The following is a 56,304-nucleotide window of genomic DNA, read 5'->3' on the forward strand; positions in this document are numbered from 1 at the left end:
ATGGACGACGAGCAGAACGTGTTGGCCACCGTGTGGCCGGAGGTGGTCGCCGAACTCACCACCGGCTCGGCCGATGGTGCCATCCCGCCGGTCTCCCGGGCACAGCAGGCCTGGCTCAAACTGGTCAAGCCGCTGACCGTGGCGCAGGGGTTCGCCTTGCTCTCGGTGCCATCGTCGTTGGCCCAGGAGGCCATCGAACGCGATCTGCGCGAACCCATTCTGCGTTCACTCGGCCGTCGTCTCGGTCCGCAGGTCGAGGGCCTGGGCGTCCGGATCGCGGCGCCGGCGTCGCAGCCGACCGAACGCCCCGGCAACAATCCGCGTCACGCGCGCATGACGAGTCGGCCCGAGCGTGGCCGCGACAGCGGTCGCGGTCCGGCGGGCTATCCCGCCCCCGACTATCCCGGGCGCAACGACTACGCCCCGCCGCGTTATGCACAGCCCAACGATTACTCGGCGGCACCCGAATACTCGACCGGACCGGAGTACTCGGCGGCACCCGACTATGAGCCCACGCCGGAATACTCGGGCGCGCCCGAGTACCTGCCGGTGCCCGGATACGAGGCGGCGGGGGCGTACCCGACCGACGAATACCCGAGCCGCGGCGACTATCCGGGCCAGACCAATGGCGAACGACAGGAGCCGCCCGCGTCTCGCCGCGAATCCGGACTCCCGCCGCGACGCGATTCGGTGCCGCCCGGCCAGGAGTCACTGTTCAATCCGGAGCCGCTACCGGAACCGGTGCGGGCGCAGGGTCGCGCGCCGATGCGGGAGGCGGCATCCGCACGAGAATCCCGGCCGGGCACCGATCCGGCCATCGCGGCCGCGCACGAATCGGTCCGCGAGCCGATCTCGGACAACTCGCACGACGACGAACCGGTCGTCAATGTCCGCAATTCGTGGCCGACCTACTTCACCAAGTCGCAGGAGAATCCGGCGCCGTCGAATTCCTCGGCGAGCCTGAATGCCAAGTACACCTTCGAGACCTTCGTCATCGGCGCGTCCAATCGCTTCGCGCATGCCGCGGCGGTCGCGATCGCGGAGGCGCCCGCGCGCGCCTACAACCCACTGTTCGTCTGGGGCGCCTCGGGTCTCGGCAAGACCCATCTGCTGCACGCGGCCGGACACTATGCCCAGCGGCTGTTCCCGGGCATGCGGGTGAAGTACGTATCGACAGAGGAATTCACCAACGACTTCATCAACAGTCTGCGCGACGACCGCAAGGTGGCATTCAAGCGCCGCTACCGCGAGACCGACATTCTGCTCGTCGACGACATCCAGTTCATCGAGGGCAAGGAAGGTATCCAGGAGGAGTTCTTCCACACCTTCAACACCCTGCACAACGCCAATAAGCAGATCGTGGTGTCTTCCGACCGGCCGCCCAAGCAGCTGGCCACGCTGGAGGAGCGGCTGCGGACCCGGTTCGAGTGGGGCCTGATCACCGATGTGCAGCCGCCGGAGTTGGAGACGCGTATCGCGATTCTGCGCAAGAAGGCGCGGATGGACCGGCTCGACGTGCCGCACGACGTGCTGGAACTGATCGCCAGTCGGGTCGAGCGCAATATCCGCGAGCTGGAGGGTGCGCTGATCCGGGTGACGGCGTTCGCCTCGTTGAACGGCCAGCCGCTGGATCTGCCGTTGGCCGAGGTCGTACTGCGCGATCTCATGCCGGATACCGCGACGCTGGAGATCAACGCGGCGACGATCATGGCCGTAACCGCCGAATACTTCAACACCACGCTCGAGGAGCTGACCGGGCCGGGTAAAGCCCGGCCGCTGGCGCAGGCCCGGCAGATCGCCATGTATCTATGCCGGGAACTAACGGATCTATCACTTCCCAAGATCGGCCAGGCTTTCGGTCGCGACCACACCACGGTCATGTACGCGGAGAAAAAAGTGCGCAAGGAGATGACCGAGCGGCGCCGCGTGTACGACCAAGTACAAGAACTAACAGCCCGGATTAAACAGCGTTCGCGCTGACCGGCACTAACACCTCGGCACCGCCCCTGACCTGGGGCGGTGCTTTTTTGTGCCCTGTGGACTCCTCGAGGAATTCTTGTGGAGTCCTCGAGGAAACTCCGAGTTGTGCACCGGTTCGTCCACAGGCTGTGCGGATGATCGTGGATCCGTTGCTAACAGGGGTGGAATCAACAGAGTCCACAGCCGTATCCACACACAGGTCCTGACCAGCGACGGGCTCGGTCAGCGGCTTGGGGAATCCTCGAGGAGTCCATGTGGAGTCCTCGAGGATTCCTCGAGCTGTCCACGATTCGGTGCACATGTGTGAACAACCTGGTGAATCAGGTGGAACAACTCGAGGAGCGCTCGAGGATGAATGGGGGACAAACCCGCAACGTCCACAACCCCCATCCGTTCATCCTCGAGTCACCCAGCGGTCATCCCCACCGCACCACGCCCCCGGACCTGCGGATTCGGCCGCAGTCCACAGATTCCACAGTGCCTACTACTACTTCAGTTCTTCTTCTAGAAGATCTCTCTTCAAAACAGGATGTGTGGAAAGTCGATCAGTGAGCATCGGCATCCGAGCCACTCGCCGAGACAAGCAAGGAGAAGCGGGAGCGACACATCCGCGCGATTCACCCGCACCTGTTCTCCTTGCTCGATATTTCGCAGCACGGATCGTCTTCGCTACACAGAACAACCGGAGGGTCGGGCTAGGTTCAGCTGGTCCGGACGAGTACGGTTCAATGTCGGTCGCCTATGCCAGACTGCAAAGGCGGCAGGTACAGCACCCCCTTTCGAGAATCAACGCTGACGAAGCCGACAGAGATCACGGAACCGGGAGAGGACAGAACGGGCGATGGAGCTGGCGAGTATGAAATTTCGGGTCGCCCGAGAGGATTTCGCCGAGTCCGTTGCATGGGTGGCACGCAGCCTCCCGTCGCGGCCTCCGGTCCCGGTACTCGGCGGCGTACTACTCGTTGCGGGCGAGGACGGACTGACCGTCTCCGGCTTCGACTACGAGGTCTCCGCGCAGATGCGCGTCGCGGCCGAGGTCGCCGGACCCGGCGAGGTGCTCGTCTCCGGTCGACTGCTCGCCGATATCACCAAGGCGCTTTCCAATAAGCCCGTCGATGTTGCCATCGACGGCACCCGCGTGCTGATCAGCTGTGGCAGTGCGAAGTTCTCGCTGCCGACCATGCCGGTCGAGGACTATCCCCAGCTGCCCGAGGTGCCGCAGCAGACCGGTGAGCTGAGCGTCGATGTCTTCGCCGAGGCAGTCGGCCAGGTCGCGGTCGCCGCCGGACGCGACGACACGCTACCGATGCTCACCGGCATCCGGGTCGAGATCGAGGGACCGCAGGTCGTGCTCGCGGCCACCGACCGATTCCGGTTGGCGGTCCGCCACATCGAATGGCAGCCTGCCCGCACCGATATCGAGACCTCGGTGCTGATTCCGGCCCGGACGCTGTCGGAAGCCGCCAAGACGCTGGGTCCCTCCGATGCGCCCGTACAGCTTTCGCTCGGCACCGGCAGCGGCGCGGACGGTCTGCTCGGCATCGTGAACGCGGGCCGACGGACCACCACGCGACTGCTCGATGCGGAATTCCCCAAGTTCCGCCAATTGCTCCCCAAGGAGCACACCTCGATCGCCACCCTCCCGGTCGCCACGCTGACCGACGCCATCAAGCGCGTCGCGCTGGTCGCCGAGCGCGGTGCACAGGTGCGGCTGGAATTCACCGACGAGGGGCTGCTGCTCTCGGCGGGCGGCGATGACGCGGGTCGCGCCGAGGAGTGGCTGGAGGCCGAATTCCGCGGTGAGTCACTGACAATCGCGTTCAATCCGGGTTACCTCATCGACGGCCTCTCCGCGCTGCACGCCGATCGGGTCACCTTCGGCTTCACCACGCCGAGCCGTCCCGCGGTGCTGCTGCCAGCGAGCGACGAGGAACCCAAGGTGACGGAGTCGGGTGCGTTCGTCGCACTGGAGAGCCCGTACATCTACCTGTTGATGCCGGTTCGGTTGCCGGGCTGAGCATCGGCGGCGATGCGATTTATCCACAGTTCGTCCACAGACAGTGGATGGACCACAAGATGTTGTGGTTTGCGCGCGATTCGTCGTCGGCAGCGGCGGAAAAAGGCGATTACGACGGCCGGAGCGGAGTAGACGGGTGTTCATCCGGACGCTGTCACTGCGCGACTTCCGCTCCTGGGAGCACGCCGAGCTCGAATTATCCCCAGGCCGCACGGTTTTCCTGGGGGCCAATGGCAACGGCAAAACGAACCTGCTCGAGGCGGTCGGCTACCTCGCCACCTTGGGCTCACACCGGGTCGCCGTCGACGCACCGCTGATCCGTATCGGCACCGAACGCGCCAGGATCGGCGCGACCGTCGTGAACGCGGGCCGCGAACTGCGCATCGATCTCGAATTGAACCAGGGCGCCGCGAATCGTGCGCAGATCAACCGATCTCCGGTGCGCAGGCCGCGAGAAATCCTCGGCATTCTGCAGACGGTGCTCTTCGCGCCGGAGGACCTCGCCCTGGTCCGCGGCGATCCGGGTGAACGGCGGCGCTTCCTCGATGAGTTGTGCACAGCCAGGTTGCCGCGGCTGGCCGCCGTGCGCGCCGACTACGACCGGGTGCTGCGACAGCGCTCGGCCCTGTTGAAATCCGCTGGGCGCCAAGCCCGCTCGAAGGCGGAACTCAGCACCCTGGATGTTTGGGACGGGCATTTGGCGACCCACGCCTCGGTGCTGCTCGCACAGCGACTGCGCCTGGTGCACGATATGTATCCGTATCTCGCACAGGCGTACTCGTCGATCGCGCCCGAATCACGCCCCGCCGCAATCGGCTACCGCAGCGCGAGCCTGCCGCCGGAATTCCTGGACCCGATGCGCGCACCGCAGCCCGATGACGTCGAGGCGCTGGAGGCGAATTTGCTGCGCGAACTGGCGGCGGCGCGGCCGAAGGAATTGGAGCGAGGGGTCTGCCTGGTCGGCCCGCACCGCGACGATCTGGATCTGATGCTCGGCACCGCCCCCGCGAAAGGCTTTGCCAGCCATGGTGAGTCGTGGTCGTTCGCACTGGCGCTGCGGCTCGCGGCCTTCGAACTGCTGCGCGCCACCGGCGCCGAGCCGGTACTGCTGCTCGATGACGTATTCGCCGAACTCGATCGCCGCCGACGCACGGCGCTCGCCGAGGTTGCGGCCGGTGCCGAACAGGTGCTGATCACCGCCGCGGTCCCCGAGGACGTGCCCGTGGAACTTTCCGCGGTTCCGCTCCGGGTTGAAACGAACGGCGGTGCGGACGGCCGCATCTCCCGAATCGCCGACCGGGAATCCGACGCCGCCACCGGTTGATCGGGGCACCGTCGGATCCCTGTCGCATCGGTAAGATCAGCGCCGATTGCAATCCGACGCGTCGGCAACCAGCGCGCGAACGGCGGCGGGGAGAGAGGCGGACCTCGTGAGCGAGCGTCAGCGAGTGAACCATCAATACAGCGCGCGATCGCGCACGACGGAGCTGAGTGTCAGCGAGGCGCAGTCGTGAGCGAGCGTCAGCGAGTGAACCATCAATACAGCGCGCGATCGCGCACGACGGAGCTGAGTGTCAGCGAGGCGCAGTCGTGAGCGAGCGTCAGCGAGTGAACCATCAATACAGCGCGCGATCGCGCACGACGGAGCTGAGCGTCAGCGAGGCGCAGTCGTGAGCGATCCGACAGCGTCGAATGCTTCCGCATCCGAGCCGGAACCGGAGTTGCGCGGTATCGATCTGGCGCGGCGTGCGTTGGAGGAGGCGCGGGCGGCGGCCAAGGCGAGCGGTAAATCGGTGGGGCAGGGCCGGGCATCGCCGCGTCGGCTACGCGCCGGAGCCCGCCGTCGCACCGGCTGGTCCGGCGCGCGGCCCGATGACCGTGACCCGCAACTGCTTTCGAGCCTGGCCGGCGCCATCGCTAAGAATCGGGGCTGGTCGGCCAAGGTCGCCGAGGGCATGGTCTTCGGCCGCTGGGCCGGTGTGGTCGGCGAGGACATCGCCTCGCACGCGACCCCGATGACATTGAAGGACGGCGTGCTGAGCATCGCCGCCGAATCCACGGCGTGGGCCACCCAGCTGCGCATGCTGCAGGGCCAGATCCTGGCGAAGATCAATGCGGCGGTGGGGCAGGGCGTGGTCACATCGTTGAAGATCACCGGTCCGGCGGCGCCGAGCTGGCGCAAGGGTGAGCGGCACATCAAAGGCCGCGGTCCACGGGACACCTACGGATAAGCGACAGTCCAGCGCATAGATCAGTTTCACGTGGAACGCCGCGGCCGTCATGCGTGAGTCCGCCACGTAGGCTGAACTATGTCGTGTGCACCCGCTCACGACCGCGCCGCGCCGACGCTGCGCTCTGTCGTGCGCGATCGGGCGCTGTGTCAATGGTTCGCTCGCTGACGCCCGCTCAGGAGGCCGCTGTTACGGCTCCGTCACACAGGCAACTCTCAGGCCGAATCTGATGGACTCAAAGGGGTTGAAGGCGGAACCGACCCGCGCTCGACCGATTTCTCGCATCCACGGAGCCGTCAGGGGTGTCGTAGGTGCATTGTGGCTTGGGTCTACCAGTAGGATGGTGGGGTAACTAGCGGCGAACCTTTCGGCGCGTTCCGTTCAGCCCGCGCGTGGACCCTATCTTCACCACAGAATCAAACCGGTGCCCCACACGTGCTGTCCGACCGCTGCGCCAGGGATCAGCAAGTAAGGAGAGCTACCGACCAGTGGCTGCCATGGACTCCAACGCAGACGGCTCGAACAAGCCCAAGTCAGGCAATTACGGTGCCGAATCCATCACCGTCCTCGAAGGTCTCGAAGCCGTTCGCAAGCGGCCCGGTATGTACATCGGCTCCACGGGTGAGCGCGGTCTGCATCACCTGATCTGGGAGGTCGTCGACAACTCGGTCGACGAGGCAATGGCCGGATACGCGACGCAGGTGGATGTGACCCTGCTGGCGGACGGTGGCGTCGAGGTGATCGACGACGGCCGCGGTATCCCGGTGGCCATGCACGCCCAGGGTGTGCCCACCATCGAGGTCGTGATGACCCAGCTGCACGCCGGCGGCAAGTTCGACTCCGATTCCTATGCGGTGTCGGGCGGACTGCACGGTGTCGGCATCTCCGTGGTCAACGCGCTCTCCAGCCGCCTCCAGGCGGACGTGGACGTGGACGGGTACCACTGGACGCAGGAATACAAGGATTCCAAGCCCGGCAAGCTGATGCAGGGCGAGCCGACCAAGCGCACCGGCACCACGATTCGCTTCTGGGCCGACCCGGACATCTTCGAGACCACCACCTACAACTTCGAGACGGTCGCGCGCCGCCTGCAGGAGATGGCGTTCCTGAACAAGGGCCTCACCATCACCCTGACCGATGAGCGCGTCACCGACGCCGACGTCACCGACGAGGTGGTCAGCGAAACCGCCGAGGCGCCCAAGCATGCCGATCCGGATGCGCCCGCCGCGCCGGTCGAGCACAAGGTGAAGACGCGGACATACCACTACCCGGGTGGCCTGGAGGATTTCGTCCGGCACATCAACCGGACCAAGCAGGCCATCCACAACTCCGTCGTCGCGTTCACCGGCAAGGGCACCGGGCACGAGCTCGAGGTCGCGATGCAGTGGAACTCCGGCTACTCGGAGTCGGTGCACACCTTCGCCAACACCATCAACACCCATGAGGGCGGCACCCACGAAGAGGGCTTCCGCGCGGCGCTCACCACGGTGGTCAACAAGTACGCCAAGGACAAGAAGCTGCTCAAGGAGAAGGACGGCAACCTGACCGGTGACGACATCCGCGAGGGTCTGGCCGCCATTGTGAGCGTGAAGGTCTCCGAGCCGCAGTTCGAGGGGCAGACCAAGACCAAACTCGGCAATACCGAGGTCAAGTCGTTCGTGCAGCGCACCTGCAACGAGCACCTCTCACACTGGTTCGAGGCCAATCCGGCCGATGCGAAGACCATTGTGAACAAGGCGGTTTCCTCCGCACAGGCCCGCGTCGCCGCGCGTAAGGCGCGCGAACTGGTGCGTCGTAAGAGCGCCACCGACCTCGGCGGTCTGCCCGGCAAGCTGGCCGACTGCCGCTCCAAGGATCCGAGCAAGTCCGAGATCTACATCGTGGAGGGCGACTCCGCCGGTGGCTCGGCCAAATCCGGCCGCGACTCGATGTACCAGGCGATCCTGCCGCTGCGCGGCAAGATCATCAATGTCGAGAAGGCCCGCATCGACCGCGTCCTCAAGAACAACGAGGTTCAGTCGATCATCACCGCTTTCGGCACCGGCATCCACGACGAATTCGATATCGCCAAGCTGCGTTATCACAAGATCGTGCTGATGGCCGACGCCGACGTGGACGGCCAGCACATCTCGACCCTGCTGCTGACGCTGCTGTTCCGCTTCATGCGGCCACTGGTCGAGCACGGGCACGTGTACCTCGCGCAGCCGCCGCTCTACAAGCTCAAGTGGCAGCGGTCCGATCCGGAGTTCGCCTACTCCGATCGCGAGCGTGACGGCCTGCTCGAGGCGGGGCTGGCCGCGGGCAAGAAGATCAACAAGGACGACGGTGTCCAGCGCTACAAGGGTCTCGGCGAAATGAACGCCAAGGAGCTCTGGGAGACCACCATGGATCCCTCGGTGCGGGTGCTGCGTCAGGTCACTCTCGACGATGCCGCCGCGGCCGACGAGCTGTTCTCCATCCTGATGGGCGAGGACGTCGAGGCACGTCGCAGCTTTATCACCCGCAATGCCAAGGACGTTCGCTTCCTCGACGTGTAACCGGCGTGACGCGCAATTCCACGTCCGGTACCAAAGGAGACTTTTAGATGACTGAAACCACGCTGCCACCCGAGGGCGGAGCGGGTGACCGGATCGAACCGGTCGATATCCAGAACGAAATGCAGAGCAGCTACATCGATTACGCGATGAGCGTGATCGTGGGCCGCGCGCTGCCCGACGTCCGCGACGGCCTCAAGCCGGTGCATCGCCGCGTGCTCTACGCGATGTACGACAACGGCTACCGGCCCGACCGCGGCTATGTGAAGTCCGCCCGCCCGGTCGCCGAGACCATGGGTAACTACCACCCGCACGGTGACGCGTCGATCTACGACACCCTGGTCCGCATGGCCCAGCCGTGGTCGCTGCGCTATCCGCTGGTCGACGGTCAGGGCAACTTCGGTTCCCGCGGCAATGACGGCGCGGCCGCCATGCGGTACACCGAATGCCGCCTGACCCCGCTGGCCATGGAGTTGCTGCGCGAAATCGACCACGAGACGGTCGATTTCACGCCGAACTACGACGGTCGCTCACAGGAGCCGACCGTTCTCCCCAGCCGCGTGCCCAACCTGTTGATGAACGGCAGCAACGGCATCGCGGTCGGTATGGCGACCAATATCCCGCCGCACAACCTCAACGAGTTGGCCGAGGCGATCTACTGGGCGCTGGAGAACTACGACGCCGACGAAGAGGCGACGCTTGCGGCCTGTATGGAGCGCGTCAAGGGTCCGGACTTCCCGACCTACGGCCTCATCGTCGGTAATCAGGGCATCCAGGATGCCTACACCACCGGTCGCGGCTCGATCCGGATGCGCGGTGTTGTCGAGATCGAAGAGGACAACCGCGGCCGCACCACGATCGTCATCACCGAGCTGCCGTACCAGGTCAACACCGACAACTTCATCAACTCCATCGCGGAGCAGGTGAAGGACGGCAAGATCGCCGGCATCTCCGATATCCACGACGAGTCCTCGGACCGCGCGGGTATGCGGATCGTGGTCACCATCAAGCGCGACGCGGTTGCCAAGGTGGTGCTGAACAACCTCTACAAGCACACCCAGCTGCAGACCAGCTTCGGCGCCAACATGCTCTCGATCGTCGACGGCGTGCCGCGCACGCTGCGCCTGGATCAGATGATCCGGCTCTACGTCGAGCATCAGTTGGAAGTCATCATCCGGCGGACCAGGTACTTGTTGCGCAAGGCCGAGGAACGCGCCCACATCCTGCGCGGCCTGGTCAAGGCGCTGGACGCGCTGGACGAGGTCATCGCGCTGATCCGGCGTTCGGCCAATACCGACACCGCGCGCACCGGCCTTATGCAGTTGCTGGATATCGATGAGATCCAGGCCACGGCCATCCTCGATATGCAGTTGCGCAGGCTGTCCGCACTGGAGCGGCAGAAGATCGTCGACGAGTTGGCCAAGATCGAGGCCGAAATCGCCGACCTCAAGGACATTCTCGAGAAGCCGGAGCGCCAGCGCGCGATCGTGCGCGACGAGCTGGCCGAGATCGTCGAGAAGTACGGCGACGAGCGGCGCACCAAGATCGTGGCCAATGACGGCGATATGGCCGATGAGGATCTCATCGCCCGCGAGGATGTGGTCGTCACCGTCACCGAGACCGGTTACGCCAAGCGCACCAAGACCGACCTGTACCGCAGCCAGAAGCGCGGCGGCAAGGGCGTGCAGGGCGCGGGTCTCAAGCAGGACGACATCGTCAAGCACTTCTTCATCAGCTCCACGCACGACTGGCTGCTGTTCTTCACCAATAAGGGCCGGGTGTACCGGGCCAAGGCCTACGAACTGCCCGAAGCCAGCCGGACCGCGCGCGGTCAGCATGTCGCGAATCTGCTGGCCTTCCAGCCGGATGAGAAGATCGCCCAGATCATCCAGATCAAGGGCTACGAAGATGCGCCCTATCTGGTACTCGCCACCAAGAACGGCCTGGTCAAGAAGTCGAAGCTGTCCGATTTCGACTCCAACCGCAGCGGCGGCATCGTCGCGGTGAACCTGCGCGACGACGACGAATTGGTCGGCGCCGTGCTGTGCTCGGCCGATGACGATCTGCTGCTGGTTTCGGCGCGCGGCCAGTCGATCCGCTTCTCCGCCACCGATGAGGCACTGCGTCCGATGGGCCGCGCCACCTCCGGTGTGCAGGGCATGCGGTTCAATGCCGACGATGAACTGTTGTCGCTCAATGTGGTTCGCGCCGACACCTATCTGCTCGTCGCGACCTCCGGTGGTTATGCCAAGCGGACCGCGATCGAGGAGTACACCCCGCAGGGTCGCGGCGGTAAAGGTGTATTGACTATCCAATACGACACCAAGCGTGGCACCCTGGTCGGTGCGCTCATCGTCGACGACGAGGATGAGTTGTACGCGATCACGTCCGGCGGTGGTGTTATCCGGACGGCGGCGAAGCAGGTTCGTAAGGCTGGACGACAGACCAAGGGCGTGCGATTGATGAACCTCGCCGATGGCGATACGTTGCTTGCTATCGCGCGCAATGCCGACGAACCCGATCCTGATTCGCTCGTCGGCGGAGACGGCGACACCGGTTCCTCTGAGCAGTAACCCCACAGCGGCGGCAACGAACGGATCTAAGGATTCCCATTGACCACGAATCAGCCGAACGACGAGCGGCACCAGACGAACGGTGTAACCGAACGGATCGCACCGTCACCGATTCCGCCGCGGCCGATCCCACGGCCGGTCGCATCGGCCGAGAACGGCCAGCCGAGTGGCCCGCAGGGAGGGGCCCAGCCGCACGAAATGCACAGCAAGCAAGGCGAAGTCGCGTTCAAAGCGCCGGAGCCGAGCTCGGGTGCGGACGGGCATGAGGCATTCGATCAGCGGGCGGCTCGGCCGGGTAACCCAGGCGAGCCTGCCGCGCCGGAAGCGGGCGACCGCTCGGCATCGAACGGCGGCGGCCAGTCGCCCTTCCAGGAGGGCTGGTCGCAGCTGCCGCAGCGGGAGCCACAGTCGAACCTGTATCGCCCCGGACAGTCGCCGGTGACCGGTCGCCCGAATTCCACCGGCGGTGGGCTCGGCGGTGGCGGGCTCGGCGGCGGCAGCGGTGCCGGCGGTGGTCTCGGTGGCGGTGGCGGTGGTCTCGGTGGCGGCAATGCCCGCACCACCGCGGATCTCGCGGCCAAGGCGGCACGCAAGGAAGCGGCGATGGTGAAGTCCGTCGGCATCGACGGACCGACCCGCAGCATCGCCCGCCCGGAATTGATCAAGGACATGCCGGACCTGTCCGACATACGGCACCCGCTGCCCGTCGAAACCCCGGGCCCGCAGTCGGTACCGGTCTCGCCCGCGGTTCCGGTCGCCGTCGCGGCGGCCGTCGCCTCCGGTGAGCCATTGCGGGCTACGGTGCAGATCCGCCGGATCGACCCCTGGTCGACCCTGAAGATCTCGCTGGTGATCAGCGTGGCCATGTTCTTCGTGTGGATGCTCGCGGTCGGTCTGCTCTACATCGTGCTCGAGGGCATGGGTGTGTGGGAGCGGCTCAACAGCACCTTCACCGATATGGTCTCCTCCGACAGCGGCTCGGTCGGGTTGGTCGATGCCGGTTCGGTATTCGGCTACGCGGGCGTCATCGGGCTGATCAATGTGGTGCTTTTCACTGCATTGGCGACCGTCGGCGTCTTCATCTACAACCAGTGCTGTGACCTCGTCGGCGGCATCCAGGTGACCCTGGCCGACCCCGACTAGAAGCGGTGTCCACGCGGCCGGTCGCTGTCCTCGCGCAGGGTGGTGACCGGCCGTTTTGGTCTTCGGCGGGCGGGTAAGGTAATCTCGTGCCTCGGTTCGGTTAGCAGCTCCGGCGGGTAATCGGAACAGGAAATAGGGGCCTATAGCTCAGGCGGTTAGAGCGCTTCGCTGATAACGAAGAGGTCGGAGGTTCAAGTCCTCCTAGGCCCACTCCCGAACATCACAGTAGGGTGGGAATCATGAAAATTCTTCTCACGGTCGGTGTCGTGGTCGCGGTTCTCATCGGAATCACCAAGCTGCGCAAGCGTGACGATGCGGACCTGTGGCACGAAGTCACCACCCGCTGAACTGTCCTCGGACAGTAGGGATTCGGGGCCTTAGCTCAATTGGCAGAGCACTGCCTTTGCAAGGCAGGGGTTAGGGGTTCGATTCCCCTAGGCTCCACTTCAAACGCCCTCTACCTGGACTAACAGGTCGGGGGCGTTTCGTATGTGACGCAAACCCCCGGAAATCCCTTACTTTGCCCTTACTTTGGGTCCGCACTTTCCCCGGCGTACCTGTCCAGAGCTTCCCGAACGTCCGGTCCGTGGGTCTGTCGCAGTAGGTAATGCCGCTCGGTGGTCGACAGCTGCGCGTGCGACAGCTGGGCCTGAGCCTGCGCCGGTCCGAGCTGGTCGCGGATCAACGTCGCCACTGTGCGCCGCGAGGTGTAAGGCACCACCCATTTCAGGTCCTCGGGCATCGCCGCGCGGAACGCTCGCCGTAGGTTGTGCAGGTCCACCCATCCACCGATGCGGTTCACGAACACCGGGCGTTCCGTGTCGGCCTCATCGGTGAGACCGTCCGGGAACGACTCGCCCAGTAGCGCGGTCAGTGCCTCGACGGCCAGTCTCGGCAGGACGACGGTATGGTCCGGCGCGTCTCCCTTGCGATAGTCCTGGCGGTGCAGCGGCATCCCCTCGACCTTCCCGCTGCCGACCAATTTCCCGGTGACGGTCACGGTAGGCGGGCTGGCGAGCAAGTCGACCTCATGCCAGCGCAGGCCGAGCACTTCGTTCGGCCGCAGCCCAGTCGATATCAGCACATCGACGAACCGGGGGAGGAGACGACCAGGTTTCGGACCACTGACCCCGGGCCGCCCCTGGCAGTACGCCGCGACCGCGGCACGGACGCGGAGGAAGTCCTCGGGGGTGAGCACCTGGACCGGTTTGCGCTTGCTGGTCGGTTTGGTGGCCTCGCGGACCGGGTTGTGGTCGATCACGTCGTATCGGGTTGCGAGAGCGAGCATGCCGAGCAGCACGATACGCAGCAGGCGGGCGGATGAGGGCGCGTTCGCTGCGACCTTCTGAATGTGCCGCTCGGCCCGACTGGTGGGGAATTCTTGGATTCGTAGCGCACCAATCTGTTTGGTGCCGTGCACCTTCCACGTGTCCTTGTAGTTCTTCGCCGACTGTGGGGCGAGATTCGTCTTGGTCGCGATCCAGATATCGAACAGCTCGGACAATGTTGTCTTGTCGTTGACCGTGGAGTCGGTGATCGGTGCGCTGCGCTTCTGCAGGTGATCCTTGAGGTTCCGCTCGGCGTCCTCGCGGCTGGTGCCGCTGCGCTCCACCTGACGGCGCTTGCCATCGTCATCGCGAACGTACGTCGTTGAGGTGAACTTGTCCTTTCCGGTCTGCTTTGTGGTGATCTTGCCCCACATGCCGGGGCGCATCCGCTGTCTAGGCATCGTCTTTCACCGTCAATCCTTGCTGTTTCATCTCGGCGATGTGCTTGTCGAGTCCGCCCTGAGTTTCCGTAATCGCTTTGGCTGCTTGCTCTTTCGAGAAGGCAACATGCTTCGGCGTTAGCTGCGCATCGATGAGATTCAGGCGGGCTTGACGCAGCGCATTACGAAGCCGTGCCCTGATCCTGGACATCCCTACTCGTAGGTTGGTACTGGCTCGCGTCGTGTCGTCCTCGACGATCATGAACGCCGGGATTTCGCCGGAAATCCATTGCACTGCTTCGAAACTCGTTGTCGTTACGCCTGGCCAGATCTCGACCGGGCCGTCCGCCAGGTCTGGATATATGAATTCGACAGGCGGCCGTCCCAACCTCCGAGCGATCAGCATGAGGGTCAGCAGGTCAATGGTCGACCGCCGGTTTGCTGGTGATTCGAGGTTCTGAAGGGCATTGCGCGTAAGCCCCACGCTCGCTGCTAGCTCGTCCTGCGTGATGTCCGCCGCGATCCTTGTCCGCTTCACTTCCTGGCCGATCCGGTTCAAGGTCTCCTGTACCCACTGCTCGCGCGTCATGAAAACGGATACTAGCGGACTTGCGCGCACTTGTAACGCGGTGCTAGAACTTGATATGTACGCAACATCTAGCAATCTCGCGTTCTGAGAACGCACACCTAGGAGGGTGGAGTGACAGCAATCCAGGCCCGACTGCACACGATTCCGTCCGCTTGCGAGCAACTTGGCATCGGCCGGAGCTATCTGTTCGAGCTGATCCGCGACGGCCGGTTGCGCTCGGTCAAGCTGGGCCGTCGCCGTCTGATCAGCGAAGAAGCTATCCGCGATTTCATCGCCAGCGCCGAGAGCGATTCGGAGGTCGCCTAATGCTGACCTCAAACGCAGGCGACCCGGAAGCGGATGCCACCGCTTCCGGGTCGAAAACAAATCCCTCACCACAAAGGAATTGCCAATGCCCAGATTAACGCACCCCACCGACGACGACACTGTCTCAGCCCGCGTACAGAACGCGATCGACCAGTCAGGCCGATCCGTTGACGCGATCGCGGCCGATAGCGGCATCCCGGCAAAGGTGCTGAAGGCGTACCTGCGCCGGGAACGGTCATGGCGGGTTACCGCGATCGTGACCGTGGCCCTGGTCCTCGATGTCAGCCCGTTGGACATGTTCGGCGCGCCGGAATGGATCGACATCTACTGCAGCGGTTGTGGCCAGCTCGTCGGCCGGGCGCACGCGCCTGCTCCGACAGTGTCGATCCAGTGCCGCGACTGCCGAGAAAGGGATGCGTGATGGCCGAAGCAGCCTTCACCCGTACCAGTGCCGCGCGGCGCATCGAAGTCGAGCACGCTCGGCAGCGCCGCCTGGCCGCGGCGGCCCTCGATGCACGGCTGGGTACCGGGCGCGTATATCGCTGCGGCGAGTACAACCCGCTATCTGCCCGGCAGGCGCTGGCCGATGGGCTGCGCGATGACGAATTCCTTTCTGACGCAAAACGGTTCGCGCTCGATGTGCTGCGGTCAATCGAAGGCGGCGCGGACGCCGTCGAAGTCTGGTCGCTGATCTTGCGGCAGGGCCGATCGCTGCGGACCAACGCTCCGAGGAGGCAACCATGACCACTGAACGACGCGCCGTCGACGGCGAATTGTGCACATGCGGCCGAACGGCCGTCACCGTGTTCATCACCGAGAAGTTCGGCGAGACCGGCTGGTGCGGCCGAAGCGATGGCGGAAGCAAAGCCCGCTGCGTGTTCTGCAACGGCACCGAACAGCACGAGCCGGGCGGGCGTTGCCCGCGATACCGGTTGCGCCTCGACACTGGGGAGGCCAGCGCATGACCGAGTTCATGCTCATCCAGGGCGAAGACGGAAACCCGATCGGTGTCGTCGATATCGACCAGATCCGTGATGCGGCACAGATTCTGGCGTATGCGGCAGCGGCTGTCGCCGAGGATGGAGCCGCGGTGGATGCCACGTGCGCCGAGTGGGTCCAATGCTTCAAGCCCGACGAAGTGCCCTTCGTCCTGCTGGCCGCGCTGGAGATCGTGACCAAGATGGTTGTCGGGCCGTTGGTGTCAGCGCTGGAGACGGTTGCGCCGGAACTGCGCACCCGCGAGCAGCTTCGCGAAGCAGCCGCTTGGGCCGAAGCAACGCTCGGCGGTGGCCGTTGACCAACAATCGCGAAAACGTCTCAGGCGCAGCGGATTCCGCTGCGCCTGTAGGCGCGCCCCCACGGCGTTGCCCCAAGCACCCGAAACCGCGGACCGATTGCGCCGAGTGCGCGAAGCTCAACGACGAGTACGTCGAATGGGGGCGTTCCGCCATCACGAACGACCCGGAAGACGAGGACGACAAGCCGCGCTCGGCGTCCACCGTGCTGGTCGAATTGGCATTGAAACGCTATCGCCTGGGCGTGACGGACGACGGTGAAGTGTTCGCGGTAGCGACGAGGGTCGGTAGCCCGGTTGTTCGGATGCTGCGCGGCGGTAAGTCGGGCCTGCGGGCGGAGCTGTCCGGGGCGTACTTCGATCTCATGGGCCGCGCCGCGCCGCAACAGGCCCTGGCCGATGCACTGCTTGTCCTGGAGGGCAAAGGCCGTGCCGCCCAACCTGAGTCGGTACACCTGCGGATCGCCGAGGATGACTCTGGGCGCACTTACATCGACATGGGGGACCGCACCGAGAACGCCATCCGCGTCACCGCGAAGGGCTGGGACGTCATCGAAGCGGCCCACGTTCCGGTGCTGTTCCAGCGGACCAGACTCACGGGCGCGTTCCCGGTCCCCGAGCGCGGCGGAGACCTGTCGGCGCTGTGGGACGTGGTGAACGTCGCCGAGATGGACCGGGCGCTGGTACTCGGTTGGCTGGTGGCCGCGCTGGTGTGCCCAGATGTACCGCACCCGATCCTGTCGCTGTTCGCCGAGCAGGGCAGCGGGAAGTCCTCGGGAACAAAGGTGCTCGTCGCGCTCGTCGACCCGAGCCCGGTGCCGCTGCGCAAGCCGCCCCGGGACCCGGAGGGATGGGTGACCGCTGCCGCCGGTTCCTGGGTGGTGGCGCTGGACAACTTGTCCGAGCTTTCGCCCTGGCTCTCGGATTCGATGTGCCGTGCGGTCACCGGTGACGGTGATGTGCGTCGCGCCCTCTACACCGATGGCGAGCTGGCGGTGTTCGCGTTCCGTCGCTGCCTGCTCGTCAACGGCATCGACCTCGGCGCGATGCGCGGCGACTACGCCGAGCGCTCCCTGGTGGCGTCGCTGGAGCGCATCACGCCGGGCCGGCGCCGCACCGAATCCGAACTCGGCAAGCTGTGGACTGAGGAATACCCGCGCATCCTCGGCGCGCTTTTGGACTTGGCTGCGGGCGTCAAGGCTGCCCTTCCCTCTGTCCGTCTCGACTCCAGCCCCCGCATGGCCGACTTCGCGCGGGTGCTCGCGGCAGTGGACCGGGTGCTGGGCACCGATGGACTCGAACGCTATATCGACCAGGCGCGGTCCCTGGCTGTCGATTCCCTCGACGGTGAGCCGTTGGTGGTGGCGATGCGTGAGCGCCTGGTGGTCGAGTTCATCGGCACGGCCGCCGAACTTCTGGACTTGGTTCGACCGCATGACGAAAAGGAGCGCCTGCCCGCCGCATGGCCGAAGAGCGCCCGTGCGGCATCTGGGGTCATCAAACGCGCCGCGCCCGCGCTGCGTGTCGATGGGTGGTCCGTCGAGCAGATCGCGCGCGGCGGACGCAACAAGGTCCTCCGCTGGCACATCACCCCACCCCTACGCGAGACGGTAGGGGAATCATGCCCGTCATGCCCGCTATGCCCGTCATCGCAGGTAGAAGGCCCAGAATTACGCGGGCATAGCGGCGGGCATGATGAGAGCATCGTTCCGCTATGCCCGCCTGATCCATCACGCGGCGGGCATTGCGGGCATTGCGAAAACGATGCCGACGGGCAATGCCCGCAAGATTTTGATGCCTCTACCTGCGGTGACGGGCATAACGGGCATGACGGGCACGAAATCCCCCTATCTCTCGCTAGCCTGTGCCCCGAGTGCGGATTCGACGGTGTACCAGACGGGTGCGACATGCACCACGATTGCCGCTCGAAGGTCGAGGCCGCGGGGGTGAGCGGATGAACCTCCCCGATGAAGAGGTGCCATGGGCGGAGCTCGCGGTCACTGGATGGATGCGCGCCCGGCGCACCATCGAAGGGATTCCGGAGCCGATGCGCCGCTTGGCGCTCCGGCTTCGCTGTGCGATTGCGGATCAATCGGAAGGGGCCGAACCTGACGCGGTCGGGGGCGATGAGATCGACACCCGGCAGGCCGCCGCGATCCTCGGGTGTACAGAGCGGCATGTGCGTCGGCTCGCTGCTGATCTGGATGGCGACCAGGTCGGCCGAACGTGGGTGTTTCGCCGCGACATCGTCCAGGCATACGCGGATGCGAGGGGTTCCCGAATAGTCGCGTGACCAGCGGCATGTCCGTCGACGGACATGCCGCTGAGGGTGCGCACCGCACACTCGAGGCTGACCGAAGCAGGAAGTACGAGGGGTTCTCGGTCATCTCGCAAGTGGACGTTTTGGTGATCCCACGGGGAGGCGCTTCGCGGTCCAGGTCAGCCGCGGAGTTCCTCTGCCCGGGTGCCTCGGCAGCGACGGGAGCGGGTGCATGGCAACGGTGGTGATGCGCTGATGCCGCAATTCGACGCCGGAACGGCTGCCATCCGCGTCAAGCCCTCCTTCCTCGGCTTCCCCACCGCGGTCGAGACCGAGCTTCGCCGCTACGACTTCCACCTCGATATCAACATCGGCGCCGACACCCGGGTCGCTGCGGCCGAGATCGAAGCATTGCGGGCCGCGGCGCGTGAGAACGCGACCTTCCGTGTCGATGCGAACACAGCCACTGCGGCTGCCGAGATCGAAGCGCTGCGCCGCGCCGCGCGCGAACCGCTCCCGCTGCGGCCGGAGTTGGACCGCACGGCCGCCAACCGTGCCCGCGCCGGGCACAGCAGGATCGTCGACGATCTGAAGGCCGCGGGGACGTTGAACCTGCGGGTTTTGGGTGTGGTCGGTGCCGCTGGTGCGATCGCCGATATTGCTGCGATCGGTGCTGAGGCAGGCAAAGCCGCGCGCGCCGTGGGATTGCTGACCCCTGCTGTCGGTTTCGCGGGCCTGGCTGGTGTTGCTGGTATCGCGACCGGATTCAACGGGCTGCCAGCCGCTTTCAAGGCCGCCGCCGCGGCGTCGAAAGACGCTGCCTCCGACGTGACCGCGCAGCGCGACGCCCTCAACAGCGTGGCTGACGCCGAGTTCCGGGTACGTCAGTCGCAGGCGAGCTTGGCCGATGCCTACAGGGACAGTGGCCGAGCGATTCGCGATATGAACAGCAACCTCGTCGACCAGAAGCTGGCGACCCAGGACGCCGCTCTGTCGGTGCAGGAAGCGGCCCAACGCTTGCAGAAGGTGCAGTTCGATCCGACCGCCGACGCGACGCAGCGCGCGCGGGCGAAACTGTCTTACGACCAAGCCGTCCAACGGCTCTCAGAGCAGCAGACGAAAACCCAAGACCTGCAGCAGGACACCGCCGAAGCGAACAGCAAGGGCGTCGAAGGCTCGAAGCTGGTCACCGAGGCCCGCCAAGCTGAGGTACAGGCCACCCAGGCATTGGTGAAGGCGCAGGAGGCTGCGGCCAAGGGGTCGGGTTCACAGACCAAACTCGACGACGCGATGGCGAAGCTGTCGCCGAACGCCCAGCAGCTGGTGAACGACGTCCGCTCGATCGGCCCGGCATGGACCGAGGCCCGCAAGGCATCCCAGGACGCTTTGACTGCGGGTATGGGTCCGGCTGTGACCCACCTTGCCGCCGTGCAGCTGCCGAACCTGCGTGAGGGTCTGGTCGGTATCAATGGTGCGATCAACACCGGGCTACGCGGCACACTCGCCGCCCTGTCGTCGGACACCAACAAGGTCGACTTCAAGACCGCGTTGGGCAACACGACAGTTGGTTTCGCGAACGCCGCGAAGGGTGCTGAGCCGTTCACCAACGCGATTACCAAACTGATCACGGTCGGTTCGGAGTTCCTGCCGGGGTTCGGGGCCGCGATCGACCACGCTGCCGAACGGTTTGACAGCTTCATCCAGCGCGGCGCCGCGGACGGCAGCCTCAAGGCGCGGATGCAGGACGGCATCACCTCTCTCAAGGAGCTTGCCGAGATCGCCGGCCACGTCGGATCCTCCATCGCGTCCGTGTTCCGGGCGGCGGGGGACAACGGCGCCACGCTGCGCAGCCTCGAGCAACTGACCGACAACATGGCGAAGTTCCTCAAATCCAGTGAGGGACAAGAGAAGTTGAAGGAATTCTTCCGCGACGCACGCGGCGACATGGACAAGATCAAACCGCTGCTTGCTGATCTGCCGAACATCTTGCGCGGCGTCTACGAAGGATTCCGAACCTGGTCCGGCATCGCGATGCCGTTCCTCAACGCCGCCGCGGGTCTGCTCGCCGCACACCCCGGGCTTGTGCGCGATGTCGTGACCGGCTATCTGGCGTTCAAGGTGATCGGCCCGATTTTCGATGCCGCCAAATACGCCATCATGCAGGCCAATACGCAGGTCTCGAACTTCCGCAACGGCCTGAACGGTGCGTCGGGTGCATCCGGCGCGGTCGGTGGTCTGGGTAGCCTGCTCGGCGCGGCCGGTCCTCTGGGCATCGCCGCACTGACGATCGGTGCGGGCGCCGGTTTGACGTATCTGACGCGCAAGCACGAAGAAGCGGCCCGCGCGGCGGAGGAACAGCGCCGCAAGGTCGACGAGTTACGCGAAACGCTCAGCGCGTCCGGTGATGTCACCAAGGAAACGGTCAGCACCACCGCCAAGGACCTGACCTCTCGCGGGTTTCTCACCCGCGCGAAAACCCTCGGCGTGGATCCGCAGGCGTACGTCAACGCAGGCCTCGGTCTCGACCCGAAGGCCAAGACGGAGATCAACGATCGCCTCACCCAGATCATCCTCGAGCAGTATCCCCGCGACAAGAACGCGCAAATGCAGTTCGACCAGACCGCGCAAACTCTGCATCTGTCGAAAACCGAAGTGGCACAGGCACTGCAAGGCATCCCGGAAGCTGTAGCCAAGTTCGACCAGGCATGGGCCAAGAACGGCAACGGCAGCCTCTCCGACCTAGCCGAGCTGAAAGCCGTCCTCCCCGACATCGGCGAATCCGCGGTCACCCTCGGCGGCGAAATGAACGGCCTCGGCACCAAGACCGCCAAGGCCGGAAACGACATGCGCGACTACCAGGCCGCGACCGAAGGCACCTTCAAAGTGACCGGTGACCTCGCCACCCAGTTCGACAACCTCAAGGTGTCGGTGGCCGCGGTACCGAAGTCGAACACGATCGTGGTGAACGCGCCCAGTGTCGATGCGTTGCCCGCCGAGCTGCGCGCACTCGCCACCCAGGTCACCGCACTGCCCGGCGGCAAGGTCGAGATCATCCTGAAGGACGAAGTCGCCAAGGCCGGTATCGCCCAGATCACCGCGCCCGCCACCAAGCCCGTAGAGGTCGTCTTCACTCCTCTTCCGGAGTGGTTCACAGGCACTGGCAACTACTCCAAACCCCAAGGCGCACAGCCGATCCGGCGAGCTGGGGGCGGCCCGATCGACGGCGGCATCCCGGGCCGTGACTCCGTGCCGATCCTCGGAATGCCCGGCGAACACATGCTCGACACGACCGACGTCAACAAGCTCGGCGGCCAAGCCGGGGTGTACCGGTTCCGGGCCGCACTCAAGCGCGGAGAAGTCCGCGGTATGGCCGACGGCGGCGCCGTCGAGAGCCTTGCGGCATATGCGAAAAGCCTCGACGGCCAGCCGTACGGCGGCGACCTGGACTGCTCAGGGTTCATCTCCAAACTCGCGAACGTCGCGGTCGGCTTCGCCCCGAACCAGGGCCGCATGTCCACCGCCAACGAGGGTGAATGGTTGTCGGCACTCGGATTCCAGTCCGGCAGCGGGACCGCAGGTAGCTTCCGCGTCGGTTGGGTCAACGACCCGTCAATGCCCGCAGGCGGTCACACCGCGGGCACCCTGCCGAACAACACCAACGTTGAAAGTGGCGGTGCCACAGGCAAAGTCATGTACGGCGGCCAAGCCATCGGGTACGGCGCGTCCATGTTCAACCAGCACGCCTACCTCGCGATGGGTGGCGATACCGCGGCCGGTATTCCCGGATCCGGTATTACCACCGGCCAGTCCACGCTGTACCCGCAAGCCGCGCTCCCCGGGCGCCGCACCGACTCCCAGCTGCAAGAGCTACAGGGCAAGGCCGCGGTCGACACCGCGAACAGTGAACGCAACGCCGTCTATGCGAATCCGGCATCCACCGACCAAGACCGGTTGGCCGCCGACCTGAAATATCAGCAAGCCCAGAACGCACTCGAGTCGGCCACCAAGAACGGCAGCGGCTCCGTCCCGGTGTCCCTGCAAGGGTTCCTGTCGAAAGCGGGCAGCATCCTGGCCACCGGCATCTTGTCGGGCCTCGGTCTCGAGAACAGCATCCTCAGCGAAACCGGCTACTACAGCGGCGCGATCAAGACAGGCGTCGACTTCTTCACCCAGCAGCAAGGCCAAGCGGGAGGCTACAGCTACACCCCGCAGAACCTCCCAAGCATCGCGACCACATCGACGCCTCAGTCGTCGACGAGCGTCAACGACCCGAGCTTGACGACGCAGATACCCGGCGCAGGCCCGGTCACCGGCGGGCTGTCCATCAACCCGAACCTCGGCAGCGGCGACGCCACAGCGCCCGGCGTTGCCTACGCGGGCGGTACCGGCGTCGAACGGTGGCGCCCGCTCGCCCTGGCAACCCTGCAACGCGAAGGCTTCAGCACCGGGCAAGTCGGCCTCATGCTCGCCCAAATCCAATCGGAGTCCGGTGGCGACCCCAACGTCGTGCAACAGGTCGTCGACGTCAACACTGGCGGCAACGAAGCGGTCGGTCTGCTGCAGGTCGCCAAGGGGACCTTCCTCCAGTACCGCGACCCGACCTTGCCCAACGACCGCACCAACCCCGCATCGAACATGGTTGCCGCCCTTCGGTACTACCGTGCGCGCTACGGCTCGGACCTGTCCACCATGTGGGGCCAAGGCCACGGCTACGACCAAGGCGGCGAAGCCAACGGCATAGGGCTGATGCTCAAGCAGACCATCCGGCCGGAACGCGTGCTCAGCCCCCACCAAACCGAGACATTCGACAGCGCTCTACCGCTGCTCGAGTCCATCAACGCGTCGATCTGGTCACCCGCCCGAATCGACTCAGCGGCCCTCAACATCAACACCCAGGCCGCACCCCGCACCCCGCAACCGGCCTACGCCCCAACCATCCACGCCCGCGTCGCAGACGTCACGGACCTGGCCGACCTGGTCGAACGACAAGGCCAAATGAAGGCAATTGGCCTGATGGCGGCCACCTAACCCACCACAGAAAAGGAGCACACCATGGTCTCTATCCCCGACGCGGCGGAGATGCCCGACATCCGCCGCAACCTCACCGCCGCAATCTCACGCATCAACGCCGACAGCCGCTACAGCGACACCGGCAAGCGCAACGCCATCGCCAACGCCTACCTCACCGCCCGACGCCAAGTCGACGACCTGATCACCAAGTACGAGACCAAGGTGAAGACCCAACGCCTCGACCTCGAGCGCTCCCTGTTCGGAATGCGCCACACCGACGACCCTGCCGCCCTGATCTCCTGGCGCGACGCCCAGGACCGCGCCGACGCCATCGACAGCGAGCAAGCAGCCATCCGCGCGTTCAACCGTGCCCGCAACTCCGGAGACACCCATCTCGCCAAGGCCGTGCTGCAGCGCGCCGTGCACAGCGGCTGGCACGACATCGTCCAGTCCGCCGACGAGGTCTTGCCTGGCAGCATCGAACAACTCAGCGAACTGGAGCAGCTGCCCAGCGACAAGTCGTTCGCCCTCATCCGCTCGACCCGCTACAAGCTCGACATGCCGACCGAACTCAACGGCGCGAGCCTCAACGGGATCGAGCAATGGGCCGACGAGCACGAACCACCCAGCAGCGCACCAGGGAGCGCGGTCGCCCTCGAAAGCATCCCCGCCGACGCGCCGCACGGCTCAGTCGGCGAACACCGCGACCCACTCCGACACGCCCCCGGCGCATTCATCTGACCAGCACATTGTCACGACACGACACGCAGACCACCACCCAAACCACCCCGCAAGCCCCCTACCAGCACCAACAGGGCCAAGGGGGTGGGGAGGGGGGTCAACGACTCGACAGCCGTCAGTCGGACAGCTAGGTGCTAAGGCCGGGTGCATTGCGCCCGGATTACTGGAAGGAAGCCCCGACTGTGCAGCCGTCGGACGAGATCAAGCAGCGTATGGACGCTGAGCTGCCTCGGGGTGCGCTGTGGACTGAGCGGGAAGAGATCTATCTCAAGCTCGCCGGGCGGGCCGCTGATCGTGCGTCCGTGTTGCAGTCGCAGCTGGATGCCGAGCTGGAGCGGGACGAGCCGCGGGCGAGTTCGGTGGTGCGGTTGTCGGCGGAGCTGCGGCAGTTGGAGCGTGCGCAGGCGGATCTGGTGGCGCGGCTGAGCCCGAACCCGGGCGGGGCGGTGAAGTCTGAACGTCATCAGCGGGCCGCGGTGGTGCGTTGGGATCGTGTGAGGCGCGCGCGTGGCGAGGTGGGCTGAGCGGTCGGCGCGGCGTGGGGTGCCTGCGGTGCTGGCCGAAGCGTTGGAGTTGGCCGGCGCGGCTGGCCAGTTCTACAGCTACGGTCGGATTCCGGGTGCGGGGTTGCGTAGCGACCAGGTGGCGGCCGATTGGCGGCGGTGGTGTGAGCTGCGGTCGGACTGGCTCGCAATGGCGGAGGAAGCCACTGGACAGCGGCACGGATTCGACGTGTGGGTCGCGGCCGTGGCTGAGGCCAAGCTCAGATCTTGACGTTGGCCCAGCGGGCGAAGCGCGTGAGTGTGTCGGTGCCGCGCCGTGAATGCGCCAGGACGCGCAGCGTCTCGTGCACCTGGGGGTGGTTGCGGGTCAGCTCCGGTGCGATCTTGCGGGCCTGCTCGAGGCTGCCGAGCGCACGGGCCTTGTCGCCGTGCAGCAACCACGCCCGGGACACGTCGATCCAGTGATGCCCGGCGCGCGACGGCGCGACCGACGCGGGCAGCCGGATTTGTTCGGCGCGAGCCACGGCTGTGGTCCCGTCGCACAGTTCGACGGGTACGGCGACGGAGTGGATTGCCACGTTGGGCATCTGGAATTGCGTGCCGTAGTCCTTGGCCAGTTCTGAAGTGACTACTTCGCCGATGCCGTGGGCCTCCCGTAAATGCGAGTCGGCGGTGTCACCGTCGAGCGCTCGGGCCGACAGGATCGATCCACGCAGATGCAGCGCACCCCGGACGGCGAGAAGGTCTGGTGTCGTGGGCAGCTGCTCGCTGGCGGAGTAGGCGCGGTCGACGACTTTGAGGCCGCTCGCGTAGGCGCCGGAGTACAGCAGGATCAGGGCACGGTGGTACTCGGCCGCGATCGGCCATATCGGATCGCCGCTGTGCTCGGCGGCCCACACGCAACGCTCGGCCGCCAACCCCGCGAGATCGAGGTACCCGTACCGGTAGGCGAACGACGATGCCCTGTTGTAGGCGTAGGCCAGCGTGGAATAGACCTGTTCGAGGTCATGCCCGGGGGGTACGTCGGCCGCGAGGACGTGAAGCCCGTGGATCACGTCGGGAAGCTCGGCCGTGAGGTCGGAGTATTGAGCGCGGCGCATACCCTCACGGACACGGTTCAGTGCTGCGGCGATTTCCTCCAAAGTCGTTGGCCTGGTGAGTGGTTCGTCATTGAAGGCCATTATTCGACGGCGCAGGTCTCCGATGGTTGCGTGCGCGGTGGAGTCGGCGGGCTGTGGTGTGTAGGGCTGCCCGGTCAGATCCTCGATATTCACGCCGAGTTGGCGAGCCACGGCAGCGATGAAGGCGGGCGATGCGGGCCGCGCGCCTTGTTCGACCTTGCGCAGCAGTGACACTGACACGTTCGCTTTGTGTGCCAGTTCGGGTTGTGTGAGTCGTGCGAGCTTGCGAGCCCTGGCGGTCCGCGCTCCGACCCCAGTTTCATCCATGCCTCCCACGGTGACACAGGTTGTGCCACTTCGCAGCCGCTCGGCGAGTGACGCTCGAATTGGCCCCGCCGCTGGGATAACCATCCTCGACCGGTCCCGGCGGCGGGTGCTCCCAACTACAACCGGAGCCCACCGGGAGGCGGCACGCCCATGACTGCGGAACTTATTGCCACATGCGTCACCGTTGCGGCTGTATTGCTGCTCGGCGGTCTGCTGTTCGTCCTATTGCCGTGGTTGCTCGACCGCGGCGGCGATGCGGTACCGGACGGCGCGATACCGGCCGCTGACATCTTGGAACGTGTTGCGGCACAAGGTTCGCTGCGTACGGACTCCTGGGAGCTGGAGCCGTCGCACCGTGCCCCGGCCGAGGGGTACACCCCCGAGCGGGCGCACGCCGAGATGCAGCGGCATCGCGAATGCGCGACTGACCTGTGCGCCGCGAAGTACGCGGCGTTCTGGTGTCTCGTCGATGCCGGGGAGGCTGTGCCGGATACGAGGGCCGTGCGGTGAGCGGCTACATCGAGTTCAGCGACGGCACAGTCGGTCTCGTCGGCGACGACGGTTGGGTCGACGAATTCGACGCCGTCGAGGTGCCCGCGCTGGAGACCACTCCGGCGCTCGGCGCGGCGTTCATCGACATCGACGCCGACTCTGTGGTCGACACCGAGTTGCCGGAGCGGTCCGCGTTCGTCGGTCCGCCGCGCCCGATCGGGTTGCCCGTCGAATTGGTAGAGCGGGTCGCGGATGCGGTGCGCGAGTGGGGCGAACGGTGAGGCTTCCCGCGAGCCAGATGCCCCGCGCTGCGGCCTACCGGCCGGACTCCCGCGACGCCGGGTTACGCCGCTACTTCGGCCTCACCCAGTTCGCGCTCATGACCGGAGTGGCAGCCTCGAAGCTGTCCGCCTGGCGGCACAGCACCTACGTGTGGGTGCCCGCGCCCGATATCGAGATCGGCGACCACAGCGGTTGGTCGTTGGCGTGCATCAGTGCATGGAGCCCGGAGGGTGAGTCGTTCCTTCGGCCGCCGACAGTGCGGTTCGCCGATACCGCGATGATCCGCGACCGGTATCACGGTATGCCCACCTCCACGCTGTGGGCGTGCATCGGCGACGGCACGATTCCCCGACCGGTGGTGTGGGTGGACAACCGACCGGGCTGGCTGTTGTTGTGACGCGTGCTCGTCGCAACGACGGGGGAACGCCCCGGCCGTGCGTGGCCGGGGCGTTCTCGCGATGAGCTGACGCGCCCGATCCCCTCGAAGGCGTCCGCGTGCTGGACTCACGCGGGCAAAGGAAGCCCCCGACTTACGTACGGAGTCGGGGGCTTTCCCGTGTTCTGGGGAATTGAATCCCATACTTTCCCCGTACAAACCTCCCCGGATTCGTATGGAATCCGACAAACGGAAGCGGACGGATGTATCTCGTAAAGCCCTTGTGCCGCAATACATCTACGGACTTTGGTGGACGAACATGGATGTGCAAAACCGGCGAAAATCCAAGCAGGGGTTAGGGGTTCGATTCCCCTAGGCTCCACCAGGAACCGTGCAGGTCACGGCCTAGATCTATGATCTTAGGCCGGGCCAGGTCCACGTATCTGATCTGAGAGATTCGGCGCATGACCGAAAGGCACGCGCGTGCCCACCCCGCACATCCGCACCCGGACCGATGGGTCCACTATTCTCGGGTTCGCTGCCGCATTCCGCGTAACGGTCGCATCCTCGAGACCTCGCCGAGTTTCGATGACCGCGGCGATCCGCTGGGCCGGACTGCTCGACGGTGTCGGGCCGAGCGCGTCCTAGCCACCCGACACGCTGCGGCTGACTAGCTGCTCGTCACGCTCACCAGCTGGCTACAGCGCTATGCGGACCGCGAGACCCGTATGCGCTAGCATCGCTACAACGATCGTGGCGCACAAGATCTGCGCGGCCAAGGATTTGAGCGCAACTCCGGCCGAACCGGAGGCCGGGCTTCGCGCCCGAGTGGGCGGACGGTCAACGCGTGAAGCTCCGCGCATAATCGACCAGGCCTGCGTCGTGCGGTTCGAGCGATGTGCCATCTTCGCCGTGGGAGTTCGGATATGCGGACCGGGTACCGGCTTGATTCACAGGGCGACCGAGGCCTGCTTCAACTGGGTGAGCATCGTTTCATCGGGCCAGAAGCGGGCTTCGAAGCGAATGGGAGACATGCCGGGAATCGGTGTGAGGCCGGTTATTTCGAGGGCGGCGGTGAGTGGGACGGTGCAGATGGGAACGGCGTTGTCGGCGGCGTCGGTGCCGGCGAACATGATGTAGTCGGCGGCGGGGAGCAGGTAGTCGACGCCTTGTCCCCAGACGGTGTAGGTGTAGGGGTGGGTGTCGGTGCCCGCCGGCTTCATGTCGCCGACGATGGCCATCTTCAGGTCGTAGCGGGTGAATTCGAGGTCGCGTTCGAGCGCCTGGTTGAGCCAGTGGGCCTGGACGGCATACTCCCACATGGCAAGTCGGTATCCGGCGCGGACGGCAGCCTGGTGTTGTTCGTGTCGGCCTGCGCGATCGAAGGGAACGACGGTGTCGTCCTCGTCGAGGGTGTAGCCCTGCGGCGAGAGGCGTTGGCGTGCATCCACATACTGTTGCTCGACCTGGCGGTAGATGCGGGCGAGCAGGTGTGGGATATCGGGGACCACGATCAGTGTGTCGATGTCGGGCATGAAGACTACGGGGCGGCGGCCGGCGTAGCGCTGACTGAAGCTCGCCAACCAACCCGGGGCGAGCGGCCAGGAGGTGAGGTATGCGCTGCCGTCGCGATCGGTGCCGGTGAGGATGGCATTGCCGCGCGGATCATGCGGCTGCGCAATGGCTTCCAGATTTTCGCGGGCCGCGGTGAAGACCTCGTCGGCCGAAACAGGCCAGAGCGCCATGGTCGAGTAGTTGATGACTGTTCGCGTGTTCGGCAGGTCGATCGCGACCAATTCGTCGACGAACGGGAAGGCCGGGCGGCTGACGAACCGGGTGTCGATCTCGGCGGCCTCGGGCCAGCGGTGCAGCAGGTTGTCGAGTGCGGCCTGTTTGTAGGTCGTCGGACGCAGAATCGGCCGCAATAGCGGTCGGATTTCGGCCCAGGTGCTGTGTTGTGCAAGTGCCGCAAGGTGATCCGGCGTTGGATCCTCGAAACTCCCCACCGGACAACCGTATCCGTCGCCTCGACGGCGCGCACGTGGGTCAGCTCGTCGTGGGCGGGCCGTGGCGGTCCAGGTGCAGGTAGGTGAAGCAGGTAGTGATCAGGCACACCACGGTGGCGGTGATGAGCATGGCCCAGCCCGCGACGATCAGGCTCAGCAATCCGCCCAGCAGCGCGCCCGCGCAGAAGGCGGCATAGAGCAGCAAGTAGCCGAGCCAGTCGGCGTAATCGCCGCCGCTGATATGGCGTTCGATGCCCTGGCCCATTTTTACGAGGGTGCCGGTGACGTAGCTCAGAGGTATCGAAACCTCGCCGTTCTTGACGAACGAGGTGTTGAGCGCGCCGACCCCGAAGGCGACGAACAGGATCGGGATGAGGTCGATATTGGTGGCGCTCGTCGCCCAGTACATGATGCCGTCCAGCAGGGATGCCACGGCGAGGCTGAGCGTGGTGAGCAGGGTCGGGCCGTGCGGATGGCCGGACCAGTAGTGCGTGCGACACCAGGAGGCCACCACGACGCCGGCGAGGAACGAGAGCATGAGCAGCGCCGCGGCGACGGCGATATCGGGTTCGTCGTGGAAGTAGCCGAGGACCGCGCGCTCGGTATTGCCGGTCATGAACGTGACGAAGTAGCCCGCGGTATGCATGAAGGCCGCGGCTCCGATGAGACCGGCCAGTGCGGCGAGCACCCAGGACAGTCGTGCCTCGGCGTCGTACAGCGCCCTTCGGCGCGCGAGATCCGGTTTCGTCACTGGTCAGGCTCCTCATGAGGGGTATGACCAGTCAGTGATACCTGGTGATCCTGAGATTCTGCTGTCGCATCGCCGCGTTCCGGATAAGGATTGCGGGGTAGTCGCCGCCTTCCTGGGTGCGAGCAGCGCGACGATTCTCGATTAGCGTGCACGAGTGGATTCTGTGTTCGATTATCTGCTGACCGAGGCGCTCGATCCGACACCGCTCGAGTCGATCACCGATGCGTGGACGCGGCATCGGGCGGCCGCCGAGCGGTTCGACAACACGATCGATATAGCGATCGCCGGTGGATTCGGTGCGGACCGACTGGGTTTCGCATTTCTGTCCGGATATCAGCAGGCGCTGCGTGCGTTGCTGCCCGACCTCCCGGCCGATGAGCTGGTCGCGGTTTCCGCGACCGAGGCCGGTGGCGCGCATCCGTCCGCGATCGCGACCGAGGTGACCGAGACCGACCGCGGTTGGCGGGTGAACGGCACCAAGACCTTCACCACACTGGGGAAACTCGCGCGGCGGATGTTGGTGATCGCCAGCGCGGGCACGGCGGCCGACGGGCGCAACCGGCTGCGCGCGGTACTCGTCGATGCCGCACAGCCCGGCGTCGATGTGACGAATCTGCCCGCAGTACCTTTCGCACCCGAAATCCCACACGCCTCGGTGACATTCACCGATGCCGCGGCCGAGCCGCTGGCCGGCGACGGGTACTCGGATTACCTCAAACCGTTCCGCACCATCGAGGACGTCCATGTGCTCGCGGCCACCCTCGGCTGGTTGCTGCGGGTCGGGCGCGAGTCCGGTTGGCCGCGGGCGACGCTGCAGCGGTTACTCGCCGCGGTGGCCTTCGTACGTGGTCTCGATATGGATCGGCCGGCCGCACCGGGCGGGCACATCGCACTGGGTGGTGCGTACGCGTATTTCGAACAGGTGCTGACCGAACTGGAGCCGCTGTGGGCACAGGCCGATCGGGTCGTTCGCGAGCGGTGGGAGCGGGATCGTCGGTTGCTGGCGACCGCCGGAAAGGTACGGGCGCAACGATTGACGGCGGCCTGGCTATCGGTGGGCACAGTCGAGAATCCGGCGGTGCCGACAGATAGCTGAGCGGGGCTGACCTGCCCCGGAAACGGGGAGCGGGCCTCGGCGAAGGGGGGGAGTTAGCCGAGGCCCGCGTAAGGTCGGCCCGGGGGGGAGGGGCCGACGTGAATGATCCTACGCGATGTTCCGGGATTGTGTGTGCGTGGGGATCACCACTTTTCAAGATTTTTCGGGACGGCTCACCTGCGCCGGGCGCGGACGCCGCCCAGGTAGTGGGACCGGTCGGTTGTCGGCCTGTTTGCCGGTTCGGTGACTGTTGTCAAAAATGTTGTCGCGCAGGGATTTACGACCTGGGTGTGATCTCACTACGCGGACGATGTGAAAGTGAAAACCATGCCGACCGGTTGCTGTACGTCCGGAATCGCTCCTGGGGTTCATCGACCGGACGGCAGATTCGGTCGGATTTGCCGCGTGTCGTTCGGGCACGGGCATGTCGGGCCCGCGGCACCCGAGTACCGGCCGGGCCCGAATCGGGTAGTGCGCTACGCGCGATCGGACTGGGATCGAGCGGCAGGATCGAAATCGGTCGCATCCCGATCCGGCACCCCCGAGCACCGCCCGGAACGGGATGCGACCGTTTTGTGTTCGGTGGCAATTCGCGACCATCGATCGCTGGTAAAGCCCAGGTCGACGAAAAATCACCGGAAATTGTCGGTGCACAGGGCAATACTGACTCGGGTAATGGTCACCTCGCTCGGAGCGAGCGAACCTCAGGAGAATCATGCCCGACGCAATCGTCGCCGAGGGTCTGGTCAAACGATACGGCCAGTTGGTCGCCCTCGATGGACTCGACCTGGCGGTGCCCGAGGGCACCGTCACCGCATTGCTCGGACCGAACGGTGCGGGCAAGACCACCACGGTCCGGGTGCTCACCACCCTGCTCATTCCGGATGCCGGCCGCGCGACCGTCGCGGGTATCGACGTGCTCCGCAATCCACAGGCGCTGCGCTCACGCATCGGCGCGTCCGGGCAATACGCCGCCGTCGACGAATATCTCACCGGATTCGAAAATCTGGAGATGGTCGGCCGGCTCTATCACATGGGCGTGCAGCGCAGTAAGGAGCGCGCGCGGGAACTGCTGGAGCGCTTCCGACTGAACGATGCCGCCGATCGACCGGTCAAGGGCTATTCGGGCGGCATGCGCCGACGGCTCGACCTGGCCGGCGCGCTGGTGGCCAATCCACCGGTGCTCTTCCTGGACGAGCCGACCACCGGACTCGATCCGCGTGCGCGCCTCGACCTCTGGGATGTCATCGAGGAACTGGTCGCCGGGGGAACCACCCTCCTGCTCACCACGCAGTACATGGAGGAGGCCGACCGACTGGCCGACGCCATCGCGGTGATCGACCACGGCAAGGTGATCGCCCGCGGCACCGCGGATGAACTCAAGACCCTGGTCGGCGGCGATCGCATCGAACTCACCGTCGACCACGCCGACAATCTCGCGACCGCCCAGGAGGCACTGAAGGGCTTGGCGGACGGGGAGATCCATCTGGAACCCGGACTGCGCCGGATCACCGTTCCGGTCAGTGACGGATCGCAGGCGCTCGTCGATGCCATCGGCAGGCTGAGCAGCCACAATGTGCAGATTCACGATGTCGGGCTGCGTCGTCCCTCACTGGACGATGTCTTCCTTACGCTCACCGGTCACGAGGCCGAGGAGTTGATCAACGGCAATGGCGGCAAGCCCGCGGATCGGCTCGAAGCAACGGAAGGACGCAAGCGATGACCGCGGCGACCGTGGACACCAGAACCCGCATGCCGCTCGGCGAACGTCTCACCATCGTCTGCACCGACAGCTTGACCATCGCCAAGCGCAATGTCATCAAGATCAAGCGCGTACCCGACGTGCTGATCTTCTCGACGCTGTCGCCGATCATGTTCGTGCTGCTTTTCGCCTATATCTTCGGCTCGGCGATCGAGGTGCCCGGTATGTCGGGCGGTTACCGGGAGTTCCTGATCGCGGGCATCTTCGCGCAGTCGGTGGTGTTCGGCGCGACGTTCACCGGACTGGGCCTGGCCGAGGATATGCAGAAGGGCATTATCGACCGGTTCCGTTCGCTGCCGATGGCGCCGTCGGCCGTGCTGGTCGGGCGCACCATCAGCGATGTGGTGATCAACGTGGTCAGCCTGGTGGTGATGTCGCTGACCGGTTATGTCGTCGGCTGGCGGATACGCGGATCACTGCTCGACGCGGTGCTGGCCTATGTGCTGTTGCTGCTGTTCGCGTACGCGATCTCCTGGATCATGGCCGTGGTCGGCCTGCTGGTCCGCGCGCCCGAGGTGTTCAACAACGCCAGCTTCATGGTGATCTTCCCGCTGACATTCCTGGCCAATACCTTTGTGCCGCTCGAGAATCTGCCGACGGCGCTGCGGGTATTCGCCGAATGGAATCCGGTTTCGGCGGTCACCCAGGCGACTCGCGATCTGTTCGGCAATACCAGTCCGATGGCCCCGAAATCGGACGCCTGGTCCATGCAGCATCCGGTGGCGACCACCCTGGCGTGGGTGGTGATCATCCTGCTGGTGTTCATCCCGCTCGCGCTGCGTCAGTACCAGCGCACCGTCAGCCGCTGATCGGAATCGAAGCGGGAGTCAGCGACCGTTGTCCGCGCCGGCGCCCGCCAAGGGGGTCGGCGCGGAACCGTTGCGGGAGTAGCCGATTCGCGGCGGCGCCGGCGCCGGTTCCGGCGGTTGTGGACGCTTGCTGCGGACCAACCAGGCCACGCCACCGGCCAGCGCGACGACGACCGCGGCGATCAGACGGTTACGAGAACGTGCGGAGGTGAGTAGGCGCCCCAAGGTCATTCGACAACTGTGGCACATACCCGCGCATCGCGCAGTAATCCCAGATGACAGCCGCACCCGGCCCGGTGCGGCGAAGATTGCGAGGATCGTGGCACGATGGGCGGCGTGACCTCACCGAATCAGACCGCCGTGGCCACGTTGCACACCAACCACGGCGATATCAAGATCTCGCTCTTCGGTAACCACGCCCCGAAGACGGTGCGGAACTTCCTCGGCCTGGCCGATGGATCGGCACTGTACGAGACGGAGAACGCCAGCGGCGGCACCTCCGGCCCGTTCTACGACGGCGTGAGCTTCCACCGGGTGATCGACGGGTTCATGATTCAAGGTGGTGACCCGACCGGCACCGGACGCGGTGGACCCGGCTACGAATTCGGCGACGAATTCCACCCGGAGCTGCGCTTCGATCGCGGCTACCTGCTGGCGATGGCGAATGCGGGACCGGGCACCAATGGTTCGCAGTTCTTCATCACCGTCGGTTCACAGCCGCATCTGAACCGCAAGCACACCATCTTCGGGGAGGTCGTAGACCCCGATTCGCGCAAGGTCGTCGATGCCATCGCGACCACGCCGACCGATCGCAACGACCGTCCCAAGGAAGCCGTCACCATCTCCAAGATCACTATCGAATAATCCGATGAACGCTCAACCGCCCGCACCGACGTGCGTCCGCCACCCCAATCGTCCTACGGGCCTGGCCTGCACTCGGTGCGGGCGGCCTGCCTGCCCGGAATGCCTGCGACCCGCGGCGGTCGGACAGCACTGTGTGGACTGTGTCCGTCAGGGGCAGCGTGAGGTCCGTCCGGTGCGAACCGTCGCCGGTGCGCAGACCGTGCGGACCCCGATTCCGTATGTCACCTATGTGCTGATCGCGTTGAACACGATCGTCTTCGCGGTCACCGCGGGCCAATCGAAGAGTCTGGTGGAGAACACCGGGCATTCCGCGCTGTACGTCGACTGGGTGCTCTATCCGCCCGCGGTCGCGCACGGTCAGTACGTGCGGCTGATCGGCTCCGGCTTCCTGCACTACGGTCCGATCCACCTGCTGCTCAATATGTTCGCGCTGTATGTGGTCGGCCGCAGTATCGAGCCGGTGCTCGGGCGGGTGCGCTATCTGGTGGTCTACCTGGTGTCACTGCTCGGCGGTGCGGCCGCCGTGATGGTTTTCGCCAGGGACAGCCTCACCGCGGGCGCGTCATGTGCGGTCTACGGACTGTTCGGCGCGATCACCGTGATCCTGATCCGGGTGCGGCAGAATCCGAATCAGATGTTGATCCTCATCGGCATCAACGTCTTCATCAGCTTCTCGCTGCCCGGTATCTCATTGGCCGGACACCTCGGCGGACTCGCCGCGGGCACCCTTGCCGCACTCGGCATTCTGTTCCTGCCCGAATGGTTGCGCGCGAAATCCCAGGAGAATGCGCGACTGATCGGGTGGGCTGCGGTTGCCGTCGTCGCCGTGGCGGCACTCGCGGTGATCGTCGCCGCGGCGATATCACTGCGGTAGATGCTTCACGTGAAACGTTGCCGCCGCAGGCATTCGGCGCGCGGCTACTGCGCCAGTCCGTGCGCGACAAGGGTCTCGAAGACCTCGTCCGGGCTGGTGCCGAGGTCCCATCGGCCGAAGATCAGCAGTCGTTCGTCGCCGTGGTGCTCGACGTCGATTTCGAGCATGGGATTCTTGCGGCCGAGGCGGCGGTAGCCGACGACTCGGGCCCGCATTACCTGATCGCGGGTGTATTCGGTCGGCCCGGTAAGAGTGCGGACCACCAGTCGTGGCTGTGGATCGGAGGTGATGCTCAGGCGCGGGCGCTGTCGGAATCCGAGGCCGGCCAACGCCAGCAGGCCGACCGCCGCCAATCCGATCAGCAGCCGACTCGGCCCATCCTTGGCGAGGATGGCGGCACCGGCCAGCACCAAACCGCCGATGGTGACCGCAATGAGAGCGGCAATCGGTGTGGTCCAGGTGGTGCGTGGTTCGGGAAGCGGATCAGGCGAATCGGATTCGGGATCCACGTGTCACTTTCCCCAATCGTTCCTCGAGTTGTCCACACGGTTATCCACAGGTGTGCATGAATGACACGTCTGTAATACTTGCCGTAGCGACTGCTTGCAGGTCGCTCGAAAAGGCCAGCTACTGAGCCAGGTCACCGCCACCGCATCGTCATGATCAGGCCGATGACCATCAGGCCGAAGCCGATCAGGAAGTTCCACGCCCCGAGATCCGCCATCCAGGAGATCTTGTCGTTGGCCAAGTAGTAGACGAGCAACCAGACCAGCCCGGCCAGCATGAAGCCGAGCATGATCACGACGTACCAGACCGGGGACGGCCCAGCCTTCACCTTCACCGGCGTGCGGCTGGCGGGATTGATCGTGTAGTCGGTCTTCTTGCGGACCTTCGACTTGGGCATGTCGTCCTCGTGTTCGGCGTTCAGGTCGGGTACCGGCGGGCGGGATTCGGTTGAATTATGGCCGAGCTCGCGCACCACAGAACCCGATCCGGCGGGGGCCGAGACGGTCCGGGTGAGGGCTCAGGTCCCCTCCGGTCTGCCTCTAGGCTATCCCAACTGGTAATGCGGGCGACGGCCCGCCGGGTCGCCACGTAATCTCGACAGCATGCGTGTACTGGTCGTCGACAACTACGACAGCTTCGTGTTCAACCTGGTGCAGTACCTCGGCCAGTTGGGTGCCGAGGCTGTGGTCTGGCGCAATGACGACGCGAAGTTGGCCGATCTGGACGCGGTCGTCACCGAATACGACGGCATTCTCATCAGCCCGGGACCCGGCACTCCGGATCGGGCGGGTGCGAGCATCGATCTGGTGCATGCGTGCACCCGGCACGGCATTCCGCTGCTCGGGGTGTGCCTGGGCCATCAGGCCATCGGAGAGGCGTTCGGCGGCACCGTGACTCGCGCGCCGGAGCTGCTGCACGGCAAGACCAGCTCGGTCTTCCATCTCGGCGCGGGCGTGCTGGCCGGTCTGCCCGACCCGTTCACCGCGACCAGATACCACTCGCTCACCGTCCTCGAGGACACACTGCCCTCGGATATCGAGGTGATCGGGCGCACCGAGTCCGGGATCGTGATGGCCATGCGGCATCGGAGCCTGCCCATTCACGGCGTGCAGTTTCATCCCGAATCGGTGCTGACCCAGGGCGGGCACCGGATGTTGGCGAATTGGCTGGAGGTATGCGGCGAGCGCCCGTCCGAGGGGCTGGTGGAGATGCTGGAGGCGGAGGTCGCGGCACTGGTGACCCAGTGACGCGTCGGCCCTATGTGCTGCTGTCCGTCGCGGTCAGTGTGGACGGATATATCGACGATGCGAGCCCGGAGCGGCTGAAGCTGTCCAATGCCGCGGATTTCGATCGGGTGGATCAGGTGCGTGCCGAGTCCGACGCGATCCTGATCGGTGCGCAGACGCTGCGGCGCGACAATCCACGGTTGCTGGTCGCCAGTGCGGACCGCCGGGCGGCCCGCATCGCGGCCGGAAAACCGGAGTACCCGTTGAAGATCGCCATTAGCGCACGCGGTGATCTGGATCCCGAGCTGCGGTTCTGGCACCACGGCGGTGACAAACTCGTCTACACGACACATACCGGTGCGGCGAAGCTCGGCGATCGGTTGGCCGGTCTGGCGGAGGTGGTCCCGCTCGGCGCCGATATAGACCTCGCAGCATTGCTCGACGATCTCGGCCGCCGCGGCATCGCCCGGCTCATGGTCGAGGGCGGCACCCGGATCCACACGCAGTTCCTCGCGGCGGACCTGGCGGACGAATTGCAGATGGCGGTCGCGCCGATCGTCGTCGGACATGCCGCGGCGCCGCGCTTTCTCGGCCCCGCGAGCTACCCGGCCCGCCGAATGCACCTGGCCGATGTCACTCGGATCGGCGATATCGCATTACTGCGCTACCTGCCGCGCGCGTCCGAGGAACAGACCGATATCCGATTCATGCGCCGGGCAATGGAACTGGCGCGGCTGTGCCCGCCCAGTCCGACCGCGTTCTCCGTCGGTGCGGTCATCGTGGCCGACGGCGTCGAGATCTCGACCGGCTACTCGCGCGAGACCGATGAGAAGGTCCATGCCGAGGAGTCCGCACTCGACAAGCTCGACGCGGACGATCCTCGGCTGGCGCGAGCGACGATCTACAGCACCCTGGAACCGTGTTCCCAGCGCGCCACCGCGACCCGGCTGCCGTGCACCGACCGAATTCTGCGGGCCGGGATTCCGCGCGTCGTCATCGCCTGGCGGGAACCTACGACCTTCGTGACCAACTGCGTCGGGGTGGAGCGATTGCGGCAGCACGGCGTCGAGGTGGTCGAGTTGGCGGAGCTGGCCGAGGCGGCGATGTCGATGAATCGCCACCTGGATCTTTCCTGATCGGCGTCACCGCCCGCGGTAGACCGCGCGCGGTGACGAATTCGCTGAACTGATTGTCGCCAGGTTGGCCGCTGTTACGGCGGACCGAGGACGTAGGTGGTGATCGACACCGTTCCGTTCTTCGCGATCGCCGATCCGGCCGCGGGCTGCTGGCTGACGACCCGGCCGACGCTGTTGGTATCGAAGGTGCCCTGGGTGGCCTGGCTGATCTGTGCCGATGTGCCGGTCCAACCCGCCTGCCGCAGCTTGTCCACCGCCTGCGCTGTGGTCAGGCCGACCAGGCTCGGCATGACGATGTCGCCGCTGGAGACCTGCACGGTGACCGTCGATCCTTTGTCCGCGCTGGTGCCGCCCGCCGGGTTGGTCGAGAGCACCTCGCCCTTGGGCTTCGAGGACGGCACCTCCTGGATGTTGATCTTGAAACCGGCGCTGTCCACCAGGTTCGGCTGCGCGACGCTGATGTCCTGACCAACCACATTCGGCACCCGGATCTGCTCCGGTCCGGAGCCGAGAATCACGACGATGGCCCGGTCGACATCGACGCGCGAACCCGCCGAGGGATCGGTGCCGATCACCTTGTCCGTCTCCTGCGCACTCGACGGCTTGCGCTGCACGTTCGGATCCATCCGCAAGCCACTGGCGTTCAGCTGCTGCTCCGCCTGCTCCTGGGTCATGCCGTCGAGCCGAGGAATCTGCACCTGCGCCGGCCCGCTGGAGACCTGCACGGTGATCGTGCTGCCCTTGTCGACCCGGGAGCCGCCGAGCGGCTGGGTGGAGATGACATTGCCGGTGGCGACCTTGTTATCCGGCTTCTGCTGGATGGCTACCGTGAAGCCGAGCTTCTGCAGCGAGTCCTGGGCCTGTTGCGCGGATTTGTTCGAAAGGTCGGGTATGGCGACCTGATCCGGGCGCGCGCCCGGTCCGATCAAAACCCAGAACAGGGCGAACGCAACGATGACCGCGGCGGCGGCGCCGAGCGCGATATAGAGATTGCGGCGTGGACTCGCCGGTTCGGCGGGTTCCTGCTCGGCGGTGTCGTCATTGCGTTCGACGGTGCGGAAGTTGCGCGGCCCAGGTTCGTTCGAGCCGAGGATGGTGGTGCGGTCCTCATCGGTCATCACCATCGGCGCGCTGGGCTTCTGCCCGCCGAGCACCCGGATCAGATCGGCACGCATCTCGGCGGCCGACTGGTACCGGTTGGCCGGATTCTTGCTCATCGCCTTGAGCACGACGGAATCCAGCTCGCGCGGCACTCCGTTGTGGACATGCGATGGCAGCCGCGGATCCTCCCGGACGTGCTGGTAGGCAACGGCGATCGGCGAGTCACCGGTGAAAGGTGGCTCGCCGGTGAGGATTTCGAACAGCACACAGCCGACGGAATAGACATCCGAGCGGGCGTCGACGGTCTCACCGCGCGCCTGCTCGGGCGAAAGATATTGCGCGGTACCGATAACGGCCGCGGTCTGGGTCATCGGGTTGGAGCTGTCGGCGAGCGCGCGCGCGATGCCGAAGTCCATCACCTTCACGGCCCCGGCCCGGTTGATCATGATGTTGGCGGGCTTCATATCGCGGTGCACGATTCCGGCCTTATGGCTGAAATCCAGTGCGGCGCAGACGTCGGCGACGACCTCCATGGCCCGGCGCGGCGGTATCGGACCCTTACCGCGCACGATGTCACGCAGCGTGTCACCGTCGACGTACTCCATCACGATGTACGGCAGCGGGCCGCCGTCCACCTCCGCCTCGCCGGTGTCGTAGACCGCGACGATGGCCGGATGGTTCAGTGCGGCGGCGTTCTGTGCCTCGCGCTTGAAGCGCAGGTAGAACGTCGGGTCGCGGGCCAGGTCGGCGCGCAACACCTTGATCGCGACGTCCCGGCTGAGCCGAAGATCGCGCGCCTTGTGGACTTCGGACATGCCGCCGAACCCGATGATCTCACCCAGCTCGTAGCGGGAGGAGAGATTCTTCGGGGTCGTCATGGTTGTCCTTGCGGAGTAGCAGCGCCTGGAGTGGCCGAGGGTCCTCGGGCACCGGGACTATCCGGAAATGGTAAATCGAGCGTAGGGAACCACGAGCCTCTTGTGGTGGTGGACGGACTCGTCGTCTTCGACGACTTCGTCGTACTCGGCGCTGTGGTACTCGGCGTTGTGGTCGGCGGCTGCGTTGTCGTCGTAGGTTCCTGGGTCGGTGGCGGTGGCGGGGCCGGTCTGGTCGTGGTGACGACGGTCGTCGGCGCCTCGGTCGTGGTCGTCGGCGGCGTCGTGACCGGCGGCGGCGCGACCTTCGTGGTGGTGGTGACCGGGCGCACGGTATCCGGATTGGTATCGCCGCCGAAGAGCAGCCACAAAACGAGTCCGACGAGCAGCACCGCGCCGACGGCCACGGCCGCGCCGACCTTCTGGCCGGTGGTGAACTTCGAGGTCTCCGGACCGGGCCCTGGGTGGGTGCGGGTGGCGCCGGAACTCATCACGGTCCTGGGCGCGCCCGCGGGCGACTGTCTGGTCGAAGCGACGCCGCCTACACCCATCGGCGTGGCCGGGGTGTTGTACCGGACCGTCGGGCCATCGTGGTCATGCGACGGCAGAATCACGGTCGGGCCCGGCGGCAGCACCCGGGTCGCACCGGTTGCCGTCGGTCCCGCGGTGGTGACCGGCGGTGGTGGACGCCGTCCGGCGCGCACGGCGGCGACGGCATCGGCGAATTCGCCGCCGCTGGCATAGCGCAGGGCCGGATCCTTGCCCATGGTGATCTCGATCAGCTCGCGCACATTGGGCGGCAGATCGGACGGCATCGGCGGCGGGGCCTCGCGCACATGTTTCATCGCGACGGTGATCGCGCCGTCGCCGCTGAACGGCCGCTGCCCAGCCAATGCCTCGTAGCCGACCACACCGAGTGCGTACACGTCACTGGCCGCGGTCGCGTCCTCGCCGACCGCCTGCTCGGGCGCGATGTACTGGGCGGTGCCCATCACCATGCCGGTCTTTGTGACCGGGGAGGCGTCGACGGCCTTGGCGATGCCGAAGTCGGTGATCTTCACCTGACCGGTCGGCGTGACGAGGATATTGCCCGGCTTGACGTCCCGGTGCACAACGCCGGCAGCGTGTGCGACCTCGAGTGCGCGACCGGTCTGCTCCAGCATGTCCAGACCCTGGGCCACCGAAAGCCGCCCGAGCCGGTTCAGCACCGTATTGAGCGGTTCGCCCTGCACCAATTCCATGACCAGATAGGCGGTTTCCCCGCCGCTGGGATCCATGGTCTCGCCGTAGTCGTAGATTCCGGCGATACCCGGGTGATTCAGCTGGGCCGTGGTCTTGGCCTCACTGCGGAACCGGTGCCGGAAGGTCGGGTCGGCCGAGAACTCCGACTTGAGCACCTTCACCGCGACCCGGCGGTCCAGTCGGGTGTCGAGCGCCTCCCAGACCTGCCCCATACCGCCCGTGGCGATCAGGCGTTGCAGGCGATATCGGTCGGCGATCATCGCACCGTTGTTCAGCATCCCGGCCCCCGTACATCCACTCGCACGTTCATAATCCCTCAGCGCCCTCGCAAACCGGCGTCCAGCACCGCGCGGGCAATCGGCGCGGCCACCGAGCCACCAGTGGCGGCCAACGCCCGGTCGCCGCCGTTCTCCACAATCACCGCGATGGCGATCTTGGGGTTCTGCGCGGGCGCGAAGGCGATGTACCAGGCGTGTGGTGGCGTATTGCGCGGATTGCTTCCGTGTTCGGCGGTTCCGGTCTTAGAGGCGATTTGATACCGGGTCTGGCCGTGTCCGACGGTGTTGTCCTCCGACGCGATCATCAGGTTGGTCAGCGTCGACGCTACCTGGGCGCTGACAGCTTGGCCGACCGAGACCGGTTTATTTTTCGAGAGTTCGCTCAGATCGGGTCCCTGCAGTTGGTCGACCAGGTACGGCTCCATGCGGACGCCGCCGTTGGCGACGGTCGCGGCGATGACCGCGTTGTCCAGTGGCGTGAGCGCGACATCGCGCTGGCCGATGCTGCTCTGGGCCAGTGCGGCATTGTCCGGAATCGTGCCGACGGTGCTCTCCGCCACCGGAATCGGGATACCGCGGTGCGCGCCGATGCCGAATGCGGCGGCCTCGTCCTTGAGGTTGGCGGAGCCGACCTTGACGCCGAGTTCGGCGAAGGCGGTATTGCAGGATCTGCGGAACGCCTCGGTGAGCGTTGCGGTGGGGCCGCTGCCGCAGGTGGTGCCGTTGTAGTTCTCCAGCGTCGTGTTCGTCCCCGGCAATGTGATGTTCGGCGCGGCGGTGAACTGGTCGTCCGGGGTTGCGGTGCCGTTGGCCAACGCGGCGGCGGTGACGACCACCTTGAAGGTGGAGCCCGGCGGATAGGTCTGCGACACAGCACGATTCAACATGGGTTGGCGCTGGTCCGCACTCAGCTCTTCCCAAGACTTGGTGCCCTGGGCGCCATCGTGCCCGGACAACAGGTTCGGGTCGTAGCTGGGGGTGGACACCATGGTGAGAATCTTGCCGGTACTCGGCTCGATCGCCACCACGGAACCCGTGTAGCCCTTGGCGGTCAGCTGTTCGTAGGCAACCTGCTGCATCATCGGATCCAGCGTGGTGAGCACATTGCCGCCGCGCGGATCACGACCGGAGATCATATCGATCAGGCGGCGTCCGAACAGCGAATTGTCCGAACCGTTGAGCACCGTATCCTCGGCGCGCTCCAGCCCCGTGCTGCCGTACTGCATCGAGTAGAAGCCGGTGGCCGGTGCGTATGCCTCCGGATCGGTGGGGTAGGTGCGCAGGTACTTGTAGCGGTCGTCGGTGGCGACCGAACTGGCCAGCACGGTGCCGCCCGCGGAGATCTGTCCGCGCTGGCGGGCGTATTCGTCGAGCAGCACGCGTGAGTTGCGTGGATCGGTGCGGTAGTCGTCGGCCTTGATCACCTGCACATAGGTGGCGTTGAGCAGCAGGGCGACGATCATGAGCATCACCGCGACCGCGACTCGTCGTAGCGGCGTGTTCATTCCTGCGGCCTCGCTTCCGGTTTGCGCAGAAGCTCGGTGGTCGCATCCGCGATCGGGGCCACCGGATCCTTCTTGCGCACCGGCGCCGGGGCACGTGCCGCGTCGGAGACCTTGATCAGCAATGCCAGCAGCGCGTAGTTGGCCAGCAGCGACGAACCGCCGTAGGACATGAACGGGGTGGTGAGACCGGTCAGCGGAATCAGTTTGGTGACACCACCGACCACCACGAACAGTTGGATCGCGATGGTGAACGACAACCCGGCGGCCAGCAGCTTGCCGAAGCTGTCGCGCACGGCGAGCGCGGTCCGCAGGCCGCGCACCACGAATACCAGGAACAGCAGCAGCACCGCGGCCAGACCGAACAGGCCGAGTTCCTCGCCGATGGTGGTGATGATGAAGTCGGTCTTGGCGAAGGGCACCTGCGAGGGCCGTCCGCTGCCGAGGCCGGTCCCCGCCAATCCGCCGGTGGCCAGACCGAACAGCGACTGTGAGATCTGGTAGCCGGTGTTGTTGTAATCCGCGAACGGGTGCAGCCAGGTCTGAGTGCGCACCCGGACATGGCTGAAGGCCTGATAGGCGAAAAAGAATCCGATGGTCAGCAGCACACCGCCGATGACGAGCCAGCCGACCCGCTCGGTCGCGATGTAAAGCATCACCAGCACCGTGCTGAAGATCAACAAGGAAGTGCCGAGGTCCTTTTCGAAGACCAGAACGCCGATACAGACGATCCAGACCACCAGAATCGGTCCGAGGTCGCGGGCGCGCGGGAACTCCATGCCGAGGAAATGCCGACCGGCCGCGGTGAACAGATCGCGCTTGGCGACCAGCACCGAGGCGAAGAAGATGATCAGCAGGATCTTCGCGAACTCACCCGGCTGCACACTCAATCCGGGCAGCCTGATCCAGATCTTGGAGCCGTTGGTCTCCGAGTACGCCCCGGGCAGCAGTGCCGGAATCGCCAGCGCGACAAGGCCTGTCAAGCCCAGGGTGTAGCTGTATTTGGCCAGCGTGCGGTAATCGCTCAGCACGACCAGAATCGCGATGAAGATGATCATCCCCAGACCCGTCCACAGGATCTGTTGATTGGCGTCGGGGGAGGGGATCGGCCACGAGTTGTAAGCGGCGGTCTGCGCGTCGGCGAGATCGAGCCGATGGATCAGCACCAGGCCGAGTCCGTTGAGCAGCGCGGCGATCGGTAAGAGCAGTGGATCGGCGAACGGTGCGAAGCGGCGCACCGCGAGATGCGCGACCGAGAACAGGGCCAGATAGGCGAGACCGTACTTGGCGATATCCCAGGTGACCGATTGTTCCTGACTCGCCTCGACCAGAAACAGCGAAACGGTGACAATGCCCGTCGCACCGGCGAGCAATACGAGTTCGGCATTGCGCTTCGTCGACGGTGGCGGCGCTGGCGCGAATCCGCCGGGCGGACTGGGAAAGGCCCCAGCGGACGGCGGTGCCGGAGCGGACATCAGTCCGTCACCCGGCAAGGCTCCCCCGCCGTCTGGGGGTTCGGCGACGCCGTCGCCGTCGGGGTCTTGGCATCGGGGCTCTTGGTCTCACTCGGCTGCGGTTCGGGCGCGGGCGGCCGGTTCTCGGTGGTCGGGGCGACCGTCGTCGGCGCGGGGACCCCGGGCTGCGTGGGAGGCTCGCTCGGCGGCACGACGCCGGGCTGCGGTACCGACTCCTTGGTCGAGCAGACGGGCAGCAGCTCGTTGCGCGCCAGCATCTGCATCTGCTTGCGCGCCTCGTCCAGCGAACCCGGCGGCAGCCCCTTGTCCACCTGGTCGTGTCCGGTCTGCTTGAGATCGGAAACCTTGAGCGCCTTGCACTTCGGCGGCAGCGTCTCGCCCGGCTGCTTCAGGGTGAGGGCGCCGGTCGGGTCGACACAGCCGATCGTCTCGACCTCGTGGATCGAATAACCCAGCACCGAACCCGGCAGCCCGCGCATGATGACGACCTTGTCGTTATCCGCGCCGACGTAGTAGTTGCTGCGAATCATGTTGTAGCCGACCAGCAATCCGACCGCCGCGGCCAGTACCAGGGCGACCGCGAGCAGGATCCAGCGCAACTTGTGCGATTTGCTCTGCGGCGGCGTCTCCGGTGTGGCGGCGGCCCGGCGTGGTTCGGCCCGCGGCGGACGCATCGCGGCGGCCCGACCGGCGGCGGTATTCGGCGGCGGGGAGTCCTCGTCCTGACCCGAGGCCGCGCCCGCCACGATCGGGTGGCTCTGCCCGTAGTCCAGATCGATGACATCGGCGACGACCACGGTGACGTTGTCCGGGCCGCCGCTGCGCAAGGCGAGTTCGATGAGACGATCGGCGCATTCGTCGGTGCTGCCCTCGCGCATGGTGTTGGCGATGGTCTCATCGCTGACCACATCGGAGAGTCCGTCGGAGCACAGCAGATAGCGATCGCCGGCCCGGGCCTCGCGCATGATCAGCGTCGGCTCGATCTCGTTGCCGGTGAGGGCGCGCATGATCAGCGAGCGCTGCGGATGGGTATGCGCCTGCTCGGGCGTGATCCGGCCCTCGTCGACCAGCGACTGGACGAAGGTGTCGTCGCGGGTGATCTGGGCCAGCTCGCCGCCGCGCAGCAGATAGGCGCGCGAGTCGCCGATGTGGACCAGGCCGAGTTTCTTGCCCGCGAACAGGATTGCGGTGAGCGTGGTGCCCATGCCGTCGAGTTCGGGCTCTTCCTCGACGTGATCGGCAATGGCGCCATTGCCCTCGTGGACGGCGGCATTGAGCTTGCCGAGCAGATCGTCGCCGGGCTCGTCGTCGTCGAGGTGGGCGAGCGCGGCGATCATCAACTGCGATGCCACCTCGCCTGCGGCGTGGCCGCCCATACCGTCGGCTAGTGCGAGCAGCCGTGCGCCCGCATAGACGGAGTCCTCGTTGTTGCCTCGGACAAGACCGCGGTCGCTGCGCGCTGCGTAGCGGAGAACAAGTGTCACGATCGCAGCTCGATCACTGTTTTGCCGACACGGACGGGGGTTCCGAGTGGAACTCGGACTGCGGTGGTGACTTTCGCGCGGTCGAGGTAGGTGCCGTTCGTCGAGCCGAGGTCTTCGACGTACCAGTCGTCACCGCGCGGTGAGAGCCGCGCATGTCTGGTCGAGGCGTAATCATCGGTGAGTACCAGCGTTGAGTCGTCCGCACGTCCGATCAGCACCGGTTGGGTGCCGAGCGAGATGCGAGTGCCGGCGAGTGAACCTTGAGTCACCACAAGAAATTTGGCGCCCTTCTGGCCTCGGCTGAAAGACGGCAGCACCGCGGAACCGCGTGCGGCCCTGGGCTGGATCCGGATGCCGGATGCCGCGTAGATGTCGCTGCGCAGGGTGCGCAATACCGCCCACACGAATAACCACAACAGCAGCAGGAACCCCGCACGGGTCAATTGCAGGATCAGTCCCTGCACGGCGCTCCACCTCCTGTTCGACCGTGTACGTCGGTGCCGTAGGTGCGAGTTCGCCCCCACCGGCCTGCTGGTTTCGCGAGCCCCGGTCCTGGCGACGCGCGTGTGTTGGCAGCATCATAGGGCCGTGGGTCGAGTTCGATCACGATACGGCCGCAGAATCCCTGTACGCCATGTCGTGACCTGCACCGCGAGCTTACGGGATCAGACGATACGGATCAGGATCTCGGAGTGCCCGGCGCGGATGACGTCGCCATCGGCCAGCTGCCAGTCCTGAACCGGGGAGCCGTTGACCAGCGTGCCGTTGGTCGAACCCAGATCCGAGAGCATCGCGGTCTGCCCGTCCCAGCGAACTTCGATGTGCCTGCGAGAGACTCCGGTATCCGGCAGCCGGAAGTGCGCATCCTGACCGCGGCCGATGATGTTGCTGCCCTCGCGGAGCTGGTAGGTGCGGCCACTGCCGTCGTCGAGCTGCAGCGTCGCGGAGTAGCCCGAACCGGCTTGTGCGCCACCGCCATACGCGGGTGCGGGGGCCTGGTAGCCGCCGCCCTGGGCGCCGTAGCCGGGCTGTTGCGAGTAGGCCTGGCCATAGCCGCCCTGCTCTTCGGGCGCGGCGTAGCCCTGCTCGCCGTAACCGGGTTCCGCGTAGCCCTGTTCGCCGTAGCCGGACTGCGCGTAGCCCTGCTGGCCGTAGCCTGGCTGCTGACCGTAACCGCCCTGGTCGGCGTAGCCCTGCTCGCCATAACCGGACTGTCCGTAGCCCTGCTGGCCATAGCCCTGTTCGCCGTAGCCCTGCTGCCCGTAACCGGGCTCCTGGTAGCCCTGTTGGCCGTAGTCCTGTTCGGCGTAGCCACCCTGCTGCTGGCCGTAGCCGCCGCGCTCGCCGTAGCCCTGCTGCCCGTAACCGGGCTCCTGGTAGGCCTGCTGGCCGTAGCCCTGGCCACCCTGCTGGTAGTCGTAGCCGTTCTGATAGTCGCCGTAACCCTGCTGCGAGTCCGGCGCCTGGTAGTCGGAGCCACTGCCGTAGGGCGCGGCGCCCCGGCCGTAGTCGTCGCGGTACGCACCGTTCGGCGGCCCGGGCCGCCCCGCAGGCGGCGGTGCGTACCCGCGGTTGCGTGGATCGGACTCCGCGGGCTCACGGCTTGGGTCGTAGCCTGAGTTCTGCGTCATGGGGCCAGCTCCTGGTTGCGGGTGTGCAGGTCGTTGTGGCGTGGGTTCGGGGCTGCGAGCCGGGGTGGCTCTGCGGCCGATGTCGGGATCGACCCGACCGCTCGCCCTGAACTGTCCGGTGTGCAGCGTAGGTGATGCCTCGAATGCCACGTGTACTTCGCCGTAGGTCTGCCAGCCTTGCTCGCGGATGTAGTCCTGAAGGTGTTTGGCGAACGCGCGGGTGGTGAGGTCGTGGTCGGCGTCGAGTTGTTGGTGATCAGAGGTGTTGATGGTGATCACATAACTGTTGGGCGCCAACAGATGTCCGCCACCCAGATCCTGGATATTGGCGGCGGCTTCCTGCTTGAGTGCCGCTTCCACCTCCTGGGGAACGACACTGCCCCCGAAGGCTCTGGCGAACACGTCACCGACGGCGCCTTGCAGGCGGCGCTCGAATCGAGAAACGATGCCCATCTCGGCCTCCCTTCGGTGCGCGTCTGTTTATTCATAACAACGACACGCAGATATGGCGTGTCGCGTATCGACCACGTTCATTGCATGATATCCACGATCGTCCACACCTGTAACTCCCGGAAGCCAGCCTGGGTTCCCGCGCCTGTCCGGACCGCACTCGAGTGCCGTCAACAGGCGATTTCGTGTCTCGCAGACCCGCGTGATACTGTCTCCCAGTCGCTCGGGCGAGTGGCGGAATGGCAGACGCGCTGGCTTCAGGTGCCAGTGTCCTTCGGGACGTGGGGGTTCAAGTCCCCCTTCGCCCACAGATATGCGGAAAGCCGCAGATCAGAGATTTTCTCGGTCTGCGGCTTTTGTCGTCTGCGGGGTTTTCCCGTGTGCGTCAGCGGTTCGGTGAATGGGGTCGGGTGTAGTCGGGGCGTCTGATCCGTACCTCTGTGTCGACGTGTTGGTCGAAACCGAGTGGGTATGCGATCGGTGTGGCCGAGGCGTCCCACTCGGCCGACCGGCGCTAGGAGGTTGTCGTGACCAGTGACATGCAACAGGCCAAGCGCCCGGTCAGCGCGATGCTGGCCGGTCCGTACGGACATCCGTTCCATCCGATCCTCGTGACGGTGCCGATCGGGGCATGGGTGGCGAGCGTGGTATTCGATATCGCTTCGCATATTGCGGGCGACCCGCAGTCCCTCGCCCGTGGCTCGGCCTGGCTCATCGCGGTCGGTGTGCTCGGCGCGCTGGTCGCGGCCGTGGTCGGCCTGCTGGATCTGCTCGCGATCCCGACCGGCACCTCGGCGTTTCGCACCGGCCTCGTCCACATGAGTCTGAATCTGCTCGTGACGGCCGCCTTCGCCATCGACTTCTGGTGGCGGCAGTCCGGTGACGGACCGGATGGCGCCGTGCCAATGGGCCAGCTGGTGTTGTCGATCATCGCCCTCGCGGTGCTGGGCGTCTCGGGGTATCTCGGCGGCAAGCTCGCCTACCACTACGGCGTCCGGGTGGCCGACGAAACCATCCAGGCCTCCGGGTACCGACACTGAGTCCGCATCAGGTCTCGCGCCGTCGGTGCTTGCGATGGCTGGTATCGCACAATGGGTAGTTCGACGAACGGCGGCACAGACACAGCGCGACGACGACTCGGTCGGAGTGAATGGACTGTCCGTCCGGGGTGACGAGTTCGACCGGCCCTTCAATGAGTGCCGGGCCGTCGGTAGTGAGCTGGATCCGCCGGGGTTCACGGTCGGGGTTTGTCGGCACGGATCACCACCAGATCTTCTCGGTTCTGGCCGGGCTCGATCAGCCCGGTCGAGGTCAACCACGGGGTCAGCTCGCGCATGATGGGACCGAACGGCACCGACGAGCGCGCCACGATCGCGACGTCGAGTCCGCCGTCCCGGAGTTGGGCAACGGTCGCATCGGGATGGCACAGACACGAATGCACGGTCAGTGCGACGCCGCCGGGTTCGAGCAGGCGCGGCATCATCGCGCACAACCGGTCCAGAATGGTTCGTCCCTTTTCTCCCGCGTTCCAGGCCCTGGCTTGGCCGCGATCGGGAGCGCTTCCAGGGGCGGGGACGTAGGGCGGGTTGGCGAGAACGAGATCGAAGCGATCGGTTCCGAGTATCGCCTCGAAGTCGCCGTGTAGCGCTCGGACGGTCAGGCCGCGCAGTCGGCAGTTCAACCAGGCGGTGGCGACCGCGCGGCGGGAAATGTCGACCGCGGTGATGGTGCGGGCACCATGGCGGGCTGCGGCGACCGCGAGCGCTCCGGTGCCGGTGCCGATATCGAGTACGCGACCACCGTGCGGGATGCGCGCCTGCGACAGTGCGTGCATGAGCAGCCGTGTGTCGTGCTGGGCTCGATAGACGCCGGGAGCGCGGACCAACATCATATTCTCTGGATTATCCGTTCGGACCGCTCTAAACATCCGCACCGGGCAGCAAGGAGCTGCGTCCGGCACGCCAGGCGTCGAAAATGTGGTCGGCGAAGCGGTCCTCCAACATATTTGTGGCCTGAATGCCGAGGACCATGGACTCCGTCAGCGCAGGCTCATGCGCGATCAGATCACCGATTACATCTGTGCGCATCAATTGTTCGTGTACCGCATCGGCTTCCACGTGTTCCTGGTAGAACCGCACGCAGGCCGGGTCGGCTTCGAGTCGTCGCAGGGCGTCGACCAGGCGTGATGACGCCGGTGATGAGCTGATTTCGACAGTCGCGAAATGTCCGACCAGCGCACCGCGCAGCGACCGGTGCAAGCCGAACAGCGACATCATGTTCACCAGCGAAAGCATGGGTTCCGGGACGGCATCGAGGTAATGCAGATATTCGGCGTCGAGGCCGGCGCCTGCCATCAGCTCGGCGAAAAGTCGCGCGTGGATGCGTTCACCGCGACCGCCGCCGAATTCGTCGAATTCCACCGCGACGAGAGCAGCTTTGGCCCGTCCGCGCAGGCGCGGGATCACCCAGGCGTAGGGGTCGGCCTCTTTATGGTGATAGATCGATCTGTGCACGAAATACTCGCGCATATGCCACCATTTGCCCTCGTCGCGGAGGAACCGGGACGGACCGCTGGATTCGATCGGTGTCACCAGGAGTTCGTCGAGCTCCGATTCGAGATCATCGCCTCCGGATACCTCCGCGCGTATAGCGTCCAGGAATGCGGTCTCCATGGCGGCTCGCAGGGTCAGTAATCCGGGATCCCATTCCCATTCCGGGTCCACCGCCGCGAATCCGTGATAGTGCAGCTCATAGCAGGTGTGCAGGGCAAGCTGCAGATCCTCGCTGTACGGTTCGAGCGATCGAGCCTTCGGCACCGGTTTGCCAGGTATTCCGCGCAACAGCCCTACCACCGCCTCGGACAGGGTGCCGCGTGGGCGTGGCAGGGGGCGAGGTCGGATATCCGTGGTGACCGTCATACCTCCTCATACTCCCCGCGACCTGATGCGATATCCAGCGATGTCCGGGGTGACGACAGTGCTCGGGGAACCGCCGCGCCGTTATCCGCAGCAACAGTCGATCCCGCGTGGCCAAATGCCGTGGGATTGCCGGGATTCGTTCGGCAGAAAATCGAATGACAGCTTGTTCAGGCGGTCTTTAGTGTCTGTCGGGTGCACCGATTGTCCCTGATTGTCCCGCCGCCGGGCTCCTGAGCGAGGTGTAGGACCGCGCGTCCGCTCTGGCAGGTGAATTCGGTTCTGCACCTCGCTTCCGCGACCCCCGATCAATTTCTGTCGCAGGAGCGCGAATGTCCACTGCTATATCCACGGTCAACCGATTCGGGTTGGTCTGCCTTGTCGGCGCCGGACTGTCGGCGGGGACCGGCGGTCTACTCGGCATCCTGCTGCTTCGTGCGACCGGTCTTTCGCCGGTATCCGTCGCGGCCTGTCGGCTCGCCGTCGGCGGGCTGTTGCTGATCGCTCTGCTGACCGTGACGCGGCGGCCGTTGCCGCGGAACATCTCGGCCTGGCGCAGGATCGGGATGGTCGCGGTCCTTGTCGCGATCATTCAGGCGAGCTACTTCGGTGCGGTCGCGGCCTCGTCGGTGAGTCTGGCGACGCTGATCACCCTCGGAATGTCACCGGTTGTCGTCTCGCTGCTGGAACATCTGACCAGCAGGCGGATCCTGGATCGTCGGCGCGCGGCGACGATCGGGATCGCGGTGTTCGGGGTGATCCTGTTGGTCGGTGCGCCCGCCGGTGACGCGGCATCCGGCGGGGTATTCGCCGGTGCCGCAATGGCATCGGTGTCCGCGTGCGCCTTCGCGACCCTCACCCTGATCAGCGCCCGTCCGGTGCCCGGCCTCGACGTGATCACCACAACAGGTTTCGCCGTCACCGGCGGTGCCGTGCTGCTGACGCCGCTCGCGGCCGTATCCGGGCTCACCTTCCACCCGACGGCGCACAGCGTTGTCCTGGTAATCGTGTTCGGGCTGATATCCACTGCCGTGGCATACACGCTGTACCTGCGTGGTCTTTCCGAAGTCGGTGCGGGCACGGCCGCGGTGCTCGCCCTTCTCGAACCGCTGACCAGCACGATCTTGGCCGCCGCAATCCTTGGTGAACGGCTGACCCCAACCGGCCTGGTCGGCGCGGCATTACTGATCGTCGCCCTCGTCCACACCAGCCTTCAGCAGGCGCGATCGTCGGGCAGGTGACCGCGCAGCGCGATTCTGGCCGCTTCATCGACGACTGCGGAGACCGATTCGGGCGCAGCATCATGTGCGGCAACCGAATTCAGTACGGCGTCGACGGCTCCGACCAATGCGCCGGTGAGCGTCGCCGCGTGCACGGTGTCGATGTCAACACGCCCGTCATTCGCCTACCGAGCACCGAACCTCGACTCCACAGAACAGTCGTAGTCAGTGATTGCGCGCCGACGCTCTGAGCTCGACGGCGCTGTTGGCCAGGACGCCGGCGAGTTGGTGCCAGCGGCGGTGGCGGTGGCGGAACATCAGGTGGACGAAGATGCGGGTCGGGGCGCCGCGCAGGCCGGAATCGATTTCGATTTCGTCGGTGTAGCGGCAGCTGGATTCGGTGATCGGCTCGAAGGTGAGGCGGTGGTTCCAGGTGCGGACGGGGCCGCCCCATTCATTGGTGTAGATCTCGCGGGCATCGAGCCGCACCAGACGCAGGTGGTGGCGCCAGGAGGGGATGATGCCGAACCACCAGAGGCGGGCGGAACCCTCGGCGCCCGGCTCGACGTGGTCCGGGAGGTGGAATTGTGGCACCGAAAGGATCGGTGCCACAACGTAGGCGAACAATTCCGGCGTTCGTGCCAGTGCGCAGGCCACCTCGGCGCCGATCGGCAGCTCGGTAGTTAGGGTTACCTTACTCATAGCTGAATGATGGTCCTCGATGGCGCTGCCCGCAATAGCTTTCACACAGCTGCGGCGTCGGCGATCTCGTCGCTGGTCGCGAGCCAGACACCCGGATGGTTCGCCACATAATCCAAGGCCTGCTCCAGATATTTGATACGGAAGGCCTGGCCGATGACGAAGGGGTGCAGCGCAAGAGCCATGACACGGCCGGACTCCGCATGGAGCCGGTCCAACTGGTCCTTGACGATCTGCACGAAATCCGCACCGCGCAAACCGGTTCCGAGAAACAGGGCGATGTCGTTGAGTTCGACCGAGTACGGAACGCTCAGCATCCCGGGCACATCGAGTCGATACGGCTGATCGTCATTGGTCCAGTCCAGGACATAGTCGAGGCCGAGTTCGGCGAGCAGTTCCGGGGTGTGGAAGGTCTCGGTGAGTGCGGGCCCCATCCAGCCGCGCGGGCGGCGTCCGGTCGCGCGCTCGATGGTTTCGACGATATCGGTGAGGTAGGCGCGCTCGTCGTCGATCGACATATCGGCCTGGAAGATCGAGTTGTTCTTGCCGTGCGCCAACCAGGTCCAGTTCCGCTCCCGCCCGGCGGCGATGATCTGCGGATTATGGTGTGCGACATCGGAGTTGAGCAGGGCGCTGGCGCGGATACCGTACTTGTCCAGTGCCTGCATCACCCGCCAGATGCCGACCCGGGGACCGTAGTCGCGCCAGCCGTAGTTCAGCGGATCGGGGGTGAGGGCGGCGGTGCCGGGGAAGATGCTGGTCGAGGGTCGGTCCACCTGGTAGTGCTCGATATTCAGCCCGACATAGAACGCGACGCGGGCATCGTCGGGCCACCGAACCGGTGCGCGGTCGACGATCGGGCTGTACTCGAAGAGTGCGTTGTCCATGCGGCCTATGCTCGAACCATCACATACATGTGAAGGTCAAACCAGAGGTGGAATCCAATGCGGATCGGAGAACTTTCGGAGCGTACCGGCACCTCGCGGCGGCTGCTGCGCTACTACGAGGAACAGGGCCTCATCGTCGCCGACCGGTGCGCCAATGGCTATCGCAGTTACGACGACCGCTTCGTCGATCGGGTCCTGCAGATCCGCGGCCTGCTCGACGCGGGCCTACCGACCCGGATCATCAAGCAGATCCTGCCCTGCCTGGACAAGCCGCGCACCATCTACTTCCCGGACGCGACCCCGGAAATGCTGGCCACCCTGGAACGCGAGCGTGACCGCATGTCCGACCGCATCCGCTGCCTGTCCCGCAACCGCGACGCCATCGCCGAATACCTCGAGGCGGTCCGCGAGAACGCCGCCTTCTGACCTCGGTTCCATCAGAACCTGTTGACTCCTAATGAGAACCTGTTCTAATTTTTGGCATGCGTAGATTTGACGGCCGCCGCGTATTGGTCACCGGAGCAGGATCGGGTATCGGGCAGGGGATCGCCCTGCGGCTGCTCGATGAGGGGGCGACGCTGGTCGCCGCCGATATCGATGCGGCCGGTCTGGAGAGCACCGCGGCGAAGGCGGGTGATGCGGCCGAGCGGCTGCGCACCGTAGAGGTGAATATCGCCGATATCGAATCGGTGCGCACCGCGACGGGGGAGGCGGTCGAATTCCTGGGCGGCCTGGATGTGCTGGTGAACGCGGCGGGCATTCTGCGGCCCGCGCGCACCGACCAGATGCCGCTCGAGGTGTGGAACCAGGTGATCGGGGTCAACCTCACCGGGACCTTCCTGATGACCCAGAGTGCGTTACCCGCGCTGTTGGAGTCCGGCCACGGCGTCGTGGTGAATCTCTCCTCGACCGCGGCCTTCAGCGCGTCGCCCTATCTGGCGTCGTACGCGGCATCGAAGGGCGGGGTGAACGCCTTCACACACGCGATCGCGCTGGAGTACGCCAAGCAGGGGTTGCGCGCGGTGAATATCGTGCCCGCGGGCATTACCAGCGGGATCACCACCAAATCCATTCTCGATCAGCCGGAGGGCTTCGATCCGAAGCTGTTCTCACGCCTGACCGGCTGGCTCAACGGCGGTGCGCTGGGCACTCCGGAGGATATCGCCGGTGCGGTCGCCATGGTCGCCTCCGATGACGGCCGCTACATGACCGGCTGCGAGATCCGCATCGACGGCGGCGCCCTGATGTAGTCAGGAGGGTCGGGCGACGAGCAGGTGATGCGGAATCGGCGGATCGGCCAGTTGCTTGTGGTCGACGACGCAGCCCGCGCCTTCCAGCACGGCGATCACCTCGGCCACCGGCCGCAGCGTGAAACCGTATGCGGTGAACGGCATTTTCGCCATCGTGTCCGGATCGCCGATACCGACGACGAGGCTGCCACCGGGACGCACAACGCGCACGAGTTCGGCAACCGCGGCGGCCAGATCCGGCACGAAGTAGACGGTGTTGACGGTGATGGCGGCATCGAGTGCGTCATCGGCCAGCGGCAGATCGGTCATCGAGCCCGGCTCGAGTTGCATTCGGCCCGTACCGATTTCGTCGGTGAATTTCGACTTCGCCCTGGTCAACATGTCCGGCGAGATCTCGAAACCGTGCACCGTCCCGTTCGTGCCCACCCGCTCGAGCAGTATCGAAAGCCCTGCGCCACCGCCGAATCCGATATCCGCGACCGTCGCGCCTGCCGCGATCCCGGCCGCATCGACCGCGCCGACGATGGCGCGCTTATTACCGCGATTGAGCATGAAGGCGAAGCCCTTGCCGAGCGTTCCGTGCGGATTGCCGAGTTGACCGGCGATCGTGGACAGCACGCGGGTCCGGATACTCATGCCGTCATGCTAGCCACTGTCCGATAACCGAAAGCTGAACCCGATGCGATCACCGCTGGTACTCCTTGCCGCCGCCGTCCTGGCGCTCGCGCCGATCGGCACTGCCGAGGCGGCGGGATCGTGGGGGCCGCTGGCGCCGCC

56 protein-coding genes and 3 tRNA genes (1 of these 59 only partly in view) are annotated in these 56,304 nt (G+C 65.6%); 37 read left to right on the plus strand and 22 right to left on the minus strand.

The window, feature by feature from the left end:
- The 10 genes from dnaA to ACQPYR_RS00050 all read left to right on the plus strand — a co-directional run bounded on the left by dnaA (position 1) and on the right by ACQPYR_RS00050 (position 12,922).
- On the plus strand, positions 1-1,980 hold the full coding sequence (gene dnaA / locus ACQPYR_RS00005) for a chromosomal replication initiator protein DnaA (RefSeq protein ID WP_433626038.1): 1,980 nt from the start codon (positions 1-3) through the stop codon (positions 1,978-1,980).
- Between the two features lie 841 nt (positions 1,981-2,821).
- Positions 2,822-3,997, plus strand: a complete 1,176-nt coding sequence (gene dnaN / locus ACQPYR_RS00010) for a DNA polymerase III subunit beta (protein WP_433626039.1) — start codon at positions 2,822-2,824, stop codon at positions 3,995-3,997.
- Between the two features lie 136 nt (positions 3,998-4,133).
- Positions 4,134-5,321 carry a DNA replication/repair protein RecF gene (gene recF, locus ACQPYR_RS00015; protein ID WP_433626041.1) on the plus strand — a complete coding sequence of 396 codons (1,188 nt, stop codon included), beginning with the start codon at positions 4,134-4,136 and terminating at the stop codon, positions 5,319-5,321.
- A 346-nt stretch (positions 5,322-5,667) separates the two neighbouring features.
- Positions 5,668-6,228: a DUF721 family protein gene (locus tag ACQPYR_RS00020; RefSeq protein WP_433626043.1), complete on the plus strand. Its 561-nt coding sequence runs from the start codon at positions 5,668-5,670 to the stop codon at positions 6,226-6,228.
- Between the two features lie 497 nt (positions 6,229-6,725).
- A complete protein-coding gene (gene gyrB, locus ACQPYR_RS00025) occupies positions 6,726-8,765 on the plus strand; it encodes a DNA topoisomerase (ATP-hydrolyzing) subunit B (protein WP_433626046.1) in 2,040 nt (679 codons plus the stop codon).
- Between the two features lie 47 nt (positions 8,766-8,812).
- Entirely contained in the window at positions 8,813-11,335 is a 2,523-nt protein-coding gene (gene gyrA / locus ACQPYR_RS00030; protein ID WP_433626049.1) for a DNA gyrase subunit A, read from the plus strand.
- Between the two features lie 198 nt (positions 11,336-11,533).
- Complete coding sequence (locus tag ACQPYR_RS00035; protein ID WP_433635419.1) at positions 11,534-12,478, plus strand: DUF3566 domain-containing protein; 945 nt, start codon at positions 11,534-11,536, stop codon at positions 12,476-12,478.
- 136 nt (positions 12,479-12,614) lie between these two features.
- Positions 12,615-12,688 (plus strand) — tRNA-Ile (locus ACQPYR_RS00040).
- Between the two features lie 29 nt (positions 12,689-12,717).
- A complete protein-coding gene (locus ACQPYR_RS00045) occupies positions 12,718-12,825 on the plus strand; it encodes a DLW-39 family protein (RefSeq protein WP_218007666.1) in 108 nt (35 codons plus the stop codon).
- Positions 12,826-12,849: 24 nt separating this feature from the next.
- Positions 12,850-12,922: transfer RNA gene (locus ACQPYR_RS00050), tRNA-Ala, on the plus strand.
- Between the two features lie 82 nt (positions 12,923-13,004).
- Here ACQPYR_RS00050 and ACQPYR_RS00055 read toward each other — a convergent pair.
- Both ACQPYR_RS00055 and ACQPYR_RS00060 read right to left on the minus strand, forming a co-directional pair.
- Entirely contained in the window at positions 13,005-14,207 is a 1,203-nt protein-coding gene (locus tag ACQPYR_RS00055) for a site-specific integrase (RefSeq protein ID WP_433626051.1), read from the minus strand.
- Entirely contained in the window at positions 14,200-14,775 is a 576-nt protein-coding gene (locus tag ACQPYR_RS00060; RefSeq protein ID WP_433626054.1) for a helix-turn-helix transcriptional regulator, read from the minus strand. Before ACQPYR_RS00060 ends, ACQPYR_RS00055 begins: the two co-directional genes overlap by 8 nt.
- A 111-nt stretch (positions 14,776-14,886) precedes the next feature.
- Here ACQPYR_RS00060 and ACQPYR_RS00065 point away from each other — a divergent pair, with 111 nt between their 5' ends.
- The 11 genes from ACQPYR_RS00065 (at position 14,887) to ACQPYR_RS00115 (ending at position 25,160) form a co-directional block, all read left to right on the plus strand.
- A complete protein-coding gene (locus tag ACQPYR_RS00065; protein WP_433626057.1) occupies positions 14,887-15,081 on the plus strand; it encodes an excisionase family DNA-binding protein in 195 nt (64 codons plus the stop codon).
- A gap of 85 nt (positions 15,082-15,166) precedes the next feature.
- Positions 15,167-15,502, plus strand: coding sequence for a hypothetical protein (locus ACQPYR_RS00070; protein ID WP_433626060.1), 336 nt, complete (start codon positions 15,167-15,169; stop codon positions 15,500-15,502).
- On the plus strand, positions 15,502-15,825 hold the full coding sequence (locus ACQPYR_RS00075; protein ID WP_433626062.1) for a hypothetical protein: 324 nt from the start codon (positions 15,502-15,504) through the stop codon (positions 15,823-15,825). Before ACQPYR_RS00070 ends, ACQPYR_RS00075 begins: the two co-directional genes overlap by 1 nt.
- Positions 15,822-16,046, plus strand: coding sequence for a hypothetical protein (locus ACQPYR_RS00080; RefSeq protein WP_433626065.1), 225 nt, complete (start codon positions 15,822-15,824; stop codon positions 16,044-16,046). Before ACQPYR_RS00075 ends, ACQPYR_RS00080 begins: the two co-directional genes overlap by 4 nt.
- Positions 16,043-16,378, plus strand: coding sequence for a hypothetical protein (locus ACQPYR_RS00085; protein WP_433626068.1), 336 nt, complete (start codon positions 16,043-16,045; stop codon positions 16,376-16,378). The genes ACQPYR_RS00080 and ACQPYR_RS00085 overlap by 4 nt, the downstream gene beginning before the upstream one ends.
- Positions 16,375-18,333 carry an ATP-binding protein gene (locus ACQPYR_RS00090; protein WP_433626070.1) on the plus strand — a complete coding sequence of 653 codons (1,959 nt, stop codon included), beginning with the start codon at positions 16,375-16,377 and terminating at the stop codon, positions 18,331-18,333. Before ACQPYR_RS00085 ends, ACQPYR_RS00090 begins: the two co-directional genes overlap by 4 nt.
- Entirely contained in the window at positions 18,330-18,668 is a 339-nt protein-coding gene (locus ACQPYR_RS00095) for a hypothetical protein (RefSeq protein WP_433626073.1), read from the plus strand. Before ACQPYR_RS00090 ends, ACQPYR_RS00095 begins: the two co-directional genes overlap by 4 nt.
- Positions 18,669-18,839: 171 nt before the next feature.
- Positions 18,840-23,663 carry a transglycosylase SLT domain-containing protein gene (locus ACQPYR_RS00100; RefSeq protein WP_433626076.1) on the plus strand — a complete coding sequence of 1,608 codons (4,824 nt, stop codon included), beginning with the start codon at positions 18,840-18,842 and terminating at the stop codon, positions 23,661-23,663.
- Between the two features lie 24 nt (positions 23,664-23,687).
- Positions 23,688-24,386, plus strand: a complete 699-nt coding sequence (locus ACQPYR_RS00105; RefSeq protein ID WP_433626078.1) for a hypothetical protein — start codon at positions 23,688-23,690, stop codon at positions 24,384-24,386.
- A 182-nt stretch (positions 24,387-24,568) separates the two neighbouring features.
- Positions 24,569-24,910, plus strand: a complete 342-nt coding sequence (locus tag ACQPYR_RS00110; RefSeq protein ID WP_433626081.1) for a hypothetical protein — start codon at positions 24,569-24,571, stop codon at positions 24,908-24,910.
- On the plus strand, positions 24,894-25,160 hold the full coding sequence (locus ACQPYR_RS00115; protein ID WP_433626084.1) for a hypothetical protein: 267 nt from the start codon (positions 24,894-24,896) through the stop codon (positions 25,158-25,160). Before ACQPYR_RS00110 ends, ACQPYR_RS00115 begins: the two co-directional genes overlap by 17 nt.
- On the opposite strand, the gene ACQPYR_RS00120 is transcribed toward ACQPYR_RS00115, so the two are convergent.
- Complete coding sequence (locus ACQPYR_RS00120; RefSeq protein WP_433626087.1) at positions 25,150-26,337, minus strand: helix-turn-helix domain-containing protein; 1,188 nt, start codon at positions 26,335-26,337, stop codon at positions 25,150-25,152. The two genes, ACQPYR_RS00115 and ACQPYR_RS00120, sit on opposite strands and share 11 nt — an antisense overlap.
- A 150-nt stretch (positions 26,338-26,487) precedes the next feature.
- On the opposite strand from ACQPYR_RS00120, the gene ACQPYR_RS00125 reads away from it, so the two are divergent.
- Genes ACQPYR_RS00125 through ACQPYR_RS00135 form a run of 3 tightly spaced genes read left to right on the plus strand, consistent with a single transcriptional unit; the run spans position 26,488 to position 27,508 of the window.
- A complete protein-coding gene (locus tag ACQPYR_RS00125; protein ID WP_433626090.1) occupies positions 26,488-26,847 on the plus strand; it encodes a hypothetical protein in 360 nt (119 codons plus the stop codon).
- A complete protein-coding gene (locus ACQPYR_RS00130) occupies positions 26,844-27,110 on the plus strand; it encodes a hypothetical protein (protein WP_433626093.1) in 267 nt (88 codons plus the stop codon). The genes ACQPYR_RS00125 and ACQPYR_RS00130 overlap by 4 nt, the downstream gene beginning before the upstream one ends.
- Positions 27,107-27,508 (plus strand): hypothetical protein, encoded by a 402-nt coding sequence (locus ACQPYR_RS00135; RefSeq protein WP_433626096.1) that lies wholly within the window; start codon positions 27,107-27,109, stop codon positions 27,506-27,508. Before ACQPYR_RS00130 ends, ACQPYR_RS00135 begins: the two co-directional genes overlap by 4 nt.
- Before the next feature lie 929 nt (positions 27,509-28,437).
- On the opposite strand, the gene ACQPYR_RS00140 is transcribed toward ACQPYR_RS00135, so the two are convergent.
- Positions 28,438-29,493, minus strand: a complete 1,056-nt coding sequence (locus tag ACQPYR_RS00140; RefSeq protein ID WP_433626098.1) for a hypothetical protein — start codon at positions 29,491-29,493, stop codon at positions 28,438-28,440.
- Positions 29,494-29,533: 40 nt separating this feature from the next.
- The gene (locus ACQPYR_RS00145) at positions 29,534-30,244 is read right to left on the minus strand and encodes a YoaK family protein (protein WP_433626100.1); all 711 of its coding nucleotides are present in this window, start codon (positions 30,242-30,244) and stop codon (positions 29,534-29,536) included.
- A gap of 154 nt (positions 30,245-30,398) precedes the next feature.
- On the opposite strand from ACQPYR_RS00145, the gene ACQPYR_RS00150 reads away from it, so the two are divergent.
- The 3 genes from ACQPYR_RS00150 (at position 30,399) to ACQPYR_RS00160 (ending at position 33,911) form a co-directional block, all read left to right on the plus strand.
- Complete coding sequence (locus ACQPYR_RS00150) at positions 30,399-31,340, plus strand: acyl-CoA dehydrogenase family protein (protein WP_433626103.1); 942 nt, start codon at positions 30,399-30,401, stop codon at positions 31,338-31,340.
- 715 nt (positions 31,341-32,055) lie between these two features.
- Positions 32,056-33,063, plus strand: coding sequence for an ATP-binding cassette domain-containing protein (locus ACQPYR_RS00155; protein ID WP_433626105.1), 1,008 nt, complete (start codon positions 32,056-32,058; stop codon positions 33,061-33,063).
- A 29-nt stretch (positions 33,064-33,092) separates the two neighbouring features.
- Positions 33,093-33,911 (plus strand): ABC transporter permease, encoded by an 819-nt coding sequence (locus ACQPYR_RS00160; RefSeq protein ID WP_433635420.1) that lies wholly within the window; start codon positions 33,093-33,095, stop codon positions 33,909-33,911.
- A gap of 18 nt (positions 33,912-33,929) precedes the next feature.
- Here the strand turns inward: ACQPYR_RS00160 and ACQPYR_RS00165 are convergent, their stop codons facing one another.
- Positions 33,930-34,142 carry a hypothetical protein gene (locus ACQPYR_RS00165; RefSeq protein WP_364474058.1) on the minus strand — a complete coding sequence of 71 codons (213 nt, stop codon included), beginning with the start codon at positions 34,140-34,142 and terminating at the stop codon, positions 33,930-33,932.
- 105 nt (positions 34,143-34,247) lie between these two features.
- Here ACQPYR_RS00165 and ACQPYR_RS00170 point away from each other — a divergent pair, with 105 nt between their 5' ends.
- The gene (locus tag ACQPYR_RS00170) at positions 34,248-34,775 is read left to right on the plus strand and encodes a peptidylprolyl isomerase (RefSeq protein ID WP_433626107.1); all 528 of its coding nucleotides are present in this window, start codon (positions 34,248-34,250) and stop codon (positions 34,773-34,775) included.
- A gap of 4 nt (positions 34,776-34,779) precedes the next feature.
- The gene (locus tag ACQPYR_RS00175) at positions 34,780-35,649 is read left to right on the plus strand and encodes a rhomboid family intramembrane serine protease (RefSeq protein WP_433626110.1); all 870 of its coding nucleotides are present in this window, start codon (positions 34,780-34,782) and stop codon (positions 35,647-35,649) included.
- A gap of 44 nt (positions 35,650-35,693) precedes the next feature.
- Here the strand turns inward: ACQPYR_RS00175 and ACQPYR_RS00180 are convergent, their stop codons facing one another.
- Positions 35,694-36,158, minus strand: a complete 465-nt coding sequence (locus ACQPYR_RS00180; RefSeq protein WP_433626113.1) for a PH domain-containing protein — start codon at positions 36,156-36,158, stop codon at positions 35,694-35,696.
- A gap of 131 nt (positions 36,159-36,289) precedes the next feature.
- Positions 36,290-36,553, minus strand: coding sequence for a cell division protein CrgA (gene crgA, locus ACQPYR_RS00185; protein WP_063044162.1), 264 nt, complete (start codon positions 36,551-36,553; stop codon positions 36,290-36,292).
- Between the two features lie 205 nt (positions 36,554-36,758).
- Here crgA and ACQPYR_RS00190 point away from each other — a divergent pair, with 205 nt between their 5' ends.
- On the plus strand, positions 36,759-37,403 hold the full coding sequence (locus ACQPYR_RS00190; RefSeq protein WP_433600312.1) for an aminodeoxychorismate/anthranilate synthase component II: 645 nt from the start codon (positions 36,759-36,761) through the stop codon (positions 37,401-37,403).
- Positions 37,400-38,518, plus strand: coding sequence for a dihydrofolate reductase family protein (locus ACQPYR_RS00195; RefSeq protein ID WP_433626116.1), 1,119 nt, complete (start codon positions 37,400-37,402; stop codon positions 38,516-38,518). The genes ACQPYR_RS00190 and ACQPYR_RS00195 overlap by 4 nt, the downstream gene beginning before the upstream one ends.
- A gap of 74 nt (positions 38,519-38,592) precedes the next feature.
- Here ACQPYR_RS00195 and pknB read toward each other — a convergent pair whose 3' ends face one another.
- The 7 genes from pknB to ACQPYR_RS00230 all read right to left on the minus strand — a co-directional run bounded on the left by pknB (position 38,593) and on the right by ACQPYR_RS00230 (position 48,559).
- On the minus strand, positions 38,593-40,497 hold the full coding sequence (gene pknB / locus ACQPYR_RS00200) for a Stk1 family PASTA domain-containing Ser/Thr kinase (RefSeq protein WP_433626119.1): 1,905 nt from the start codon (positions 40,495-40,497) through the stop codon (positions 38,593-38,595).
- On the minus strand, positions 40,494-42,014 hold the full coding sequence (locus ACQPYR_RS00205; protein ID WP_433626122.1) for a protein kinase domain-containing protein: 1,521 nt from the start codon (positions 42,012-42,014) through the stop codon (positions 40,494-40,496). The genes pknB and ACQPYR_RS00205 overlap by 4 nt, the downstream gene beginning before the upstream one ends.
- A 38-nt stretch (positions 42,015-42,052) precedes the next feature.
- Complete coding sequence (locus ACQPYR_RS00210; protein ID WP_433626125.1) at positions 42,053-43,519, minus strand: peptidoglycan D,D-transpeptidase FtsI family protein; 1,467 nt, start codon at positions 43,517-43,519, stop codon at positions 42,053-42,055.
- Entirely contained in the window at positions 43,516-44,991 is a 1,476-nt protein-coding gene (locus ACQPYR_RS00215; protein ID WP_433626127.1) for an FtsW/RodA/SpoVE family cell cycle protein, read from the minus strand. Before ACQPYR_RS00215 ends, ACQPYR_RS00210 begins: the two co-directional genes overlap by 4 nt.
- Positions 44,991-46,475, minus strand: a complete 1,485-nt coding sequence (locus ACQPYR_RS00220; RefSeq protein WP_433626129.1) for a protein phosphatase 2C domain-containing protein — start codon at positions 46,473-46,475, stop codon at positions 44,991-44,993. Before ACQPYR_RS00220 ends, ACQPYR_RS00215 begins: the two co-directional genes overlap by 1 nt.
- A complete protein-coding gene (locus ACQPYR_RS00225) occupies positions 46,472-46,939 on the minus strand; it encodes an FHA domain-containing protein FhaB/FipA (RefSeq protein ID WP_014980860.1) in 468 nt (155 codons plus the stop codon). Before ACQPYR_RS00225 ends, ACQPYR_RS00220 begins: the two co-directional genes overlap by 4 nt.
- 201 nt (positions 46,940-47,140) lie before the next feature.
- Positions 47,141-48,559, minus strand: a complete 1,419-nt coding sequence (locus ACQPYR_RS00230; protein WP_433626131.1) for a DUF3662 and FHA domain-containing protein — start codon at positions 48,557-48,559, stop codon at positions 47,141-47,143.
- Positions 48,560-48,781: 222 nt separating this feature from the next.
- On the opposite strand from ACQPYR_RS00230, the gene ACQPYR_RS00235 reads away from it, so the two are divergent.
- Together ACQPYR_RS00235 and ACQPYR_RS00240 are read left to right on the plus strand one after the other, a co-directional pair.
- Positions 48,782-48,864: transfer RNA gene (locus tag ACQPYR_RS00235), tRNA-Leu, on the plus strand.
- Positions 48,865-49,083: 219 nt separating this feature from the next.
- Positions 49,084-49,596, plus strand: a complete 513-nt coding sequence (locus ACQPYR_RS00240) for a DUF2231 domain-containing protein (RefSeq protein ID WP_433626133.1) — start codon at positions 49,084-49,086, stop codon at positions 49,594-49,596.
- A 7-nt stretch (positions 49,597-49,603) separates the two neighbouring features.
- On the opposite strand, the gene ACQPYR_RS00245 is transcribed toward ACQPYR_RS00240, so the two are convergent.
- From ACQPYR_RS00245 to ACQPYR_RS00255, 3 genes are read right to left on the minus strand one after another with little or no spacing between them, the layout of a single operon-like run.
- Positions 49,604-49,813 carry a CDGSH iron-sulfur domain-containing protein gene (locus ACQPYR_RS00245; RefSeq protein WP_433626136.1) on the minus strand — a complete coding sequence of 70 codons (210 nt, stop codon included), beginning with the start codon at positions 49,811-49,813 and terminating at the stop codon, positions 49,604-49,606.
- A complete protein-coding gene (locus ACQPYR_RS00250) occupies positions 49,791-50,447 on the minus strand; it encodes a HemK2/MTQ2 family protein methyltransferase (RefSeq protein ID WP_433626138.1) in 657 nt (218 codons plus the stop codon). Before ACQPYR_RS00250 ends, ACQPYR_RS00245 begins: the two co-directional genes overlap by 23 nt.
- 28 nt (positions 50,448-50,475) lie before the next feature.
- Positions 50,476-51,474, minus strand: a complete 999-nt coding sequence (locus tag ACQPYR_RS00255) for an iron-containing redox enzyme family protein (protein WP_433626141.1) — start codon at positions 51,472-51,474, stop codon at positions 50,476-50,478.
- Between the two features lie 329 nt (positions 51,475-51,803).
- Here ACQPYR_RS00255 and ACQPYR_RS00260 point away from each other — a divergent pair, with 329 nt between their 5' ends.
- A complete protein-coding gene (locus ACQPYR_RS00260) occupies positions 51,804-52,712 on the plus strand; it encodes a DMT family transporter (protein WP_433626143.1) in 909 nt (302 codons plus the stop codon).
- Here ACQPYR_RS00260 and ACQPYR_RS00265 read toward each other — a convergent pair.
- The 3 genes from ACQPYR_RS00265 to ACQPYR_RS00275 form a co-directional block, all read right to left on the minus strand.
- Positions 52,685-52,846, minus strand: a complete 162-nt coding sequence (locus ACQPYR_RS00265; protein WP_433626146.1) for a hypothetical protein — start codon at positions 52,844-52,846, stop codon at positions 52,685-52,687. The genes ACQPYR_RS00260 and ACQPYR_RS00265 overlap by 28 nt on opposite strands.
- A 70-nt stretch (positions 52,847-52,916) precedes the next feature.
- Positions 52,917-53,393: a hypothetical protein gene (locus ACQPYR_RS00270; protein WP_433626148.1), complete on the minus strand. Its 477-nt coding sequence runs from the start codon at positions 53,391-53,393 to the stop codon at positions 52,917-52,919.
- Positions 53,394-53,434: 41 nt separating this feature from the next.
- On the minus strand, positions 53,435-54,277 hold the full coding sequence (locus tag ACQPYR_RS00275; RefSeq protein WP_433626150.1) for a polysaccharide deacetylase family protein: 843 nt from the start codon (positions 54,275-54,277) through the stop codon (positions 53,435-53,437).
- 57 nt (positions 54,278-54,334) lie between these two features.
- Here ACQPYR_RS00275 and ACQPYR_RS00280 point away from each other — a divergent pair, with 57 nt between their 5' ends.
- Positions 54,335-54,703 carry a MerR family transcriptional regulator gene (locus ACQPYR_RS00280; protein WP_433626152.1) on the plus strand — a complete coding sequence of 123 codons (369 nt, stop codon included), beginning with the start codon at positions 54,335-54,337 and terminating at the stop codon, positions 54,701-54,703.
- 56 nt (positions 54,704-54,759) lie between these two features.
- Positions 54,760-55,527, plus strand: a complete 768-nt coding sequence (locus ACQPYR_RS00285; protein WP_433626154.1) for an SDR family NAD(P)-dependent oxidoreductase — start codon at positions 54,760-54,762, stop codon at positions 55,525-55,527.
- Here the strand turns inward: ACQPYR_RS00285 and ACQPYR_RS00290 are convergent, their stop codons facing one another.
- Complete coding sequence (locus ACQPYR_RS00290) at positions 55,528-56,163, minus strand: class I SAM-dependent methyltransferase (RefSeq protein WP_433626156.1); 636 nt, start codon at positions 56,161-56,163, stop codon at positions 55,528-55,530.
- A 43-nt stretch (positions 56,164-56,206) separates the two neighbouring features.
- On the opposite strand from ACQPYR_RS00290, the gene ACQPYR_RS00295 reads away from it, so the two are divergent.
- Positions 56,207-56,304: the 5' end (the start) of a hypothetical protein gene (locus tag ACQPYR_RS00295; RefSeq protein ID WP_433626158.1), read on the plus strand. 1,318 nt of this gene lie beyond the right edge of the window; the window shows 98 of its 1,416 coding nt (coding positions 1-98); it begins with the start codon at positions 56,207-56,209; its stop codon lies beyond the right edge, outside the window.

Source organism: Nocardia sp. CA-120079 (assembly GCF_050955745.1).
Lineage (GTDB): Bacteria > Actinomycetota > Actinomycetes > Mycobacteriales > Mycobacteriaceae > Nocardia.

What these genes read in the sequence shown, in the direction of transcription:
- ACQPYR_RS00165 (WP_364474058.1), bottom strand. Translation starts at nt 34,142, where the DNA reads ATGACCTTGGGGCGCCTACTCACCTCCGCACGTTCTCGTAACCGTCTG.
- gyrA (WP_433626049.1), top strand. Translation starts at nt 8,813, where the DNA reads ATGACTGAAACCACGCTGCCACCCGAGGGCGGAGCGGGTGACCGGATC.
- ACQPYR_RS00070 (WP_433626060.1), top strand. Translation starts at nt 15,167, where the DNA reads ATGCCCAGATTAACGCACCCCACCGACGACGACACTGTCTCAGCCCGC.
- ACQPYR_RS00210 (WP_433626125.1), bottom strand. Translation starts at nt 43,519, where the DNA reads ATGAACACGCCGCTACGACGAGTCGCGGTCGCGGTGATGCTCATGATC.
- ACQPYR_RS00190 (WP_433600312.1), top strand. Translation starts at nt 36,759, where the DNA reads ATGCGTGTACTGGTCGTCGACAACTACGACAGCTTCGTGTTCAACCTG.
- ACQPYR_RS00035 (WP_433635419.1), top strand. Translation starts at nt 11,534, where the DNA reads ATGCACAGCAAGCAAGGCGAAGTCGCGTTCAAAGCGCCGGAGCCGAGC.
- ACQPYR_RS00055 (WP_433626051.1), bottom strand. Translation starts at nt 14,207, where the DNA reads ATGCCTAGACAGCGGATGCGCCCCGGCATGTGGGGCAAGATCACCACA.
- ACQPYR_RS00175 (WP_433626110.1), top strand. Translation starts at nt 34,780, where the DNA reads ATGAACGCTCAACCGCCCGCACCGACGTGCGTCCGCCACCCCAATCGT.
- ACQPYR_RS00215 (WP_433626127.1), bottom strand. Translation starts at nt 44,991, where the DNA reads ATGTCCGCTCCGGCACCGCCGTCCGCTGGGGCCTTTCCCAGTCCGCCC.
- ACQPYR_RS00250 (WP_433626138.1), bottom strand. Translation starts at nt 50,447, where the DNA reads ATGATGTTGGTCCGCGCTCCCGGCGTCTATCGAGCCCAGCACGACACA.
- ACQPYR_RS00160 (WP_433635420.1), top strand. Translation starts at nt 33,093, where the DNA reads ATGCCGCTCGGCGAACGTCTCACCATCGTCTGCACCGACAGCTTGACC.
- ACQPYR_RS00290 (WP_433626156.1), bottom strand. Translation starts at nt 56,163, where the DNA reads ATGAGTATCCGGACCCGCGTGCTGTCCACGATCGCCGGTCAACTCGGC.
- ACQPYR_RS00085 (WP_433626068.1), top strand. Translation starts at nt 16,043, where the DNA reads ATGACCGAGTTCATGCTCATCCAGGGCGAAGACGGAAACCCGATCGGT.
- ACQPYR_RS00255 (WP_433626141.1), bottom strand. Translation starts at nt 51,474, where the DNA reads ATGACGGTCACCACGGATATCCGACCTCGCCCCCTGCCACGCCCACGC.
- ACQPYR_RS00205 (WP_433626122.1), bottom strand. Translation starts at nt 42,014, where the DNA reads ATGCTGAACAACGGTGCGATGATCGCCGACCGATATCGCCTGCAACGC.
- ACQPYR_RS00075 (WP_433626062.1), top strand. Translation starts at nt 15,502, where the DNA reads ATGGCCGAAGCAGCCTTCACCCGTACCAGTGCCGCGCGGCGCATCGAA.
- ACQPYR_RS00155 (WP_433626105.1), top strand. Translation starts at nt 32,056, where the DNA reads ATGCCCGACGCAATCGTCGCCGAGGGTCTGGTCAAACGATACGGCCAG.
- crgA (WP_063044162.1), bottom strand. Translation starts at nt 36,553, where the DNA reads ATGCCCAAGTCGAAGGTCCGCAAGAAGACCGACTACACGATCAATCCC.
- ACQPYR_RS00095 (WP_433626073.1), top strand. Translation starts at nt 18,330, where the DNA reads ATGAACCTCCCCGATGAAGAGGTGCCATGGGCGGAGCTCGCGGTCACT.
- ACQPYR_RS00260 (WP_433626143.1), top strand. Translation starts at nt 51,804, where the DNA reads ATGTCCACTGCTATATCCACGGTCAACCGATTCGGGTTGGTCTGCCTT.
- ACQPYR_RS00285 (WP_433626154.1), top strand. Translation starts at nt 54,760, where the DNA reads ATGCGTAGATTTGACGGCCGCCGCGTATTGGTCACCGGAGCAGGATCG.
- ACQPYR_RS00125 (WP_433626090.1), top strand. Translation starts at nt 26,488, where the DNA reads ATGACTGCGGAACTTATTGCCACATGCGTCACCGTTGCGGCTGTATTG.
- ACQPYR_RS00270 (WP_433626148.1), bottom strand. Translation starts at nt 53,393, where the DNA reads ATGAGTAAGGTAACCCTAACTACCGAGCTGCCGATCGGCGCCGAGGTG.
- ACQPYR_RS00120 (WP_433626087.1), bottom strand. Translation starts at nt 26,337, where the DNA reads ATGGATGAAACTGGGGTCGGAGCGCGGACCGCCAGGGCTCGCAAGCTC.
- ACQPYR_RS00280 (WP_433626152.1), top strand. Translation starts at nt 54,335, where the DNA reads ATGCGGATCGGAGAACTTTCGGAGCGTACCGGCACCTCGCGGCGGCTG.
- ACQPYR_RS00105 (WP_433626078.1), top strand. Translation starts at nt 23,688, where the DNA reads ATGGTCTCTATCCCCGACGCGGCGGAGATGCCCGACATCCGCCGCAAC.
- ACQPYR_RS00060 (WP_433626054.1), bottom strand. Translation starts at nt 14,775, where the DNA reads ATGACGCGCGAGCAGTGGGTACAGGAGACCTTGAACCGGATCGGCCAG.
- gyrB (WP_433626046.1), top strand. Translation starts at nt 6,726, where the DNA reads ATGGACTCCAACGCAGACGGCTCGAACAAGCCCAAGTCAGGCAATTAC.
- pknB (WP_433626119.1), bottom strand. Translation starts at nt 40,497, where the DNA reads ATGACGACCCCGAAGAATCTCTCCTCCCGCTACGAGCTGGGTGAGATC.
- dnaN (WP_433626039.1), top strand. Translation starts at nt 2,822, where the DNA reads ATGGAGCTGGCGAGTATGAAATTTCGGGTCGCCCGAGAGGATTTCGCC.
- ACQPYR_RS00045 (WP_218007666.1), top strand. Translation starts at nt 12,718, where the DNA reads ATGAAAATTCTTCTCACGGTCGGTGTCGTGGTCGCGGTTCTCATCGGA.
- ACQPYR_RS00275 (WP_433626150.1), bottom strand. Translation starts at nt 54,277, where the DNA reads ATGGACAACGCACTCTTCGAGTACAGCCCGATCGTCGACCGCGCACCG.
- ACQPYR_RS00230 (WP_433626131.1), bottom strand. Translation starts at nt 48,559, where the DNA reads ATGGGCATCGTTTCTCGATTCGAGCGCCGCCTGCAAGGCGCCGTCGGT.
- dnaA (WP_433626038.1), top strand. Translation starts at nt 1, where the DNA reads ATGGACGACGAGCAGAACGTGTTGGCCACCGTGTGGCCGGAGGTGGTC.
- ACQPYR_RS00080 (WP_433626065.1), top strand. Translation starts at nt 15,822, where the DNA reads ATGACCACTGAACGACGCGCCGTCGACGGCGAATTGTGCACATGCGGC.